Source organism: Brevundimonas sp. ABV4_179, from assembly GCF_056311945.1.
Map to the genome: position 1 here is coordinate 3512213 of NZ_CM149976.1, position 57186 is coordinate 3569398.

49 protein-coding genes, 1 tRNA gene and 3 pseudogenes (1 of these 53 running past the window's edge) are annotated in these 57186 nt (G+C 66.4%); 17 read left to right on the top strand and 36 right to left on the bottom strand.

The window, feature by feature from the left end:
• A protein-coding gene (locus ACYX4P_RS17280) for a tryptophan 7-halogenase (protein ID WP_292049141.1) crosses the window boundary here: on the top strand, positions 1–927 show its 3' portion. 474 nt of this gene lie to the left of the window's left edge; 927 of the gene's 1401 nt are visible here — the last part of the coding sequence; its start codon lies off the left edge, out of view; it ends in the stop codon at positions 925–927.
• A gap of 61 nt (positions 928–988) precedes the next feature.
• Here the strand turns inward: ACYX4P_RS17280 and ACYX4P_RS17285 are convergent, their stop codons facing one another.
• From ACYX4P_RS17285 to ACYX4P_RS17340, 12 genes are all read right to left on the bottom strand, one after another.
• A complete protein-coding gene (locus ACYX4P_RS17285) occupies positions 989–4084 on the bottom strand; it encodes a TonB-dependent receptor (protein WP_248118519.1) in 3096 nt (1031 codons plus the stop codon).
• A gap of 174 nt (positions 4085–4258) precedes the next feature.
• Positions 4259–5764, bottom strand: coding sequence for a tryptophan halogenase family protein (locus ACYX4P_RS17290; RefSeq protein ID WP_248118521.1), 1506 nt, complete (start codon positions 5762–5764; stop codon positions 4259–4261).
• A 311-nt stretch (positions 5765–6075) separates the two neighbouring features.
• Complete coding sequence (locus ACYX4P_RS17295; RefSeq protein ID WP_248118522.1) at positions 6076–6870, bottom strand: MetQ/NlpA family ABC transporter substrate-binding protein; 795 nt, start codon at positions 6868–6870, stop codon at positions 6076–6078.
• Positions 6871–6886: 16 nt separating this feature from the next.
• Complete coding sequence (locus tag ACYX4P_RS17300; protein ID WP_248118525.1) at positions 6887–7546, bottom strand: methionine ABC transporter permease; 660 nt, start codon at positions 7544–7546, stop codon at positions 6887–6889.
• On the bottom strand, positions 7546–8535 hold the full coding sequence (locus ACYX4P_RS17305; RefSeq protein ID WP_248118527.1) for a methionine ABC transporter ATP-binding protein: 990 nt from the start codon (positions 8533–8535) through the stop codon (positions 7546–7548). Before ACYX4P_RS17305 ends, ACYX4P_RS17300 begins: the two co-directional genes overlap by 1 nt.
• 96 nt (positions 8536–8631) lie before the next feature.
• The gene (locus tag ACYX4P_RS17310) at positions 8632–8868 is read right to left on the bottom strand and encodes a DUF6356 family protein (protein WP_248118529.1); all 237 of its coding nucleotides are present in this window, start codon (positions 8866–8868) and stop codon (positions 8632–8634) included.
• A complete protein-coding gene (locus ACYX4P_RS17315; protein WP_248118531.1) occupies positions 8865–9800 on the bottom strand; it encodes a LysR substrate-binding domain-containing protein in 936 nt (311 codons plus the stop codon). The genes ACYX4P_RS17310 and ACYX4P_RS17315 overlap by 4 nt, the downstream gene beginning before the upstream one ends.
• Before the next feature lie 307 nt (positions 9801–10107).
• On the bottom strand, positions 10108–11268 hold the full coding sequence (locus tag ACYX4P_RS17320) for an aminotransferase (protein ID WP_248118532.1): 1161 nt from the start codon (positions 11266–11268) through the stop codon (positions 10108–10110).
• Positions 11269–11594: 326 nt separating this feature from the next.
• Positions 11595–14186, bottom strand: coding sequence for a M14 family zinc carboxypeptidase (locus ACYX4P_RS17325; protein WP_248118535.1), 2592 nt, complete (start codon positions 14184–14186; stop codon positions 11595–11597).
• Between the two features lie 31 nt (positions 14187–14217).
• A complete protein-coding gene (locus tag ACYX4P_RS17330; RefSeq protein ID WP_248118537.1) occupies positions 14218–16740 on the bottom strand; it encodes a TonB-dependent receptor plug domain-containing protein in 2523 nt (840 codons plus the stop codon).
• Positions 16741–17009: 269 nt separating this feature from the next.
• Positions 17010–17768: an alpha/beta hydrolase family protein gene (locus ACYX4P_RS17335; RefSeq protein ID WP_248118538.1), complete on the bottom strand. Its 759-nt coding sequence runs from the start codon at positions 17766–17768 to the stop codon at positions 17010–17012.
• Complete coding sequence (locus tag ACYX4P_RS17340) at positions 17765–18778, bottom strand: DUF3182 family protein (RefSeq protein WP_248118540.1); 1014 nt, start codon at positions 18776–18778, stop codon at positions 17765–17767. The genes ACYX4P_RS17335 and ACYX4P_RS17340 overlap by 4 nt, the downstream gene beginning before the upstream one ends.
• Before the next feature lie 61 nt (positions 18779–18839).
• Between ACYX4P_RS17340 and ACYX4P_RS17345 the strand changes: the two genes are divergently transcribed.
• Positions 18840–20987 carry a PAS domain-containing protein gene (locus tag ACYX4P_RS17345; RefSeq protein WP_248118542.1) on the top strand — a complete coding sequence of 716 codons (2148 nt, stop codon included), beginning with the start codon at positions 18840–18842 and terminating at the stop codon, positions 20985–20987.
• A 113-nt stretch (positions 20988–21100) separates the two neighbouring features.
• Positions 21101–25144 (top strand): YadA-like family protein, encoded by a 4044-nt coding sequence (locus ACYX4P_RS17350; RefSeq protein ID WP_476070111.1) that lies wholly within the window; start codon positions 21101–21103, stop codon positions 25142–25144.
• Positions 25145–25581: 437 nt separating this feature from the next.
• Here ACYX4P_RS17350 and zigA read toward each other — a convergent pair whose 3' ends face one another.
• Entirely contained in the window at positions 25582–26799 is a 1218-nt protein-coding gene (gene zigA / locus ACYX4P_RS17355; protein WP_292049161.1) for a zinc metallochaperone GTPase ZigA, read from the bottom strand.
• 80 nt (positions 26800–26879) lie between these two features.
• On the opposite strand from zigA, the gene ACYX4P_RS17360 reads away from it, so the two are divergent.
• The 4 genes from ACYX4P_RS17360 to ACYX4P_RS17375 all read left to right on the top strand — a co-directional run bounded on the left by ACYX4P_RS17360 (position 26880) and on the right by ACYX4P_RS17375 (position 30854).
• The gene (locus ACYX4P_RS17360) at positions 26880–27449 is read left to right on the top strand and encodes a DUF1826 domain-containing protein (RefSeq protein WP_248118549.1); all 570 of its coding nucleotides are present in this window, start codon (positions 26880–26882) and stop codon (positions 27447–27449) included.
• Between the two features lie 437 nt (positions 27450–27886).
• The gene (locus tag ACYX4P_RS17365; protein ID WP_248118551.1) at positions 27887–28492 is read left to right on the top strand and encodes a cysteine hydrolase family protein; all 606 of its coding nucleotides are present in this window, start codon (positions 27887–27889) and stop codon (positions 28490–28492) included.
• Positions 28489–28773: a hypothetical protein gene (locus ACYX4P_RS17370; RefSeq protein ID WP_248118553.1), complete on the top strand. Its 285-nt coding sequence runs from the start codon at positions 28489–28491 to the stop codon at positions 28771–28773. Before ACYX4P_RS17365 ends, ACYX4P_RS17370 begins: the two co-directional genes overlap by 4 nt.
• Positions 28770–30854, top strand: coding sequence for a glycoside hydrolase family 65 protein (locus tag ACYX4P_RS17375; RefSeq protein ID WP_476070114.1), 2085 nt, complete (start codon positions 28770–28772; stop codon positions 30852–30854). The genes ACYX4P_RS17370 and ACYX4P_RS17375 overlap by 4 nt, the downstream gene beginning before the upstream one ends.
• 38 nt (positions 30855–30892) lie before the next feature.
• On the opposite strand, the gene ACYX4P_RS17380 is transcribed toward ACYX4P_RS17375, so the two are convergent.
• Together ACYX4P_RS17380 and ACYX4P_RS17385 are read right to left on the bottom strand one after the other, a co-directional pair.
• Positions 30893–31609, bottom strand: coding sequence for a Crp/Fnr family transcriptional regulator (locus ACYX4P_RS17380; RefSeq protein WP_248118560.1), 717 nt, complete (start codon positions 31607–31609; stop codon positions 30893–30895).
• 73 nt (positions 31610–31682) lie between these two features.
• Positions 31683–32585, bottom strand: a complete 903-nt coding sequence (locus tag ACYX4P_RS17385) for a manganese catalase family protein (RefSeq protein ID WP_292049167.1) — start codon at positions 32583–32585, stop codon at positions 31683–31685.
• A gap of 194 nt (positions 32586–32779) precedes the next feature.
• Here ACYX4P_RS17385 and ACYX4P_RS17390 point away from each other — a divergent pair, with 194 nt between their 5' ends.
• From ACYX4P_RS17390 to ACYX4P_RS17400, 3 genes are read left to right on the top strand one after another with little or no spacing between them, the layout of a single operon-like run.
• On the top strand, positions 32780–33325 hold the full coding sequence (locus tag ACYX4P_RS17390; RefSeq protein WP_248118566.1) for a hemerythrin domain-containing protein: 546 nt from the start codon (positions 32780–32782) through the stop codon (positions 33323–33325).
• Positions 33326–33358: 33 nt separating this feature from the next.
• Positions 33359–33925 carry an SRPBCC family protein gene (locus ACYX4P_RS17395; protein WP_248118568.1) on the top strand — a complete coding sequence of 189 codons (567 nt, stop codon included), beginning with the start codon at positions 33359–33361 and terminating at the stop codon, positions 33923–33925.
• A gap of 18 nt (positions 33926–33943) precedes the next feature.
• Positions 33944–35122: a zinc-dependent alcohol dehydrogenase gene (locus tag ACYX4P_RS17400; protein WP_248118569.1), complete on the top strand. Its 1179-nt coding sequence runs from the start codon at positions 33944–33946 to the stop codon at positions 35120–35122.
• Positions 35123–35211: 89 nt separating this feature from the next.
• On the opposite strand, the gene ACYX4P_RS17405 is transcribed toward ACYX4P_RS17400, so the two are convergent.
• A complete protein-coding gene (locus ACYX4P_RS17405) occupies positions 35212–35433 on the bottom strand; it encodes a DUF6894 family protein (protein ID WP_248118571.1) in 222 nt (73 codons plus the stop codon).
• Position 35434: 1 nt separating this feature from the next.
• Positions 35435–36163 carry a Crp/Fnr family transcriptional regulator gene (locus ACYX4P_RS17410; protein WP_248118573.1) on the bottom strand — a complete coding sequence of 243 codons (729 nt, stop codon included), beginning with the start codon at positions 36161–36163 and terminating at the stop codon, positions 35435–35437.
• Between the two features lie 434 nt (positions 36164–36597).
• Between ACYX4P_RS17410 and ACYX4P_RS17415 the strand changes: the two genes are divergently transcribed.
• Positions 36598–36789 (top strand): hypothetical protein, encoded by a 192-nt coding sequence (locus tag ACYX4P_RS17415; RefSeq protein ID WP_248118574.1) that lies wholly within the window; start codon positions 36598–36600, stop codon positions 36787–36789.
• 1 nt (position 36790) lies between these two features.
• A complete protein-coding gene (locus ACYX4P_RS17420) occupies positions 36791–37246 on the top strand; it encodes a hypothetical protein (protein ID WP_248118576.1) in 456 nt (151 codons plus the stop codon).
• A 291-nt stretch (positions 37247–37537) separates the two neighbouring features.
• Here the strand turns inward: ACYX4P_RS17420 and ACYX4P_RS17425 are convergent.
• From ACYX4P_RS17425 to ACYX4P_RS17510, 18 genes and pseudogenes are all read right to left on the bottom strand, one after another.
• A pseudogene (locus tag ACYX4P_RS17425) lies at positions 37538–37759 on the bottom strand (transposase); the annotation flags it as partial.
• A 71-nt stretch (positions 37760–37830) separates the two neighbouring features.
• Positions 37831–38612 (bottom strand): annotated as a pseudogene (locus ACYX4P_RS17430) (IS5 family transposase).
• Positions 38613–38636: 24 nt separating this feature from the next.
• Complete coding sequence (locus ACYX4P_RS17435) at positions 38637–39317, bottom strand: hypothetical protein (RefSeq protein ID WP_349679355.1); 681 nt, start codon at positions 39315–39317, stop codon at positions 38637–38639.
• Between the two features lie 355 nt (positions 39318–39672).
• Positions 39673–40023, bottom strand: a pseudogene (locus tag ACYX4P_RS17440) (transposase); the annotation flags it as partial.
• A gap of 71 nt (positions 40024–40094) precedes the next feature.
• Positions 40095–40171: transfer RNA gene (locus ACYX4P_RS17445), tRNA-Arg, on the bottom strand.
• Positions 40172–40391: 220 nt separating this feature from the next.
• Entirely contained in the window at positions 40392–40862 is a 471-nt protein-coding gene (locus ACYX4P_RS17450; RefSeq protein ID WP_248118600.1) for a hypothetical protein, read from the bottom strand.
• The gene (locus tag ACYX4P_RS17455) at positions 40859–41446 is read right to left on the bottom strand and encodes a response regulator (RefSeq protein ID WP_248118602.1); all 588 of its coding nucleotides are present in this window, start codon (positions 41444–41446) and stop codon (positions 40859–40861) included. Before ACYX4P_RS17455 ends, ACYX4P_RS17450 begins: the two co-directional genes overlap by 4 nt.
• A 4-nt stretch (positions 41447–41450) precedes the next feature.
• Positions 41451–41801, bottom strand: a complete 351-nt coding sequence (locus ACYX4P_RS17460) for a hypothetical protein (protein WP_248118604.1) — start codon at positions 41799–41801, stop codon at positions 41451–41453.
• Between the two features lie 2 nt (positions 41802–41803).
• Positions 41804–42346: a chemotaxis protein CheD gene (locus tag ACYX4P_RS17465; RefSeq protein WP_248118606.1), complete on the bottom strand. Its 543-nt coding sequence runs from the start codon at positions 42344–42346 to the stop codon at positions 41804–41806.
• The gene (locus tag ACYX4P_RS17470; RefSeq protein WP_248118608.1) at positions 42343–42732 is read right to left on the bottom strand and encodes a response regulator; all 390 of its coding nucleotides are present in this window, start codon (positions 42730–42732) and stop codon (positions 42343–42345) included. Before ACYX4P_RS17470 ends, ACYX4P_RS17465 begins: the two co-directional genes overlap by 4 nt.
• A 15-nt stretch (positions 42733–42747) precedes the next feature.
• Complete coding sequence (locus ACYX4P_RS17475; RefSeq protein WP_248118610.1) at positions 42748–43785, bottom strand: protein-glutamate methylesterase/protein-glutamine glutaminase; 1038 nt, start codon at positions 43783–43785, stop codon at positions 42748–42750.
• On the bottom strand, positions 43782–44642 hold the full coding sequence (locus ACYX4P_RS17480; protein ID WP_248118611.1) for a CheR family methyltransferase: 861 nt from the start codon (positions 44640–44642) through the stop codon (positions 43782–43784). The genes ACYX4P_RS17475 and ACYX4P_RS17480 overlap by 4 nt, the downstream gene beginning before the upstream one ends.
• Complete coding sequence (locus ACYX4P_RS17485; protein WP_476070122.1) at positions 44639–45094, bottom strand: chemotaxis protein CheW; 456 nt, start codon at positions 45092–45094, stop codon at positions 44639–44641. The genes ACYX4P_RS17480 and ACYX4P_RS17485 overlap by 4 nt, the downstream gene beginning before the upstream one ends.
• Before the next feature lie 3 nt (positions 45095–45097).
• Positions 45098–47311 (bottom strand): chemotaxis protein CheA, encoded by a 2214-nt coding sequence (locus ACYX4P_RS17490; RefSeq protein WP_248118615.1) that lies wholly within the window; start codon positions 47309–47311, stop codon positions 45098–45100.
• Positions 47312–47338: 27 nt separating this feature from the next.
• Positions 47339–47704: a response regulator gene (locus ACYX4P_RS17495; RefSeq protein ID WP_248118617.1), complete on the bottom strand. Its 366-nt coding sequence runs from the start codon at positions 47702–47704 to the stop codon at positions 47339–47341.
• Positions 47701–47976, bottom strand: a complete 276-nt coding sequence (locus ACYX4P_RS17500) for an STAS domain-containing protein (RefSeq protein ID WP_248118619.1) — start codon at positions 47974–47976, stop codon at positions 47701–47703. The genes ACYX4P_RS17495 and ACYX4P_RS17500 overlap by 4 nt, the downstream gene beginning before the upstream one ends.
• The gene (locus tag ACYX4P_RS17505; protein WP_248118723.1) at positions 47976–49892 is read right to left on the bottom strand and encodes a methyl-accepting chemotaxis protein; all 1917 of its coding nucleotides are present in this window, start codon (positions 49890–49892) and stop codon (positions 47976–47978) included. Before ACYX4P_RS17505 ends, ACYX4P_RS17500 begins: the two co-directional genes overlap by 1 nt.
• Positions 49893–49934: 42 nt before the next feature.
• On the bottom strand, positions 49935–50618 hold the full coding sequence (locus tag ACYX4P_RS17510) for a TorF family putative porin (protein WP_248118621.1): 684 nt from the start codon (positions 50616–50618) through the stop codon (positions 49935–49937).
• Between the two features lie 348 nt (positions 50619–50966).
• Here ACYX4P_RS17510 and ACYX4P_RS17515 point away from each other — a divergent pair, with 348 nt between their 5' ends.
• Genes ACYX4P_RS17515 through ACYX4P_RS17530 form a run of 4 tightly spaced genes read left to right on the top strand, consistent with a single transcriptional unit; the run spans position 50967 to position 55759 of the window.
• On the top strand, positions 50967–52352 hold the full coding sequence (locus tag ACYX4P_RS17515) for a two-component system sensor histidine kinase NtrB (protein WP_292046059.1): 1386 nt from the start codon (positions 50967–50969) through the stop codon (positions 52350–52352).
• Positions 52349–52960: a response regulator transcription factor gene (locus tag ACYX4P_RS17520; protein WP_248118626.1), complete on the top strand. Its 612-nt coding sequence runs from the start codon at positions 52349–52351 to the stop codon at positions 52958–52960. The genes ACYX4P_RS17515 and ACYX4P_RS17520 overlap by 4 nt, the downstream gene beginning before the upstream one ends.
• Before the next feature lie 34 nt (positions 52961–52994).
• Positions 52995–55484, top strand: coding sequence for a helicase-related protein (locus ACYX4P_RS17525; RefSeq protein ID WP_248118628.1), 2490 nt, complete (start codon positions 52995–52997; stop codon positions 55482–55484).
• On the top strand, positions 55481–55759 hold the full coding sequence (locus ACYX4P_RS17530; RefSeq protein ID WP_248118629.1) for an RNA-binding S4 domain-containing protein: 279 nt from the start codon (positions 55481–55483) through the stop codon (positions 55757–55759). The genes ACYX4P_RS17525 and ACYX4P_RS17530 overlap by 4 nt, the downstream gene beginning before the upstream one ends.
• Here the strand turns inward: ACYX4P_RS17530 and ACYX4P_RS17535 are convergent.
• Positions 55746–56372, bottom strand: a complete 627-nt coding sequence (locus tag ACYX4P_RS17535) for a YceI family protein (protein WP_248118630.1) — start codon at positions 56370–56372, stop codon at positions 55746–55748. The two genes, ACYX4P_RS17530 and ACYX4P_RS17535, sit on opposite strands and share 14 nt — an antisense overlap.
• Before the next feature lie 197 nt (positions 56373–56569).
• On the opposite strand from ACYX4P_RS17535, the gene fdxA reads away from it, so the two are divergent.
• Positions 56570–56911 (top strand): ferredoxin FdxA, encoded by a 342-nt coding sequence (gene fdxA, locus ACYX4P_RS17540; protein ID WP_017505910.1) that lies wholly within the window; start codon positions 56570–56572, stop codon positions 56909–56911.
• Positions 56912–57186 lie beyond the last annotated feature (275 nt).

Here is a 57186-nt window from a genome sequence, read left to right on the forward strand (position 1 = left end):
CTGCTGCTGGACCGTGCGGTCCTGACGACGCTTTTGAAGTCGGCGGCCCTGCGGGACGGCGCCCGGCGCGTGTCGGCGGAGGAGGTCGACGGCTCGACGCCCTTCATGACCCTCGACACCCGCGCAGCCGCCTTTCAGGACGCCGACGACTGGCGCGACCGGCTCGGCCATGATCGCCGGCTGACGGTCCGGTATCGCGGCGGCGAGCAACCGCCCTATGTCGCCGTTCGGGCGTTGACCGAAGGCCTGCTGACCCTGACGCCGCTGCGCGGGGCCGGCGTGGCCAGCCTCTGCTACGCCGAGCAACAGACATCGCCGGATCAGGCCAGGGGAAGCCTGCTGGGCGCCCTTGGCGACGTAGAGATCGTCGACCTGTCCGATGCCGCCGCCCGCCCCGGCTTCCTTCGGACGCCCTGGCTCGGCGACAGACTGGCGCTGGGGCCGGCGGCCGCTCGCTTCGGCCCAGCCCTGGGTCTGGACGACATCGTTCTCGGCCAGCAGTTGAAAACGCTGGCCGCCTGCCTGCCCGGCGCGACGGACCAGATTCCGGCCTGCGCCGCGGCCTATACGACGGCGATCATGAGGGACCTCGGCTGCCGCGCCGACCGCCTGAATCTGATCCTGCGTCAGGGCCCGCGAGGCGCGGCGTTGGCGCCATTCGGGCCGGATCTGGAACGGCGGGTTGGCCAGTTTCTGTCGCGCAACGGCGCCGTCCGGCTGGACGGCGATCCCTATGACGCCCAGCACTGGGCGATGCTGATGGCGGGTCTGGGCCTGGCGCCCCGCCGCCATGACGTGCAGGTCGACCGGCTGGACCTGTCGGCCGCCCTCGGCGCGCTAGGACGAATGGTCATGGCCTTCGACCAGACTCTGGCGGCCCTGCCGACGCACGACACGGTCATGACCGACCTGTACGGCGCGGGCTGATCCATAAAAAAGGGGCGTCGATCAGTGATCGACGCCCCAGGCCTTCGGCTCAGAGAAGGTCTTAGAAGGTGTAGCGCAGGCTCAGCGTCACGCGGCGGTCGCTGCGGAAGTAGGAGCGCGGGGCCAGCGGGCCGGCCTGGTTTACGCCGTTGAGCGGGTAGGAGGTCTGCTGTTCCGTGACCGTGACCTCGTCCAGCAGGTTCGCGCCGTACAGACCGATCTTCCAGTTGTCGTTCAGGGTGTAGAAGATGGACCCGTCCAACTGCCCCGTCGAGGCGTTGAAGATCGGCGAGAAGGGGTTCACCTCGTCGCGCGGCGTCAACAGGAAGCCGTTGCGCCAGTTGTAGGCCAGCCGCGCCGACAGACGATCCCGCTCATAGAAGACCGAGAAGTTGTAGGTGTGGCGCGACAGTTGCTGCAGCGGCAACTCCAGCCCCACGTAGCGAGGCTCGTTCACCTCATTGGGGAAGGTCGAGGGCTCGACGAAGGTGTAGTTGGCCTCAATCCCCAGGCCGCTGAGCAGACCCGGCAGGAAGCTGTAGGTCTGCTGATAGCCGACCTCGAAGCCCCTGATCCAGCCAGAGCCGATATTGACCTGCTGATTAACTTGGACGTCGGTCGTGACGCCCTGAGCGTTGCTGAACTGCTGAACATTCGAGCCGCTGGCCAGGATGTCCGTCAGGTCCTTGTAGAAGGCGTTGAAGGTCAGCGAACTGCCGGGCTTGAAATACCACTCCACACCCAGATCATAGTTCCAGGCGCGAACGCCCGTCAGCTGCGAACCGCCGGTGAAGGTGGTCAGCAAGGGCGCCGTGTTGACGTCGCCGCCATTCGCGCGAATCTGGTTCATGTCGGTGTAGAACAGCGTCGCCGAGAAAGCTGTGACACCGAAGTCCGGGCGAGTCATGGCGCGCGACACCGCGCCCCGGAAGACCCATTCCTTGTACTTCAGGTTCAGGTTCAGACTGGGAAGCCAATCATCGTAGCTGTTGCTGCGCTCGACTTCCTGGTTGCTGCCGTCGCTGAAGGCGATCAGCTGGTTCAGGCGCGTGTCGGACAGCAGGCAGTATCCCGGCGCCGACTGACCCGGCTGGATCAGGCTGCAGCGATAGCGAGCGATGGCCGCCGCATTGTTCTGCGTCACCGGAATGTTCTGGCCTGGGAAGCGCGGATCGTTCTGGTTGGCGTCGCCGAAGTTCAGCCCGACATTGGGGCTGGCCACGAAGCCGATCGTCTGGAACTCGGTCTTGGCGTAGCGCAGGCCGAGATTGCCGGTCAGGGCCGTGTCGGGTCCGAAGATGTCGTCGCGACCGAAGTCGAATCTGACGTAGGCCGAGGTGGTCTGCTCGTTCGAGTTGTTGATTTCGCCCGGAAGGAAGCGGGTGCCGGCGATGGCGCCGGGACGCTTGTCCAGCGGCACCCATGTCGAACCCGAGCTGCGGACGCCTTCCAGAGCGGTCTGCAACGTTCCATCGCGATAGGCCGAGGCCAGACCGATGGTCGGATAATAGCCGTTGATCGGCGAGGGGTTGTGCCCGCGCTGGAAGTTGGGGAAGTCGAACTGTTCGACAGCCAGAGGGCCAGTGGTCTGGAAGGGCGAGACGCCGCCGGCCCAGCTTTCGGAAATCGCACCCCAGTTGTAGGCGCTGTAGCGGCGCGTCTGTTCGCGATCCGAATAGCGGGCGCCCATGCGGATGGCGCGCAGGAAGGAGTTGTCGAAGTCGTATTTCAGGTCGGCCTTGAACGCCTTCTGGTCGCCCTCGGACTGTTCGACGTGATCCATGGCGGCGCGGTAGTAGAAGTTGGCCGGATCGTTGGTCAGGGCAGAGGGCTGGCCTGAGGCGTCGACGAACTGAATGTCCGGCACGCCGTGACGGCCTTCGCCGATCAGGGTGTAGACCGGCGTGATCGCGCCGTAGACGCTCATGTCCACGTCGTCGGCCGAGGCCTTGCTGTACTGGGCGTCCAGCCAGATCGACAGACGGTCGGTGGGATGAAACTCCGCCGCCAGCGAGAAGTCTTCCGTCAGGGTCTGGAGATCGCGCTCGCGCTTGGGCGCCACCTGCAGGTTCGGGGCGTTGTTGACCAGAAGCCCGCTGGTGAAGACGCCGTTGGAGCCATAGGTGAACGGATTTCCGGCGGTCGGGGTGGGATCGCCGCCGCTGCCCAGATCGACCTCGATCACACGCTCGGTCCAGCCGGAACGCGAGTCGGCGCGGATGTATTCGCCGGTCAGCTTGGCGCGACCGTCATTGGATTCCCACTGCAGCGAGCCGTCCAGGGTCGAGCGCGAGCGGTCGAACTGCTGGGTCCGCACGGCGCCGCCGCGCGGGACATAGCGGCGGTCCTCGCCGTTCGACAGGTCGGGGCGATAGACGAAGTCCGTCAGGTGGGTGCCGTAGGCTTCGGAATAGAGGTCGGATTCGCCATAGCTCAACAGGGCGCCGAACGCGCCGTGCTGGGTGTCCCAGACGTTGCTGACCAGGGCCGAATAGCCCAGGCCCGCCTTTTCGCGCAGATCGCCGTAAGAGCCCTCGGCCGTGGCGCCGAAGACGAACTTGCGGCTGTCGAAGGGCTTGCGGGTGCGCAGATCGACCACGCCGGCGATGCCGCCTTCGATGCGGTCGGCCGTGGCGTTCTTGAAGACCTGAACGCTGGACAGCAGTTCGGGCGAGACGTCGTTGAAGCCCAGGGCGCGACCCGTGTTGACGCTGAAGGCGTCACGGCCGTTGAATTCGGAGCGGACGTAGGACAGGCCGCGAATGATGACGTTGGAGCCTTCGACCGAGAAGTGGTCGGGATCGGTCGGCCCTTGGAAGCGGTTGATGTTCACGCCCGGGATGCGCTGCAGCACCTCGTTGACGGACTTGTCCGGCAGGGCGCCGATGTCGTCGGCGGTCACGGCGTCGACGAAGGTGTCGGAATCACGCTTGATCGCCTGGGACGAGGCGATGCGCGCGCGGATGCCGGTGACGACGATATCGTCGACCTGGGCCGCGTCGTCCGTGGCCGGCGCAGTCGTCTGCGGGGCCGTCGTCGACTGGGCATGAGCGGCGGTCGCGCCGACGACAGCGACCGTCAAGGCCAGGGCGGATACGGAACGGCGCAGGCCGCGCGCGGCGGGCGCACGTCCGGAATGGAAGAGCTCTGACTTCATCTTGGTTTCCCCCGAGGTCCGACGGTGCTGCCCGTCGCAAGAATTTCGGCAGCCTTATCGACCGTCCGCAGACTGTATGGACTACCGATTGACAGCGATGTCAACGTTTGGCGGCGGTCTTGGTCGGGTTTTTCTTCGGCGTGGCGGAATCGGCGCGTGCTGTCAGCGCGGCTGTCAGGCGTGAGGTCTCATCGTCGCCGCGAGGGCGTCTGCGTGGGACGGCAGGGCGTCAGCGGTGCGCCATATGCTGTCGCGGATCGCCGCCAGCCGCGCCCGGTTTTCATCGCGGCCGAGAACGTCCGAGATCGGGTGACGCCCGCGCGGCGCCAGGCCCTGGCCCACCGCCACCGCCAGCCAGCTGGATTCGGAGAAGATGTCGTGGTCGCGCCTGACGATCCGCCCCGTCTGCTCGAACAGGGCGATCTTGTCGGCCAGCCGGTCCGGGATGGGCATGGCGCGCACCTGCGCCCAGAACGGCCCGTCGCGCTGCGTGACCTTATAGTGCAGGATCAGGAAGTCCCGGACGGTGACGAATTCCTCCTCCATCAGAGCGTTGAACTCGCGCCTCAGGCCCTCGTCGGTCGTCTGCGACGGGAACAGAGTGATCAGCTTGGTGATGGCGCTCTGGATCAGATGGATGCTGGTCGATTCCAGAGGCTCCAGGAAGCCGCTGGACAGGCCGACCGCCACGCAGTTGCGCTTCCAGCATTCGCGGCGACGCCCGGTGGCGAACCGCAGGCGACGCGGCTGGGCCAGCGGCGGCCCTTCCAGCCGCGCCATCAGCGCGTCCTCCGCATCCTGATGCGACAGATGGCTGGACGAATAGACATAGCCTTTGCCGACGCGGTGCTGCAGCGGGATGCGCCACTGCCATCCCGCCTCGCGCGCGGTGGAGCGGGTGTAGGGCGACAGCGGCTCGACCCGCTCGCACGGGACTGCGACCGCGCTGTCGCAGGGCAGCCAGGCGGACCAGTCATCGTAGCCGGCCTTCAAGGTCTTTTCGATCAGCAGGCCGATGAAGCCGGTGCAGTCGATGAAGAAGTCGCCCGCCACCAGGCGACCGTCCTCCAGCACCACGCCCGAGACGTCGCCGGCCTGGCTCTGCTGAACCTCGACCACCCGCCCCTCGCATCGCACGACGCCCCGCGCCTCGGCGTAGCGACGCAGGAAGCCGGCATAGAGGGCGGCGTCGAAATGGTAGGCGTAGCCCAGGCTGGACAGGGGCGACTGCGGCCCGCCCTGCGGATGGACGAAGCGCCCCCGCCGCGCGGCCTGCCATGCCATCGAATAGGTTTCGAGCGGATCAGCCTGACCCTCGGCGCAGGCCTTCAGCCAGAAGTGATGAAAGGCGACGCCCTCCATATCCACCCCGAAGGCGCCGAACGGATGAAAGTAGCGCTCGCCCTCGCGACGCCAGCCGTCGAACTCGATCCCCAGCTTGAAGGTGGCCTTGGTCTCACGCAGGAAATCCGCCTCGTCGATACCGAGCCGCGCGTTGAACTTCAGGATCTCGGGGATCGTCGCCTCGCCCACGCCGATGATGCCGATGGCCTCGGATTCGACCAGCGTCACCGACTTTCCGGCGCCCTCGAACACATGGGCGAGCGCCGCCGCCGCCATCCAGCCGGCGGTCCCTCCACCGACAATGACGATGCGATCGATGGCCTGTGACGACTGCATCAACGCAATCCCCCCTGCGGTGCGGTGGACAAGCTGCAGGGCGGTGTCGGGACAACCTGACAACGACCACGCAAGTCATTGATCTGCCCTGCTTGCGCATCGTCATGCAAGTTTGAAGCAAGCTTAGCTTGTCATTCCAACCCATGCGACGCCGTCGGCCCCAGTTTTAGGGAATGTATCCGGTGAGTGCGCCCGCCGCGTGCGGGAAAATCCCGCCGGATCGCCGCGCATCATTTTGGTTACGGCCCGCCGCTGCGCCGGCGAGGTGGTCTGGATCGGCACATTGACGGACGTCCGATCCACTTTCGGCGCTATCTGGCCGGGACGACGGCCCCTCCATAGGTCCGGCTGATGTAGTCCTTGATCGTCTGGCTGGTCAGGGCGGCGGCCAAGGCCCTGATGCGCGGGTCGTCGCGATTATCGGCGCGTGTGACGAGGTAGTTCACATACGGGCTGTCGCCGCCTTCCAGCGCGAGAGCGTCGCTGCGCGGATTCAGACGAGCGTCGAGCGCATAGTTTGTGTTGATCACCGCCAGATCGACCTGATCCAGCACGCGCGGCAGGGTGGCGGCCTCCAGTTCGCGGAAGCGGAAGCCGCGCGGATTCCCCGCAATGTCGGCGACCGTCTGCACCGGATCGGCGGCCTTCTTCAAGGTGATGAGGCCGGCGGTCTGCAACAGCAGGAGCGAGCGGCCGGTGTTGGAGGCGTCGTTCGGCAGGGCGATCTCGGCGCCGTTCGGCAGGGCGGCAAGAGCCTTGTACTTGCGGGAATAGGCGCCCAGCGGCTCGACATGGACGCCGGCGACAGTGACCAGGGATGTACCCCGCCCGGCGTTGAACTCGTCCAGATAGGGCTTGGTCTGGAAATAGTTGGCGTCCAGACGCTTCTCGGCCAGTTGGGTGTTAGGCTGAACATAGTCGTTGAAGACGATGATCTGCAGATCGATCCCCTCCGCAGCCAGGATCGGCTTCACCTGTTCAAGGATTTCTGCGTGAGGCACGGCGGTCGCGCCGACCTTCAGCGACCCTTCACTCTGCTGCGCCTGACGGCCGCAGGCGGCCAGGGCGAGAACGAGGGCGGAAGCGAGAAACGCGCGACGCAGCATGGAGAGAACCTTCGACTTAACGGTGGGAGACCCTAGCCACCCAGAGGTCGCCGAGCACTTGCAGAATTTGTACGATCACGAGCAGCAGAACTACGGTCACCGCCATGACGTCGGTTTGGAACCTCTGATAACCGAACCGGATGGCCAGGTCGCCCAGACCGCCCGCCCCCACCACTCCGGCCATGGCCGTATAGCCGACCAGGGCGATGGCGGTGACGGTGGCGCCGGCGATCAGCCCCGGCAGGGCTTCAGGCAGCAGGACACGCCGCACGATCTGCCAGGTCGAGCCGCCCATGGCCTGGGTCGCCTCGATCATGCCGCGCTCGACTTCGCGCAGGGCCGTCTCAACCAGGCGCGCATAGAAGGGCGCCGCCCCAACGACCAGCGGCGGAATGGCGCCGGCCACGCCCAGGGACGTGCCGACCAGCAGCACGGTCACCGGCAGCATGACGATCAGAAGGATGATGAAGGGAACCGAGCGCAGCACATTGACCACGAAGGACAGCAGGGCATGGCCGAGGCGGTTCTCGAGGATACGCCCGCGTCCCGTCGCATAAAGCGCCACGCCCAGCGGCAGGCCCAGGATGACGGTGATGACGAGGGAGGCGAAGAGCATCAGCAGGGTGTCGCTCGCGGCCTCGCCCACGATGGTCCAGTCGATGTTTGATCCGAACATCAGGATACGACCTCCACTTCGACGCCGTCCGCCCGCAGTCGGGCGAGAGCCGTCTGCGGATCGCCGCCCACCAACGAAATCTCGAGTTGGCCATACGGCTGGTCGCGGAACCGACCGATGCGGCCAGCCAGGATGGCGTGATCGACGCCGGTTTCGCGCGAAACCCGGCTCAACACCGGTTCAAAAGTCCGCGCGCCCCGGAACACAAGGCGAGCCACCAAGCCGCCAACCGGAGGCGGGGTCGCCGCATGGCTCTCGCCCTCGGCCAACAGGCTTCGTGTGGCGGCCGTCCGCGGGTTCAGGAAGACATCGGCGGTCGCACCGGTCTCGACGATCCGCCCCGCCTCCATCACCGCCACCCGGTCGCAGACCCGGCGCACCACCTCCATCTCGTGGGTGATCAACACCATGGTCAGGCCCAGATCGCGGTTCAGTTGGTCCAGCAGGGACAGGATGTCTTCGGTCGTCTCGGGATCGAGCGCGCTGGTCGCCTCGTCGCACAGCAGGATGGACGGTTCGCAGGCCAGGGCGCGAGCGATGCCGACCCTCTGCTTTTGACCGCCGGACAACTGCGCCGGATGTTTGCGAGCGTGTTCGGACAGGCCCAGCCGCTCCATCAACTCGTCGACCCGTCTCGCGGTCTCCGCGCGAGAACGCCCCTCCAGCGTAAGAGGCAGGGCGATGTTGTCACGGATGGTGCGGCTGTGCAGCAGGTTGAAATGCTGAAAGATCATGCCGATCCGGCGACGCGCGGCGCGCAGCGCGGCAGGCTTCAGTCCCATCAGGTCGCGATCATCCACCCAGACCCGACCGGCGTCGGGTCGTTCCAGCAGATTGATGGTCCGCACAAGGGTCGATTTGCCGGCCCCGGACCGACCGACGACGCCGAACACCTCGCCCGCCCCCACGGTCAGATCGACGGCGTCCAGAGCCGTTCGCTCTCCGACGGCGCTGCGGAAGCGCCGGGTGACGCCTTCAAGTTGGATCATGGATCGGTCTGACATTGGGGCGTTCTAGTGCGATGCGGCGGGATAAGAGGCAAGGACAATGCGCCTGACGCAAGGCGCTGGCATCGATCAGCGAGGCTATTCCCGCTCGACAGACGTCGGCCGCGACACGCGCCGGACCCTGTCGGTGAGCACCACGAGGATTCGGCTCGCCGTGGTCTTGAACCAGAACGGAAAGACCGCATGAAGAACACAGGCCAGACCCGCCAGCACCATGGGACCGCCGATCGAGACCGCGACCTTGAAGTGCTGCAAATAGGTCTCGCCACGCTCGGCCGGGTGACGGAGGAAGAGCGACAGCAGACGGGCCCTCATAGTTCGTCCGCCACCACGGCGTCGGCGCGGGCCTCTGCGCGCAACCAGCCGATAAAAGCCTGAGCTTCGGAGCGCAGGACGCCCCGTCGCGTGACCAGCCGATAGGCCATGTCTGTCGCCAGATAGCCGTCGGCGAATGGCACCACGAGCCGACCAGACGCCAGATCCTCGGCCACGAAGGCGCGCGGCGCCAGGGCCAGCCCACGCCCGCGCGCGGCGTCCTCGATGGCGAAGGCCGTCTGATCGAAGCGCGGGCCGGCCGCGGCGTCGATGATCCGGTCCAGCCGCCGCGACTTCAGCCAGGCCGCCCAATCCGGCCGCGGCTCCTCCAGCGTTCCTTGTCCGACATGGATCAGCGTATGGTTGGCCAAATCAGCGGGACCGCGCAGGGTCCCCAGCAGAGCGGGACTGCAGACCGGAATCACCCCGGCTTCAATGAGAACTTCGCTTCGCACGCCCGCATAGTCGCCCCGTCCGTAGCGCACGGCGACGTCGGCGCGTCCCCCGGCGATGTCGGCCAGTTTCATGTCCGCCGAGATCCAGATTTCGATCTCTGGGTGTTCGGCCGAGAACCGCGCCATGCGCGGCACCAGCCAGCGCACGGCGAAGGACGGCGGCACGCTGACCGCCAAGGACTGCCGCTGCATCGGCCCATAGACCACATCCGCCGCGCGCTTCAGATGTTCGAAGGCGTCGCGCAAGTCCGGCAGAAGCCGCTCGCCCAGATCGGTCAGGGCGAGCCCCCCGGCCTCGCGACGGATAAGGGGCGCGCCCGCGTGATCCTCGAGCAAACGGACCTGCTGGCTGACGGCCCCCGGCGTAACACCCAATTCCTGAGCGGCCAGCGATACGCTGGACAGCCTGGCCACCGCCTCGAAGGCTTTCAGCGCATTCAGCGGCGGCAGACGCCGGGTGTCGGACGCCGGGTTCATGACACGCTCGATGGCGCCGACACGGTGCGCGCGGGGAGCGGGAAAAGAAAGGGGTTCGCCATGGACGAACCTGTAGAAAAACTACGACCGAATGAGAAGTCTCTAAGCGCTTCCGATCCGACAAAGACCTGGAGTGAAGATCAGCTATCAGCGACAGACCCCTGAAATCAAAAAGACCGCGCCCCGGGATAAAAGGGCGCGGCCTAGTGCGAGAATGTGCGGCTGCGAGGCGCCCACGCCCCCGTCATAGCGCCCGGCCGTCCGTCGTCCATCGCAGAACGATTGCCGCGCCGCCCAGAATTTCTATTCAGAGAAGGGCGCGTCTTGCCCGCCCCAATCGTTCGGCGGCTTCATCCAGCACGGCGTCGCCCTTGGCGAAACACAAGCGCGCCACGGTGCGGGTCACGGGCTCATTCTCGAAAGCGGACAACGGAATGGCCGCGACGCCGAACTCCTCGACGATCCGCCGACAGAAGGCCGTGTCGTCGAGCGCCAGCCCTGACGCCGCCAGGTCCAGACACAGGAAATAGGTGCCCTCGCTGGGCGTGACGACATAGCCCTCGGCTGTCAGGGCCGCCGAAAGCCGGTCGCGCGACCGTCCCAGGCCGGCCCGCATGTCCTCGAACCACGACCGGGGCCAGGTCAGGCCCGCCGCCACGGCGGTCTGAAGATTGGGCGGGGTGGAGAAGGTCAAAAACTGGTGCGCCTTGGCCAAGGGCGCGATCAGGTCGGGCGAACCGCAAGCGAATCCGACCTTCCATCCGGTCAGGCCGAACATCTTGCCTGCCGAGCCAATCTTGACGACCCGGTCCGCCATACCGGGCGCGGCGAGCAGCGGCCGATGAAGCCGCCCGTCGAAGACGACATGCTCCCACACCTCATCGCTGACGACGACCAGATCCCGCCGCACGCAGACGCGGGCCAGGGCCGCGATCTCCTCGGCGTCGAAAACCCGCGCGGCCGGGTTCAGCGGGTTGTTGACAAGCACCATTCGCGTGCGAGGCCCCACCGCCGCCTCCAGCGCGGCCTCGGTCAACCGCCACGCCGGCGGCTGCAGCGTCACGGCCCGCACCACTCCGCCCGCCCGCACGATCAGGGGGCGATAGGCGTCATAGGCCGGCTCCAAGATGATCACCTCGTCGCCGGGCCGGACATTGGCCAGCAAAGTCGCGGCCAGGGCCTCGGTGGCGCCCGAGGTTATGACCACACCGTCCAACGCCAAGTCCACGCCCTGCAGGCGCCGATAATGCTCGACGACAGCCTCGCGCAAAATTGGATCGCCGCGCGACGGCGGATACTGGTTCGACCCGTTCAGCACCGCTTCGGCTGCAAGGCGCCGCAGCGCCTCGGGTCCGGGCGCGTCCGGAAACCCCTGCCCCAGATTGATCGCCCCGTGTTGGCGGGCAAGCCCCGACATGGTCTCGAAGACGGTGACCGGCATGCCGGCGAAGACGGGATGAGCGCTCATGACGTCACCCAAGCCTGTCGTGGACGGGGTGACAAGTCCGGCCCGTCGAAGCAAAGCGACGCTTTAGGTTTCCTGCCGGCCGCTTCAGTCGATCTGGATTGCGAGGCGACCGCCGCGTGCGCCTGATGCCGGGGTGGATACGTCACAGGAGCCCCTCATGTCCGCCAAGCCTTTCGGCCCGTCCCCTCGTTCCAGCGGCGCCGTGTCGTTCGACCGTGTGCGCGTCGCCGTGGCCTGCGCGCCGCGTGGCGGTTGGACGATCCATAAGCCCCGGCGAATCGAGACGACAACCCGCCCGGCCCCATAGACGGTCCGGGCGGCGCGCCTCACCGCCGCTCGGCGGGGGTCAGATAGTTGGACAGGAACAGGGCGTTGATCAGAAGACGCTCGGTGCCCAACCAGTATTTGCGATGAGCCGGATCGTCGGCGAACAGCACGACATTGCCCCGCCCGGCGCGCACCGTCTGGGCCCAGACCGACCCAGCGACTGCGCGGCGCAGACCCTCGGCCAGATAGCCGTTCACGCGCGGCTGATCGTCGATGCGCACGACGTTGGCGAAGGGATCATCGACCGGCCGCAAGACGACGTCCGTCTCCTTGTTCACCACCAGCGACCGGCCGGTCAGACCGAAGGCCAGCGGATGGGTCACGTCCACATCGGCCGACAGGGCGTTGCCGGACGTGCGTTGCTCCGACAGATAGTCGCGCCGATCGGCGAAGCTGAGACGGTCGGCCGGGGTCGCGGCCGCCGGGTCGCCCGCTTCTGGCTTCGGCCCCGTCTTGACCAGTCCCTTGTCGACAGCCCAGGCCGAGGCCGAGCCGTAGGTCACCAGCGACCCGCCACCCTCGACCCAGGCCTTGAGAGCGGCGATGCGCCGATCGCTCCAGTCGTCATAGGAACCGCCGGCCAGGACGATGCTCGTATAATCGTCAAGCGGGACCCCGCCGATCTGCGACGGGTCCAGGCGGGTCGCCGGCCAGGCCAGGCGTTCGCTGAGCGCAAACCAGGTCGAGCCGATCTCGGTCGCATTCACACCCTGCCCCATGATCAAGGCGATCTTCGGCGTGCGAATGCGGCGCACGCTGTCGCTGCCCAGATCGACACCCGAAAGGCTCTGGCCGGTCGCCAGGCTCCAGGCGTCGACGCCGGCCTGACGCGACGCCGCATCGACCAGAGACCTCAGGGTCGCGGCGTCCTTTTCCTGACCTGTCGTGGTCACCACCAGGCTGCCGCGCTCGAAGGTCGTCTCGCCTTCGGCCGTGCGCGCGGTGAAGGGCTGAAAGGCGGCGCGCACCGACACCCCCTGTCGCAGCAGGGCCGACAGGACGGCGGGCGCGTTCAGGTCGCGCCAGTCGATGGCGTAGGCATAGGCCGCCTCCGCCCCTTTCACCCCGCCGACGTGGCGCGGGATCGCCGCGACCTGTTCGCCCAGGGCTGGCGCCCGGCGCGCCCGTCCGACCGCCAGACCATAGGCGTCGGCGATGCCGTAAGAGGTGCTGCCGTAGACGCCGCCCTTCACCTCCGGCGTCGGCTCGAAGATCGAATGGATCAGGCGAAACTGCGGCTGGGCCGAAGGCACGACATAGGCGCTGTCGGGCCGGAAGGTGCGGCCATCCAGGTTCACCGCCGAGGCCAGACGATAGACTCGAATCCGGTGCCGCTGCAGCAGCTCCAGCGTCTGCGCGGTAAGCCCAGGATTGGCGGGATCGCCGAAGACGAAGGCCGCGTGGTCGTGCCTGCGCCCCTGCTCCACCGCCGAGCGGAAGAAGTCGCGTTGAAGGTTGCGCAGATAGTCGCGCTGCTCGACCGCGCCGCGGATGGTGGCCAGGCCGACGGCGGTCTGGTTGCGGATGGTGAAGCGGAACTCCAGCGGGCCGTTGTCGGTGTCCTGCACCAGGCCGCGCGAACTGGCCTGCTCGACCGTGACCCCGACCCCGCCATGGAAGTCGGGGTAGGTCGAACCGTACACCGGGGAGAAATTGTCGAAATTCTCCTTGGTGTAATAGAGCGACCCCAGCCGATCCAGCGCCTGGGCGTGATACCGGGCCAACACCACATTGGCCTCATACGACGCGCGGGGCAGCAGAGGGCTTTCCATGCTGGCCGGCGAGGGCTCGAAATAATAGGTGCTGCCGGCGCCCATCTCGTGAAAGTCGATCTGGACGTTGGGCAGCCACTGGTGGAACACCTCCAGCTTGGCCGCCGTCTCACGCTGGGTGACCGCCAGCCAGTCGCGGTTCAGATCGGTGAAATAGTGGTTGGTCCGGCCTGCCGGGAACGGCTCGACATGCTCCTTGTCGGCGGGGTCGCTGACCGGCGGATTGCTGGCCCAGGCATTGTGCCAGTTGGCGGCGCGGTCGCGACCATCCGGGTTCTGCACCGGATCGATCAGGATGACGGCCTTGTCGAGCCAATCCCGCGTCTCCGCACTTCGCCCCGCAACCAGATAATAGGCCGTAAGCAGCGCCGCCTCCCCGCTGGAGGTCTCGTTGCCGTGGACGCCGTAATAGAGGCCGACCACCACCGGCGCAGTCGCATCCGGCGCCGCTGAGGGATCCGCCAGACGCGCGTGCGCGGCCTTCAGGGTCTCGATCCGGGCCTGATTGGCCTCCGAGGTGACAATAACCTCCAACAGCGGCCGATCCTCATAGGACCGACCAATCTCGCGCACCGTGATCCGGTCGGACAGGCGGTCGAGTTCGCGCAGATACTCGACCACCCGGTCGTGCCGCGTATAGCGCGAGCCGATTGGATAGCCGAGAAACTGCTCCGGGCTGGGGATGGCGGGATCCAGATCCGCAGAAGAGACGGCCGGGAAGTAATAGTCGGACTGGGCCAGGACCGGCGCCGGAACAGCAGACAGGACGACACTGGCCAGAACCACCGAGGCGACGCCGCCCATCAGGGCTTTCAACATGAGAACCTATCAAGAAAAGAATGAGAGACGATCAGAACCGGTAGTCGAAGCCGATACGGAATTGGCGGCCGCGCAGGTCGTACTGGCTGAAGTCGTAGGGCGCACGAATACCGGGGAATGAGCCGTCATAAGGCGGCTGTTCGTCGGCGATGTTCTCGACCTTGAGGTAGAGCTTGGCGTTCTCCAGCCCGGACCAGCCGAGGTAGAGGTCGAACTGATTATAGGCGTCGACGCTGGACTGGCCCGCCACGACCGGAACCAGGTCATAGCCGCTGGTGTAGTACCAGGTCAGATCCGCTTCCAGATCACCCCTGGACCACCCGGCGCGGGTCGTGGCCTTGTCCGCGGGCAGGCTGGCGCCCCGGTTCGTGCCCGCATAGTCGACCAGCGGCCCGCCGACGGTGACCGGACGGCGATAGTCGATGACATGGGTATAGGCCGTCTGCAGGGCGAAATCGCCCCAGCGGTCGGTGCGCCAGCGCTGGCTAAACTCGACATCAACGCCCGAGGTCTTCAGTTCGCTCAGGTTCTGATAGCGGTTGTAAACCGCCACCAGCTTGCCGCGCCCATCACGAACGACATCGGCGGGATTGTTGGCCTGAACGATGCTGGTTGTGTTGTTGGTCCCGACAAGATGGTCCAGCTCGACCCGATACCAGTCCACGCTCAGGATGGTGTCGCGCGTCGGCGTGAACACCACGCCGAAGTTGAAGGACCGCGTCTTTTCCGGCTCCAGATCAGTGTTGCCGACGGTGAAGAAGGTCGGGCTTTGGCGCGAGCCGGGAATGTCGGGATCGAACGGGTCGACGACCGAACCATAGGAGATGTTGGTCGAGGCCGAGTTCTCCGACAGCGAAGGCGCCCGGAAACCCCGCGACGCGGAGGCGCGCACCAAAACGGCGTCATGCGCCCGCCAGCGCAACCCGACCTTGGGCGAGAAGGCCTCGCCGAAGTCGCTGTAATGGTCGCCACGACCCGCGATCTGGACGTCCAGGTTCGACAGCACGGGAACGTTGGCCTCGACATAGACGGCCGCCACATCACGTTCGCCATCCACCGCCGCAATCGCAGGGCGCACCTGAAGGCCTGCGTCGATCTCGCGCGGATTGCGCGATTCCAGAGATTCGTGCCGGTACTCGATCCCCGCCGCATAGCCGATGGGGCCAGCCGGCAACGCCAACACCTCGCCTGAAATCTTGAAGTCCGCCCCATAGAGCGTCGAATCCGCCGGACGCAGGGTGCTCAATCGGATGCCGTCCAGGACGGCCTGCGGCGTCGCGTTTGGCTCCCATAGGTTCAGCGTGCCGTTCGCCAGCGAGTCGGCCAAGGTGAAACGATTGGCGAAACCGGCCGCGACGCGCTCACGTTCGCGGCTGGCGCTGGCGAAGACGGCCACCTCCCAATCGAACCGGTCGCCGGTCCCGCGCAAACCGCCCAATGCGCGATAGGCCTGCGACGTATTGGTCTTCAACGACTGACCCAGGTCGAAGAAGGTGTATTCGATCGGCACGGCGCGGCCATAAGGATTGTAGGGGTTGTTCGCCGGCAGCAGGTTCGACACCGGCTCGGCCAGACCGGTCCGGGCGTTCAGCGCGAACCGCCCGGCCTCCAGCGTGAAATAGGGACTGGAGCCGAAGATCGATGTCCCCTCGATATGGCTGTAGAGCAGTTCGCCGAAGGCCTCGATTCCCGGCGCGACACGGGCGGTCGCATGGACGTAGGCCTGATAGCGGTCGGTCGACGGGATCAGTGTCGTATAGGGCGCCAGATTGATGGCGCAGGTGTTCCCCGCCAGGCCATCGATGGGCGCGCTGGCGGTCAGGACCATGCCCTGCGGGCAGGCGCCCTGGGGATCGACGAACGGAACGGATGCGCCGTTGATAAGGAAGCGCGCGCCCTTGGCGCTCCAGCCGTTCCAGCGGCCGCCGGGGCCGGAATAGACGCCCGACCGGGTCAGATCCCGTTCGTCCTGATCCAGACGCTGGCGGGTATAGGCTTCCAGGCTGACCAGGACATTGAAACCATCGTCCTCCAGATCGCCATAGCCGCCGACGATCTTGCCCTGCCAGGTGTCCAGCCCCCCGGCGTCGGACGTGCCATAACTGCCGCCGACTTCCAGTCCCTGGAAGTCCTGGCGGGTGATGACATTGACCACCCCGGCCACCGCGTCAGAACCATAGACCGCCGAGGCCCCGTCCTTCAGCACCTCAAGCCTCTGGGTTGCGACGATGGGCAGGGCGTTCAGATTGACGAAGGTGTCCGAAAGGCCGCCTGATGGAAAGCCGTAGTTGGCCACCCGGCGGCCGTTCAGCAGCACCAGGGTGTTCTTCTGCGACAGGCCGCGCAAACCGATGCCCGCCGAACCCGAGGCCCAGCCGCTATTGCTGGTCTCGTTCGACGAGTTGCCGGTGTTGGCCGAGATCGAACGCAGCAGATCGGCGACCGTGACCTTGCCGGACGTGTCCAGTTCCTCACGCCCGATGACCTGCACAGGATTTATGCCCTCCGCCGCGGCGCGTCTGATGTTGGATCCAGTGACCACGACATCGGCCACAGTCGCACTTTCAGTGGTCGCCTGAGCGGGAGCAGCGGACTGAGCATGCGCAAGCGCGGGCAAACCTAGGATCGCGGCGCTGGAGAGAAGCGCCGTGGCGTATTTCGACATGTAGAGACTATGTGAGAAGCTGCGGGAGGACCGCGACCTAAGCCGTATTTTCGCCGCAAGCCCTGTGAGTTCGGCTGCATGAACGTTAGAAATTCTAAACTGCACAGACGTCTCTATCTGGCGTTGAGTTCACTCTCGCCAGAAGGGTGGCGCCATACTCACCGGTAGGACCTGCGGCTCGCGCGCACCATTTCCTCCACCCAGTTGATCAGCAGTGTGGCGTACAACCGCTGATCGGCCGGGTCCCGCATCGCATGGGTGGCATCGGGCATGATCCTGTGGCTGAAGGAATTCACGTCCTTGAAAGCGGCCTGGTAGGACGCGATCACTTCTGGCGGAATACGATCGTCCTTGCCCGACTGCACGATCAGGACATCGCCCTGGAACGCCGCGCAGGCGGCGAGCGCCCTGTCTTCTCCCGGAGTCCGGCGCTGTTGTCTGTAGGCGCGCACCGCCGCCTTATCGAGCTTGGCCTTGGGCACGTCCCAGTGCTGATCCGGATAGAGGGCCGGGACACGCAGCGCCAACCAACGCACCGCCCTCGTCTTCGTCAGCAGAGCCGACAAATAGCCCCCGTAGCTTGTGCCGATCACGCCGATCGCGCCCGGATCGATCAGCGGCTGAGAAGCCAGATAATCATAGGCGGCCGTCACGTCGTCCAGACCATTCTGCCGAGTGACCTCGTCTCGGCTCGCATCGCTGTCGGCATGGCCCCTGAGGTCGAATGTGAAACAGATGCAGCCCAGGCGCGCGAGTTCCTCGGCGAGGCCGAGGTCTTCATCCTGGTCGCCGCCCCATCCGTGGACGAACAGAAACCCCGGCACGGGCGCTTCGGGCGTCAGGAGCGTGCCGGTCAACCGCTGTCCGTCGACCGACAGTCGAACGCGCCCTTCATCGACCTCTTCAGGCGCGATCACGCTGTCCTCGTCACATATTTCGTCATCGGTCCGACCTTTGGATCGACCCCCCGGAAATAGATCACATCGTCCGGGCCGACCTCTTCGAGGCCATAGACCTCCACCGTTGCGGTTTCGACCGCCGTGAGTTCCGGGGACGCCGCGAAGGCTTCAAGAGCGGCGATCTCGGCGCCGGTCGCGCCGCCGACACGCCAGGACTGCTCAAGCACGCCGACGCGCCTGCGGCCTCGCGCGTCCTTGCCGGCGAGGACGTCGTAGTTCCGCCGGGTCAGGATCAGATCCGGATAGGCGCGCTGGGCCGCGTCGTCGAACACGGCCGCGCAACGCACCGCTTCGACCGCTTCACGCGACAATCCGAGGTGGGTCAGACGGTCGAGATCGCCTCTGACGCATTTGAGCCTGGACCCGCCGTAAACCTCGCGTCCCTTGTGGTCCGTGGTTTCGCGTTGGTCGCCCACGTAGCTGATGCGCAATCCGCCGACTGAGAGGGTTCCTACGCTGTAGGTCTCCACGCCGACCAGGTTTTCCTCGAGCACGACGCCGAAGGCGCCGATCTGCGCTTCGTCCTGTTCGGCGATGACAGAGGCGAGCGCCTGCGGGGTCTCCACGACGGTCTGGCCCAGACCGGCCTTGGCCAGCACGTCCTTGATGCGGACGGGTCCGGTCTCCAGAAGGCGGCGGCCAGCTTCCATCGCGTCCGCGACGGTGAAGGCGGTGTAGCCGTCCAAAGCCGCGTCGCCCAGACGATCGGCCATGGCGGCGGACCAACCCGCCGGGCAAGCCGCGTCCCGGTGGATCAGACCATGCGTGATCGCCTTGGTGGCGATAAACCTAAGAGGGACCTTGCCCCCCAGCAGATTGGCCGATGTGAAGGCGGTCCGCGACGCCATGTCCTCGCCGATCAAGGTGTCACGTGGAACCAGCAGGACGTCGGGGCCGATGTCTTCGGCCTCCGAAACGAGGTCGACGACAGGGAGCCGCAGAAGGGCCGCGAGGCGTGAGACAAGCATCTGTCTCGACGCCTGGTCGTGCAGGTTTCCCGGATTGTGCCCAGCCGGATCGAAGAGCGCGATGGCCGCAAGCGCCGCGGCGTTCGTGAAGGAAGGCATCGGGGCGATGCCGAGTGAATCGACGAAGGTCATGGCGGTTGGCGCCTCCTGTCGGAGGTCAACCCGAACACGCCTCAACGGTTCAGAACGCCGGACCATTCTTTTTGCGGACGCTGAAACTGATCAGCCTCTGGCGGCACGCGGCTGGATAGTCGCTCAAGCGGGCCGACGGCAGGCGGACGGGCGGGGGGCGATGTTCGATATCGTACCGGTGTCGGATGATGTTTCGGGACGTTCGACATCGATCCCGCCGCTGCGACGCCGCGCAGGAACTTGTCGGCCGGACGTCGATTACCTCAAGTTGCACAATAACATGGGTAACGCTGATCCACGGAGACGGCGAATGATAAACGCGATGGCGGAAGGATTCGAACAGGCGGCCGGCAGGACCGACGGTCCGAACCCCGACGAGCAAAGTTGGCTGATCCGATCGGTCGAACTGCTGCTCCGGCAAGCCTTTCCAACCTTCATCGTCGTCGGGCGCGGTGAAGCGACCTACTTCAATGCGGGCTTCCGGGACCTCCTGCTCTCCCCAGCCGCCGTTCAGGGCGCGAAGGTTGAGGACGTCGCGCCGTCTCTCGCCGCACAGCTTTCCGCCGCATTCGAACGGGGATGGGCGGACGAGCAGACGTCGGCGACCGATCTCCACCTTCACGTCGATCGTCCAGGCGGCGCTCAAGAAACCTGGTTGACCGTAGCGATCACGCCGGTCTCTCGCGGCGGCAAGCCCCTCGCCCTTCTCGGCGTCTGTCGCGACGTGACCGAGGAAAGGTCTCTGCGCGCGCGTCTGAACACAGCGGAAAGCCGCCTCCAATCCCTGGCGGATATTGCGCCGCTCTTTCTCTGGCGGCTGGACGCCCGTGGCGTCGTCCGCTGGATGAACACCCGCGCACAAACCTATCTCGGCGTGGGTCTGGCGCAGGCCAAGGCGCAAGGATGGGTCGGCTGGCTCCACCCGACAGAGCGCGACCAGGTTGTGGCGACCTGGGGCAGATCGGTCGCCCTCGCCGAGCCCTTCGAAAGCCGACACCGCCTGAGGGACGTCGCCGGCGACTACCGATGGTTCGATATCCGGGCGGCGCCCCAGTTCGACGAATCGAGAGCGCTGACCGAATGGCACTCAGCGGCCACGGAACTGCTCGAGCCGACATCTTCGCCCTCACCGCGGCGTTTCCTCTGGACCGCCGACGCCGCCGATGGCGCACGCGACTACCTCGGCGCGAATGCTCAGGCGGGCTGGCCGGATGAACGGAGCGCTCGCGTGACCTGGTCCGATCAGCTCGCCGCCGTTTTCGAAGTGGATCGCCCCGCTTACGAGTCGGCGCGTCGGACGCTTCAAGCCGGTCAGCCCATGGCGTTGAGCTACCGTGTACTCGCCCGAAACGGGGATGTTCTCGCCGTCGACGATGTGGCCCATCCGGTGATCCAAGGCGATGGCGCAATCCGGATGTTCGTCGGTGAAAGCGCGATCCGAGCGCTTCCCCGGACCGAAATCCTCATGATCGACCCTACGGATCGCGGCCAGCCGCTCGCGCGTCGCTTGCGGGATGCCGGGATCACCGTCCAGACGGTTGTGAGCCTTCCGTCCCCGCCCCGCACCCGAAAGACGACGAACGCGATCCTCTACTGCTCGTCCTCGACCGTCGCGGACATCCTGGAGATGGCTGACCACGTCAAGCGGACATGGCCCCCCGTTCCGCTGGTCGTACTCGGAGATCCTGCGGCGTCGCCGAGCGCCATCATCACCCTGCATCAAGCCGGAGTGACCGATCTGATGTCCTATTCGGACGATGACGACAGCCACGTCTCGGCGATCCTGAAACACACCGAAAAATATCACGATTTCAACGCGCTCGACGACCTACCTAGTAGAGCTGCCAGGGAGGCGCTTTCCAGGCTTTCGGACCGCGAGCAGGAGATCCTGTCCCTGGCCGTCGGGGGCGGTACGTCCAAGACGATCGGGCGCGCATTAAACCTTAGTCCGAGGACGGTCGACTATCATCGTGGAAAGGCTTTGGACAAGCTGGGGCTGCGCACGGTCAGCCAGGCGACAGACCTTTTCACGCCGGAACGGCCCTACCCGATCGAACCGAAGACCGTTCGAAAGTAGAACCCTCGCGCGACATCTAGGGATTCGAAAACACGTCACGATTGTGTCCGAGCGGACATTAGCCTCTCCAGTCGGGAGCCGCCTCTGCGCCTTCCGACGCTGGGAGGTTAGGAATGCAAACTCGTTCGACGCTCGACAGACTGCCGACATTGAGCGGCGCAAACTTGGCGACGCGGCTGCTGGTCGCCGCCCTCTACGCCTTGGGCGCAGTCTTGCCTCTTGGCGTATTCGCCGCCGCGCCGGCACGGGCGCAGACAAGCATCGTGGACGTCTGCACGGGCGTCGCGCTCCCAAGGTCCGCGGTCACCGACATTATACGCCCTGTGATCACGGGCATCGCCAGCCCCATCGAAAACAGCGTCAACGGCCTATTGTCGGTTTTGGCCCCGCGCCTGGCGCTCAACGCGACCACCCTGCTCGACGACGCCGCCCGCGGGCGGGACATCACGTTGCGCGTGCTCGACGTGAACGGCAATGTCGTCGATGCAGCCAATAGCTGCATTAACCAGGCCGACGCCTTCACCCTCTCCAACGAGGCGGGGATTTCCATCGGCGGCAACCGGATCACCGGGCTGGGCTCTGGCGGCGCGGTCGCCATCGCCGGCGAGCTCAACTCCATCGCCTTCGGCAACGGCTCTCGCACTGCGGCCACTTCGGCCGACGCAATCGCCCTGGGTCGCACGGCCCGCGTGCTGGCTAATGCGGGGCGGTCCGTCGCCCTGGGCGCCGACGCCTCTGTCGGCGTGTCCAACAGCCTGGCGCTGGGCGCCAGCAGCGCCGCCCTGAGGGGCGCGCTCGCCAACTATGCGGCGACGGGACTGTCCACGCTTCAGACCTCGGTCGGCGAGGTGTCTTTCGGCGCGGCCGGGGCGGTACGTCAGCTTACCAACATCGCCGCCGGCTCAGACGACACAGACGCGGTCAACGTCGGCCAGTTGCGTGGGGTGTCGACCAACCTTCAGGCTCTGGCCGACTTGGCTGTCACCTATGACGATCTCAGCGCCTCGGTCCTGACGCTTGGGGGGCTTGGCGGAACGCGGATCACCAATCTGACGCTGGGCCAGCTGGCCGCCGGCTCGACCGACGCCGTGACAGGCGGCCAACTGTTCGGCCTGGGATCCAGCTTGGCCGCGGAAATCGGCGGAAGCACCGCCTTCGATCCCGCGACGAGCACGATCAACATCGGCCTGACCTACGACGGCGTGGTCTACAGCACGGTGCAACAGGCGCTTGATGCAATCCTCGCCGCGCCCGGCGGCGGAACGCCTTTCCTGGCGGTCAACTCCGCCCTGGGCGGGGCGCTTGCCGCCGGCGTCAACGCCACAGCCGTCGGACCGGCCGCCTCTGCCGCCGCCGACAACAGCGTGGCCCTGGGCGCCGCCAGCCTCGCCGATCGCGGGGCCCTGGCTGGCTATGCCGCCCTTGGTCTCAATGCGCTACAGACCTCCGCTGGCGAAGTGTCGCTTGGCGGCGTCGGTTCGGAGCGTCAGCTAACGCATGTCGCGGCCGGCTCAGAGCTGACAGACGCGGTGAATGTCGGCCAGCTGCTTGGCGTCTCGAACGACCTGCAGGTCTTGGCCGACATCGCCGTCGCCTATGACGATCCCACGGCGGCCAGCCTGACGTTGGCCGGCGTCGGGGGCACGGTCATTTCCAATGTGTCGGCGGGCGACCTCGCCGCCGGCTCCACCCAGGCCGTCAACGGCGCCCAGCTGTTCGCGACCAACACCCAGGTTTCGCTGAACACCACGGCCATCACCAATCTAGGGACGGATCTCAGCGCCCTGTCCGACACGGCTGTGATGTATGACGACCTGCTGGCCGGTCGCGTGACCCTGGCCGGCGTCAACGGCACGGTTCTCGCCAATGTCGCAGCCGGCGCCCTGAACGCGACCTCGACCGAGGCCGTCAACGGCGGGCAGCTGTTCGCCACCAACGCCCAGGTCGACATCAATACGAGCGCCATCACCAATCTGACCACCAATCTCGGCTCCCTGTCCGACACGGCCGTGATGTATGACGACCTGCTTGCCGGTCGCGTGACCTTGGCCGGCGTCAACGGGACCGTGCTCGCCAATGTCGCCGCCGGCGCTCTGGACGCGACCTCGACCGAGGCCGTCAACGGCGCCCAGCTGTTCGCCACAAACACCCAGGTGGCCCTGAATACCGACGCCATCGCAAATATCGCCGCGGTGTCGGCATTGGCGGTCGTCTACGACGATCCCAGCTTCGACACCCTGACGCTGGCCGGCGCCGCCGGCACCACTATCAGCAACGTGGCGGCCGGCGAGCTCAGCGCGGCGTCGACCGAAGCGGTCAACGGCGCCCAGCTGTTCGCGACCAACGCCCAGGTGGCGAACAACACCGCCGACGTCGTCACCAATACGACCGCCATCACGACGATCACCAACAATCTGAACAATGGCGCGGTCGGCGTGGTGCAGTATTCGAACGCGGCCGATCCGACGGTTCCGAACGGCGGCGTGGCCACCAACGACGTAACGCTCGTCGGCGCCCTGACCGGTCCGGTGGGACTGCATAACGTCGGGGCCGGCCTGATTGCGACCGGGTCAACCGATGCGGTCAACGGCGGCCAGGCCTTCGCGCTCGGCCAGAGCCTCGCCACCGGCTTCGGCGGCGGCTCCGCCTTCAATCCGCTGACCAACACCCTGGACGTCGCCATCACCTACCAAGGCGTCCAATACGCCAGCATCCAAGGCTTCCTGAACGCCCTGTCGGCGGCTCCGGTCGGCGGCGGCTCCAGCGCCTATCTGGCCGTCAACTCCAACCTGGCGCCGGCGACTGCTCAAGGTCAGGACGGCGTCGCCGTCGGCCCTGAAGCCCAGGCTGTCGCCGACAACAGCATCGCTCTTGGCGCAGGCAGCCTTGCGGATCGCACCGCCCAGACCGATTACGTCGCCCTGGGCGTCACGGGCTTGCAATCCTCGGTCGGGTCGGTGTCGTTCGGCTCGGCGGGCGCCGAACGGCAGCTGACAAACGTCGCCGCGGGCACGGCGGCGACCGATGCGGTCAATGTCGCCCAACTTCAAGGCGTCTCGAACCGCGTAGATGCCTTGGCGGGGACCGCCGTATCCTACGACACGACCACCCGCGACACCCTGACCCTTGCAGGGGCCAACGGCACGACCATCACCAATGTCGCCGCAGGGCAGGTCAACGCGACCTCGACGGACGCCGTCAACGGATCGCAGCTGCACGCCACCAACACCCAGGTCGCGCTCAACACCACGGCGATCACCAATCTGACCAATAACATCGCCAACGGCGGCCTGGGCCCCGTGCAATATAGCGACGGCGATGATCCCGAGACGCCGAACGGCGGCGTCCGCTCCGACGACCTGACCCTGGTCGGCGCCAGCGGCGGCGCGGTGGGCCTGCATAATGTCGCCAACGGCCGTATCGCCGCCGGCTCCACCGACGCCGTCAACGGCGGCCAAATCTATCAACTGGCCTTCGCGGCGACCAATGCGGTCCAGTACGACACCGACGCGAACGGCGGTCGCACGAACAGCATCACCTTCCAGGGCGGCGACGCCACCGCCCCGGTGACGCTGAACAATGTCGCGGCCGGCGCGGTTACAGCCACCTCTACAGAGGCGATCAACGGATCACAGCTTTTCCAGACCAACCAGGCCGTCGCGACGGCCCAGACGACGGCCGACAACGCGCTCGCTCTGGGTCAAAACTCGCTTCAGTACGCCGATCAAGGCCAGACCCGTGTCGTTCTGGGCCGCAGCAACGGACCTGCCGTCACCGTAAGCAACGTCTCGGCCGGGGTCGCCGACACCGACGCCGTCAATGTGCTCCAACTGCGGGAGAGCATGAACGAAGCGATCCAGCAGTCGAACACCTACACCGACATGCGGCTGGCGGCGGTCAACTACAATGTCCAGGAAGTCCGCAAGCTGGCCTTCGCCGGCACGGCGGGCGCCCTGGCGGCGGCCGGGATGCCGCAGATCGCCGAGCGCGGAAAGTCGATGTTCGCGGTCGGCTACGGCGCCTATGAGGGCCAGTCGGCCATGGCCATGGGCTACTCCCGCGCCCTGGGCGACGGCTCCATGGTCTTCCGGGCCGGCGCCACCTTCGACACCCAGAACCACGTCGGCGCCAACGCCGGGGTCGGCTGGCGGTTCTGACACGGGGCGGGGGAATGGAGGCTTCCCCCGCTCCTTTTCTTCAACGCAACGGATCAGAGACAGCATGCATCCCCCTCGCTTTTCCGCGATGAACGACGACGATTTCGCAGCGATGAAGGTCCGCTTCATTGCGGCAGGCGACAGGCTGACAGATCTTCAGCTCCTGGAACTGGCTGACTGCTACCATGAGATGCTCAGGCAACGCCGGACCGGTCGCAGACATCAGCCGTCGTTTGGCTCCTCTGACCGAGATCGGATCGCAGCTGAACCTCGGACCTTCTGACGGCCGACGATGTCTCGCGGCGGCGATCCCGATCTGCGAGATGCCCCAGATCCAGAAGACGAAAACGACCGCTCCGAAGCGGAAACAAACGGGCTGGGAACTTTCACCTGCCGATCCGCCGACAAGAACGGCAACGGCACGACCGGGGCTTTTATCAAGCGGCGGCGCGCGGTCCCCAGTGGGGGAAGGGGTCGTCGAACTTGGCCCAGCCCTTGGGCCCGCGCTCCATCTCGAACCGAGTCAGAAGGGCCGCGTCGAACATCGAGGTCAGCAGGTCGCGATTCATGTCCTTGCCGATCAGCACGATCTCCTGACGCCGGTCGCCATAGGGGCGGCGCCAGATCGCCTCGATTGATTTCAACCAGTCCGCGTCGTCGTCGGGCCAGCGGTCGCGCGGCGCCGAGGCCCACCACAGGCCGCCCCACTCATGTTCGGTCACGGCGCCGGCCTGACTCCAGGACCCCACATAATCCATGCGGCTGGCCAGCCAGAAGAAGCCCTTGGAGCGCCAGACGCCCGGCCATTCCCGGTGCAGAAGGTCATGGAAACGGCGCGGGTGGAAGGGCCTGCGCGCCCGATAGACAAAGGTGGAGACGCCATATTCCTGGGTCTCGGGCGTGACCTCCCCGCGCAGGGCCTGAGACCAGCCGGCCGCCTGTTCGGCGCGCGCCATGTCGAACAGGCCCGTGCCGATCACCGCCTTCAACGGGACGGCGCCGCGCACCGCCTCCACGATCCGGGCGCGGGGGTTGAACTGGGCCAGCATGGCCCGCAGCACGCCCTTCTGCGTCTCGTCCAGCAGGTCAACCTTGTTCAGCACGATGACGTCGGCGAACTCGATCTGGTCGATCAGCAGATTGGCGACCGTGCGCTCGTCGTCCTCGCCCATGTGTTCGCCGCGAGCCTTCAGCCGGTCGGTGGAGGGATAGTCGCGGTGGAAGTTGAAGGCGTCCACCACCGTCGCCATGGTGTCGATCCGCGCCAGATCCGACAGGCTGAAGCCGTCCTCGTCGCGGAAGTCGAAGGTGGCGGCGACCGGCATCGGCTCGGAGATTCCGGTGGATTCGATCAGCAGGTGGTCGAACCGCCCCTCGCGCGCCAGCTTACCCACCTCGATCAGCAGATCCTCGCGCAGGGTGCAGCAAATGCAGCCGTTCGACATCTCCACCAGCCGCTCCTCGGTGCGCGACAGGTCCGCGCCGCCGCCGTCGCGCACCAGGGCCGCGTCGATGTTCACCTCGCTCATGTCGTTGACGATCACCGCGACCTTCAAGCCGTCGCGATTGGCCAGCACATGGTTCAGCAGGGTCGTCTTCCCGGCCCCGAGAAAGCCGGACAGGACTGTGACGGGCAATTTGGGAAAGGCGGACATGACGATCTCTCTTGAAGCCTGACAGCGAGGGGGCTAGAAGCGAATGTTATGTTATAACATATATAGGCATCAAGGTTTTTATGGCGGTTGGCGCTGTCGTTCAGGGGATGAGTCCCACGGTCTTCACCACCCTGGTCGAACCCCAGGTCAGGATGGCGGTCTGGTCTCGCCCGGCGCCAGCCGAGGTCGACGGACCGGACGACTTCGAGGCCGTGTGGAACGGCCTGCGGATCGCTTCGTCGGGACCGGCGCCCGGCTGGCTGATGAACGACATCCTGGGGCTGGGCGACATCCTGTCCGCCGTCAGCGGCGGCCTGACATGGCGGGCGCGCTTCGGCACGGCGACCACGCGCGTCTGCCCCCGGTTTCACCAGGATGCGATCTCCGTGCGACTGATCGCGACCTACGAAGGGCCCGGCACGGAATGGGCTTTCGCCAGCGATCTCGGCGAGGATATGGACGCCCGCCGCGCCGAAACACGGGGTCGTATCCGTACCCTGCACCCCGGCGATATCGCCATCTTGAAAGGTTCGGCGCCCGGCTGGGAGTGCTGGCCCGAGTTTCCTGTCGTGCTGCACCGCTCGCCGCCGGCCAGCCGCAAGGCGATCCGGCGGGTGCTGACCATCGACGTCTTGCAGCCTGAGGGCTAGGGGCTTCGGTGGTGTCGGAGTGAGCTTCATCACCTCCACTTAGGCGCAAGATCAATCAGCGTGGGGATTTCGCCCGCGCTAGAATGGGCGATCCAAAGAAGCGCCTTCGCTTCCAGCGACGCCTGGCCGGCGGCCGCTTTCACATGGCTCAACTCTCCGCAACCCTGAGGCCGGAAACGGACACAGGAAACCGCGACTTGGCGTTGCGGTTTTGATCACATCGACGCTCGCCGCGAGACTTGGATCATGACCTCGAATCCGCCTGCCCGCCCGATCAAAGCCGACTCTCGACGCGGCTTGGCCCAAGGGGGCTTGGGAGGCTTGGAGGACGAACTTCTCGAAGACGGTCAGGAAGAAGTGTTTTCTCGTGCAGAGGTCGAAAACGGCGCGATCGAACACCACTCCGGTGAACCGCCCTGCCCCGACAATTTGCGATCATGACCGCCGGTCTGAAAAAACCGATACCTTCCAACGCCGCGCATCTCTGTATCGATATGCAGCGACTGTTCGTGGAAACCACAGAATGGCGAGCGCCGTGGGCGGAATGCATTCTGCCGGTCATTGTCGAGCTTTGCGAAGCTCGACCGGATCGCGTCTGGTTCACCCGCTTCATTCCCGCCGCCAACCCAGCCGACGCCGTCGGCGCATGGGTCGGCTACTGGGAACACTGGTCGTCGATGACGCTCGAAGCGCTTGACCCGGGCCTGATCGACCTCGCCCCGCCCCTTCAGCGATTTGCGCGGCACGAGCGTGTGGTGGACAAGCGCGCCTATTCGCCCTGGTTCGGCGCCGCGTTGCACGAAAAATTGCAGCAGGCCGGCGTCGACACGATCCTGATCACCGGCGCCGAAACCGATGTGTGTGTTCTCGCCGCCGTGCTGGGCGCCGTCGATCTCGGCTATCGCGTGGTCGTGGTCACGGATGCAGTTTGCAGTTCGGCCGATGGGCCGCACGACAACCTGCTCGCCCTCTACAGCGACCGATTCAGCCAGCAGGTGGAAACTGCGGACAGCCAAGAGGTGCTGTCGAGCTGGCGCGGATGAAGTCCGGCCCTTCCATTCTCAGCTACCAGATTCGCTACGTTGAGGGCGGGGATCCCGAGACGCTGATCGCGGCCGATATGACCGACGCCATGCGCCAGGCCCGCCAGCGCGCCGAACTTAATGGGGCGGCCCTCGCCCTGTGGCGCGACGGTGTGCTGATCGCCGAATGCCCGCCTTCAACGACCGCCTCGGTCAATGACGGACCATCCGACCTTATCGCCCAGCTAGTCGAGGCGGGCGTCTATGTCTTCCCCGCCCCAGCGCAAGCGAGGCGGGAATGACGACCGGCAAATCCGTTCCGGACTGGCGACCGATCAGTCCGCCGGAAGAGCGCGGCGCCCGAGATGGCGCACTTCCCGCCTATGTGGCCAACGGCATGATCGGATTGCGCGTACGGGAGATGGCGCTCGCCCCGGGCATGACCATTGTCAACGGCGTCGTCGGCGAAGACCCGGAACGCCGTATCGAGGCCGGCGCGCCGGTCCCCTATCCGCTGGAAGCCGATGTTTGCATCAATGGCGTCTGGCTGTCGGACCAGCCCTGGTGCGTGGGCGACCTGCGCCAAACCTATGATTTCGCGACCGCCGAACTGACCAGCCGCTGGCGCGCCCATATGGCTGGCGTGATCGCCGATATCGAGGTCGTCACATTCGCCAGCCGCACGGCGCCAGCCGTGGTCGTGCAGGAGGTCTCCGTGCGGCCGGACGCGCCATGCCACATCCGCCTGCGCGCCCGAACCTCGACCGCCGATCTGCGAGGGCGGGTTGTTCGGCGCCGAACCGACACGCCCGGAGAGACAGAACCCGCCTGCGACGGCTCTCTGCTGTGGTCGACCGAAGGCGACCTGTCGACCTGCGGGATCGCGCTGTGGACGGAGGCGGAGCCGGCGGCCGGACGTGACGTGACGCGCTGGGATGCGTCAGGCCCGCTGCAAACCACCTACGATTTGGGCCGGGTAGGCAAGCTCGGCGCGCGCCTACGGCAGATGGCGGCCCTGGTTCCATCCCTGATCCATGCGCGACCCGACGAAGAGGCGGTGCGTCGGGTCGCGCGCGCGGCGCAGACCGGGTTCGAGCTGCTGCGTTCCCGCAACCGCGACGCCTGGCGTGAGCTGTGGCGGGGTCGGATCGTCGTGACGGGCGCAGAGCCGACGCATCAGGCCCTGATCGACGCGGCCTTCTTCTATCTGAACAGCTCGGTCCACGCCGCCTCGCCCGCCGCGACCTCGATCTTCGGCCTGGCCGCCTGGCGCGACTACTCCTACTATTTCGGCCATGTGATGTGGGACATCGACGCCTTCTGCGTGCCGCCTTTGATCCTGAGCCAACCTGATGCGGCGCGCGCCTTGCTGGACTTTCGATCGCGCGGCCTAGCGGCGGCGGCGTCTAATGCGCGGCTGTCCGGTCGTCAGGGTCTTCAGTTCCCGTGGGAAGCGGCGCCTTTGACGGGGCAGGAGGCGACGCCTGGCGGCGGTTCGGGGGCCGCGCATGAGGATCACGGCTCTCTACACGTGGCGCGCGCCTTCAGCCTGTTCGCAGACGCCACCGGGGACGAGGCCTTCTTGCGCGAACAGGCCTGGCCCGTGTTGGAAGGCGTCGCGGACTGGATCGTCAGTCGATTGACCCTGACGGGCCGCGGCTACGAACTGAAACGCGCCACGGGACCGGCGGAGGTTCCCGATCCACCGGACAACGACGCCTTCACCTTGATGTTGGCCGACGATGTGCTGTCGCGAGCCATCGACGCCGCGCGGTCTCTGGGACGAACGCCGCCCGCATCGTGGCAAGCCATTCGCGAAAACCTGTATCTTCCGATCCGGTCGGACGGAGCGATCGCGGCCCACGACGACTTCCGCGTCGACGAGCCCAAGGGCGCGACGCCCTCGCCGTTGGCGGGTCTGTTTCCCGGCGGACACCGAGCCGAGCCAGCGACGGCGCGCCGTACGCTCGAACTCTATCTGTCTCACTGGCAGGCCTATGTCGGCGCGCCGATGTTCCCGGCGCTCTATGCCGCCTGGGCCGCGATGGCGGGGGACCGGGCGTCGGCCCTTGAGCTGTTCGACGCCGGATACGCCGCCTATGACGCCGGCCGTTTCCACCAATGCTTGGAATACCGTCCAGACCATCCGGACAGCGAAACGGCGGCAGGCCCCTTCTTCGCCAATCTGGGCGGCATGCTGATGGGATTGATCTATGGTCTGACGGGGCTGGAGGCGCGAGGCGAGCCGACGGCCTGGCCGACGCGGGCCGCCATATTGCCGTCGGGCTGGAAGGCCATCACGATTGAGCGGATATGGCTGGGCGACCGATGCGTTCGCCTGAACGCCGAGCATGGGGCGCGGGCCAGCCTCACCTCGCTCTGACCGGCAGGACGAGGGAGGCCCCGACGGCGGCGATCCCCTCAGGCCGCCCTGGAGGACGTCGAGACCGCCTCCCCCTTGACCTCCGGCGCGTGCCGCAAGCAGCAGGCGTGGGCGGCCAGCACGGCGCGATCCAGCACAATGGTTCGGCCGCGCACCGTGCGGATCGCGCCCGCCGTCCGCAGGGTCTGGCACGCGCCGTTGACGCTGCTTCGGCGCAGGCTCAGCATTTCGCCGACAGCGGCCTGACACAGGGGCACATCGGCCCCATTGCAGGCGGCATCCATTTCCAGCAGCAGGCTGGCCACACGCGATACGGCCGGATGCGCCATGGCGCAGGCCAGCCGCCCCTCCAGGATGCGCGTTCGCCGAACGCCTGCGGACAGCAGGAACCGCAGCCCCTCGTCGCCCGCCTCTCGCAGGAAGCCGACGAGCGGCGCCCGATACAGCGTTCCCCCCGTCAACCAGCGCCCTGACGCGCCCCCGCCCAGGTCAACCAGATCACCCGCCGCCGCGACCCCGGCGTTGACCCTGCTCTGATCCACCCGCAGCAGCAGACAACCGGACAGGACCACACCGATCTCACCGTCAGGTGTGAACGGATCGCCAGCGCCCGGCGCGCGGATTTCGCCCAAGCGAAGAGCGCGGCTGCGCCGTTCGAACGACAGGGGTTCAAACGCGCGCCACAGGCTTAGGACGTCTTCGCGCAAGGGCTGGGGGTCGGTCAGCGTATCGTCGGATGTCGGGAGAACGGCCATCCCTCAACAATACGTCCCTAACGAACCGCCGCATTCACATGCGTTAAGCCGCGTCTTGTCAGAATAACGTCATTCAGTCTTCGTCGTCTTCGAAACGCGTGGTGGACCCCGCGCCCGGCCCGGCCCCCAGATCGGCGCCGGTGACCGGATTGCTGTCCGGATCGGACGTGGTGCGAAGCGCGAACGCCGTCACACTGTCGGTTTGCGCGGGCGATAAGGCCACGCTGGCCGACCCGTCGCCGCCGTCGACGGCGGACTGGGCGTCGCGATCGTCGACGAACTCCCACTGTTCGCCCTGATTCCAGGGGCCGCGCGCATCGCCCTCGCCCTGGGACATGTCATAGTATTTGTCGGCGAAGTCCGGCAGACCGCCCAGCTTGCCGGCCGGGAAGTTCGGCTCCATCGCGTACAGGGCCTTTTCGAACGACTTTTGGTGGGCGACCTCGCGGGTCATCAGAAAGGCCAGGGCGTCCTTCACGCCGGGATCGTCGGTGCAGTTGATCAGCCGCTCATAGACGATCTTGGCCCGCGACTCGGCGGCGATGTTGGAGCGCAGGTCGCAGGCCGGATCGCCGATGGAGTCGATGTAGGCCGCCGTCCACGGCACGCCGGCCGAGTTCACCAGAGCGGGCGCGCCGCCGTAGAGGATCGAGGTGGTGTGGCTTTCGCCGCCCGCGTTCAGAGAAGCGTAGAGGTCGGCCTCCTCCATCGCAGCCTCGGCCAGATGGCCCTTGATGCCTCGGTTCAGCATCGACACGATCGATCCGATCACTTCCAGGTGGCTGAGTTCTTCGGTGGCGATGTCCAGGAGCATGTCCTTGCGGCCGGGATCTTCGTCCGCCAGCGCCTGGGTGAAATAGCGCATGGCGGCGGCCAGCTCGCCCTGCGGCCCGCCGAACTGTTCGAGCATCAGCGTCGCCAGGCCGGGGTTCGGCTCGGAGACGCGGACGGTGTACATCAGTCTCTTATTGTGCATGAACATTGGGGATGGTCCTCTCAATTCAGTCGAGGTAACCGGGCCTCGGATCGCCTGTTCCGAAGGTCGCTTGTTGGGCTTTAGGCCCTGAACAGCGAGGCTTGTTCGCCGCTTCCATAAGCCATGCACGGAATTGGACACTCGGAACGGGCCGCCGAAAGGCGGCCTTGAACCTTCTTTTCGAGGAGGTCTCCATGTCTATTGTCGACAAGGCGCTCGCCGCCGTCACGCCGCAACCCAGCGAAGAAAAACGCGCCCAGGCGACGGCGAAAGCCCGGGCCGCCGCCTCGCCCGGGGACTGGCTGTCGATGGTGCTGGATCACCATGACGAAATCCGGTCAGCTTTCGCCGCCGGGCGCGCAGCGACCGGCGCGGCGGATCGCACGGCGGCGTTCAAGGCGCTCGCTCTGGTGCTGAACGGCCATTCGCTGGCCGAGGAGCTGGTTCTGTATCCTGCCATGGGTCAGGCCGGCGAAAAGATGCACGCCGCCCACGCCTATCTGGAACAGACCACCGCCAAGGCGCAGATGGCCGAGCTTGAGAACATCGCGCCGTCCAAACAGGCCTGGCTGGACAAGTGGGAGCATATCGAAGGCGCTGTCCTGACCCACATGTTCGAAGAAGAGAGCGATTGGTTCCCGAGGCTGAAAGCCAAGGGCGAGCATCAGCCGCGTCTAGGAGCCCGCTACGCCGAGGAGTTCGGCCGCTATGTCGGCGCGCCGACGTCCCAAGCCGCCTGATTCCGACTGTTCAACGAAAAGGAGGCATCGACCATGGCCGAACCCCTATCGACCGACGCCGACGTTCAATCGCCGGCCTTCAACGACAAGGACGAGGTGGAGGGCGCCTATGACGCCACCAGCGTCCGCGCCGTCATGATCAACCGGCCGCGTCAGGACCTGTACGACTACTGGCGCGACTTCCGAAACCTGCCCAGCTTCATGGAAAACGTGAAGGCGGTCGATGTGCTGGGCGATGCCCGTTCGAGCTGGACGGTCGCCGGCCCCGCCGGGGCCGAGATCGAACTGGTCAGCGAGATCACCGAGGACCGGCCCGGCGAATACATCGCCTGGCGATCGACCGAAGACAGCGACATCGACCATGAGGGCTGGATCGAGTTTCGCGACAACGCCTTTGGTCGCGGCACGGAGGTCCGGGTCCTGATCAGCTACGACCCACCCGCCGGCGCGGTCGGCAAGCTGGTCGCCAAGGTGATGCAGCGCGAGCCTCGGGTTCAGGCTCGGCGCGAGCTGCGGCGCTTCAAACAGCTGATGGAGACGGGTGAAATCTCGACGTCCAAGGCCCCCAACGCGGGGCCGCGCGCCGACCGTCATTTCTGATCCCCGGAAGGAAATCCCATGCGCGCCTTGACCTGGCACGGCAAACACAATGTTCAGGTGGACACGGTTCCCGACCCGCAGATCGTCAATCCACGCGACGCGATCATCAAGATCACGGCGACGGCCATCTGCGGTTCTGACCTTCACCTCTACGACAGCGTTATTCCCGGCATGTCGAACGGCGACATCCTGGGCCACGAGTTCATGGGCGAGGTGGTCGAGATCGGCCGGGGCCACACCAGCCTTCAGGTCGGGCAGAAGGTGGTCGTCCCGTTCGTGATCGCCTGCGGCTCCTGCTTCCACTGCGGCAAGCAGCAGTTTTCGGCCTGCGACAACTCCAATCCGGCGGACAAGTCCGACGCCTCGGAGATCGCCTATGGCTATCCGGCCGCCGGCCTGTTCGGCTACTCGCACCTGACGGGCGGCTATGCCGGCGGTCAGGCGGAATATGTCCGCGTCCCCTATTCCGACATCGGCCCGATCGTGGTTCCCGACGGCATCGAGGACGAGCGGGTGCTGTTCCTGTCCGATATCTTCCCGACCGGCTGGATGGCGGCCGAGAACGCCGAGATCGAGCCCGGCGACACCGTAGCGATCTGGGGCTGCGGCCCGGTCGGCCTGTTCGCGATCAAGAGCGCCAAACTGATGGGCGCAGGCCGCATCATCGCGATCGACCACCACCCACGCCGGCTGGCCTTGGCCAAGGCCAATGGGGCGGAGGTCCTAAACTATCACGAGGTGAAAGTGCGCGAAGCCCTGATGGAGATGACCGCCGGCATCGGCCCCGACGCCTGTATCGACGCCGTCGGCATGGAGGCGCACGGCTTCGCCCCCGATAACCTCATCGATGCGGTCAAGCAGGAGACCAAACTGGGCACCGATCGCCAGCATGTGCTGCGCGAAACCCTGATGGCGTGTCGGAAGGGCGGACGCGTCTCGATTCCCGGCGTCTACGGCGGCATCGGCGACAAACTGCCGATCGGCGCGCTCATGCAGAAGGGCCTGACCATCAAGACCGGCCAGACCCATGTTCAGAAATATCTGCCCGCGCTTTTGCAACTCATCCTGGACGGCAAGATCGACACGACCGATCTCATCAGCCACCGGCTGCCGCTGGAGCAGGCGCCGGAGGCCTACAAGAACTTTCACGACAATCCGAACGAATGGACCAAGGTGGTGCTGACGCCGCACGGATGAGGATCGCAAGGGACGTTCGCCTCACCCCACTCGCCTGGGCGGCCGCGTCCCTTGCACCCTGCTGATCGGGGACAGATCCGGTGCGGTCGTCACCGTTCGGCGTAGACAAGGCGTCCCTCGAATACGGGCGAGCCCTCGGCGTCGCGGACCGCGATCACGAGGGTCGCATCGCCACCGTCGCGCGCATCGACGAACATTTCCGCAAGCGCCTCGCGGGCCAACCGGCGCGCAGCCGTCGCGGTCGCGCAGTCGACGCCGATCGGGTCGCGTCGCGCGCCTGTCTGATCGATCGTATCGAAGAAATATCGCATCTCAGACCTTGGCGTTCGGCTTGGTGCCTCGGAGGTGAAGGTAGCTCGGGTCGAAACCCGCAAACGCCGCAAGGCGTTCGACGTTCGGAATCCTTACGTATCGCCCTGCGGTCTGGATCAGATTCTCTCCCCGCAGGGCCATGAGGGTGCGGTTGACATGGACCGGGCTCATCGCCGTCATGTCGGCCAGCTGCGTCTGCGTCAGGGGCATTTCCAACCCGTCCGGGTCTGCGGCGCCGATGGCGCCAAGGCGCACATGGAGCTCGCAGATCAGATGCGCCAGACGCTGATCGGCAGGCCGCTGGCCGATGTTGACCAGCCATTCGCGAAGGGTGCCTTCGTCAGCCAAGGTCGCCCAGTTGAACGCGAGATTGATCCTCGGGTTTTCCGTCAGACGGTTAATGGACGCCGGAGTGATCTGCGCCACCTTGGCGTTGGTCAGGACCCCGATGCCATGATCCATCTCCGTCAGTATCTGGACATGCAGATCGCACATGTCTCCGGGGACGAAGATCGCCATCACCTGACGCTGTCCCCCATCCAGCAGCTTGTAGCGGCATCCCCATCCCTCAAGCACCACGTGCACGTTGCGCGGGACATCGCCTTGGGGCGACACATCCTCTCCGGCCTTGAACGCGCAAACGTCCTGGACCGCGGCGCGCAGCTCGGCCCGATCGTCATCAGTCAGGTCTGCGCCGTGCTCGAGCTTGCGGATGAAGGGGTCGATCATGCTGCTCGCCTCGTCGTTCCAGCCCGACCTTAACCGGAGCACGCGAAGATTGCACCTTCGCTAACGCCCGAACGGTGATCCGCAAAAGCGTCGGCGCTTAACGCAGGTTAGTGAGAGGAAGGCGTACCTGCGTCATCGGTGACGAATGGCGATGTTCTCTGGCCCGAAACTTCGACGCGCGCGGTGCTCAAACGGCCGCTTCGGCCGCTTGACGGCTTGGTTCATCGCGCTGGCCTGCGCCGGCGTCGCGACGGCTCTGGTCGTCGATACGCTGATACGGCTTCAAGGCTGACGGCCCGACGCATCGCCGCCGAACGCGTCTTGCGCGCCGCATCCGCACGGGGCCGCTGGGCGCGAAGGCCGCCCCGTTGAAGCGCCGTCCGACTCCACAAACCGTCGTCGCCGTGTCAGCCTTGGCGCCGGGAGGACTGAAGATGGCGACGCGGAAGACCCTCATCAAAGCGCGGGCCTGGGTCCGCCTCCAGCCCTTAGAGCCGCTCGCCCGACGACAGGTCTTGCGGTCATCCTGGCGGCTCTCGACGCGGCGCCGGAAACCCGCAGGCACCCTCGCTGACGCGATCAAGGCCGAGGCCGGGCAGGCCTTCGACAAGGAGGCGATCGCCTGATATGGCCGCCAAGCTGAAGGTCTTCGCCTGGTCCGACGGCTTTCACGCCTTCACCGTCGCCACGACGTCGCGACCGAAGGCGCTTGAAGCCTGGGGCTCCAAGCAGGACCTTTTCGCGACCGGCCTGGCCCGCCCGCTCACGGGCGGTCCCGACTATGACGCCGCCTTGGCCGCCCCGGGCGAGGTGATCACGCGCAGTCTTGCGATCGATCTCGGCAAGATCGGCAAGGCCAGGCGATCCAGGACGCGCGGGCCGTCAAGGGCGAAGGCCGCCAGGATCAAAACGCTGCAAGCCGCGCTCGCCGATCTGGACCAGAGCCACCAGGCGGCGATGGCCGATTTCGACGCTCAACAGACCGCGCTTGATGCAGCGCGACGAAAGGCGAAGGCCCGCCATGCGACGGATCGCCAAACCCTGTTGGCGGATTTGGAGGCGGTCAGGGCCTCGGCCCAATAATCGAACCCCGCCACAACCGACTCGGCCGGACCGGACCCGCCGAACAGATCGATCTGCCCTGGCGCGGCGCGACAAGGCCAGTCGATCGGCGCCGCAGCCCGCCGTCACCAGATTGGACACGCTCACGCCCACCAGGTGCACGCGCCCGGCTTGGTGGATGGAGGGACCGAACCCGCAGCCGGCCGAGGTCGCTTAACGCCTCGCACGAGGCGACGGGCTCGGACAGAGATGGGCTGCGGGTCGATAGCGCGCGATGTAAAGAAGGCGGTCGGCGCCGCCGATCATCCTGTATCGAACGAAGACACCGCTTTCACTCCAACGCTTTAGCGATTGTAGAGCGTCGTACGCGGCGCATAGGCCGCTGGCTCATCCCGCCAGCGCAGCCCGTTGCGGCTGACGAAGACGATCCGCTCCACACCTACGCTCATCTAGCCGGGGCTTGCCGTGGTTCTTGTTGAAATAGGGTTCTTGCCGAGCCATCTGCTCGTTCGCCGGCCAATACAGGCTAATCATATCCAGACTCCTTCGGAGCCTGAATCAGATCGCAAGCCTCACATCGACAGGAGCGATCCTAGGCTCAGGACTCATAGCCAGAAGAGCACCCTGCCCGCGAGGGCTATGGCGGACAGGAAGACGTTCGGGCAGCGATCATAGCGCGTGGCGACCCGTCGCCAGTCCTTCAGCCTGCCGACCCGAAGGGCGGCGCGTAGCAGCCAACATGATCTCGATGCGGTTGCGCCGTTTGTAGCGGCGCTTGTCGTAGCGGATCGGTTCGGTGCGAGTTTTGCGGCCTGGGATGCACGGCGTGATCCCCTTGGCCTGCAAGGCGTCCCGGAACCAGTCGGCGTCGTAGCCCCCGCCTCCCAGAAGCCACTGGGCGCGTGGCAGGCTGTCCAGAAGAGCGGCAGCGCCGATGTAGTCGCTGACCTGACCCGCCGTCATGAAGAGGCTGATGGGCCTTCCGTTCGCATCGGTCACGGCGTGCAGCTTGGTGTTCATGCCGCCTTTCGTGCGTCCGATCAGTCGCCCGAGACCCCCTTTTTTACCCGCAGGCTCGAAGCCGTGCGGTGCGCCTTGAGATAGGTCGCGTCGATCATGACCGTGCGGCGTTCGGTCTGAGCCCCGGCAGGCCCTCCATAATCCGGATGAAGACGCCAGCCTCACTCCATCGCTTCCAGCGGTTGTAGAGGGTCTTGTGCGGCCCGTAGGCCGCCGGCGCATCTCGCCAGCGGAGGCCGTTGCGATTGACGAAGATGATCCCGCTCAACACCCGGCGGTCGTCAACGCGCGGCTTGCCGTGGCTCTTGAGGAAGAAGGGCTCCAGCCGAGCCACCTGCTCGTCCGTCAACCAATACAGGTCGCTCATATCCAGGCTCCTCAGAAGCCTGAATCAGATCGCGCCTCTCGGATCAATGGGTCCTGAGCCTAGAGAATTGTCGGTGAGGCCGTCGCCGATGAACAGAGCGTTGCAGCGTTGAAAAACATAGTCCTTGTCCCCGACACGCTTCTCATAAACCTCGACCTCCAGCCGACGTGGCAGTTGTTCGTCCGGGTCCGCGTCGGCGTCGGCGTCGAAGGCCTCCGGATACTCCCGCTTCTCCGGCCATCGATCAAAGATTTTGTAGGTCTTCTTGATAGCCGCCACCTCCAAAGTCAGGTGAGCCTCGCGGGACGCCCGCAATAGCCGAGTCAGTATCTCCGCCAGACGCGTGGGCAGAAGAGCCTGATCGACCTCAAGGCGGCCAGCCTGGAAATCCCTGATGAGCAGGCCCACGTCCGAAGCGAGATCGAGTAACGTCTCCGCGAAGTTGGCGGTCGGCTCGCCTCCCGGCGCAATCGGGTGAGGTTGGAGCGCCTCTAAGGTCAGCGTCGGATCGTCGACGCCTCTCCACTGCACATCTAGTCCATAGAGATGGGCGGCGATAGCGCTAAGGGCCACTCCGCCTCGTCGCGCCACCGCCGCGAGATACCAAAGAACGTCTCCCAACTCCTCGGTAACGGCGTCTGAATGGCTGCGATAGGAGGCAGGATCGCGTTGCTTTTTCTTCAGTTCGCTCAGGAGGCTCCCCACCTCGCCGACCAGACCGAGAAGGGGAAAGGCGAGCGATTAGCCTTCGACACCGCGGTCCGTTCGTGCCGCGTCTGCCGCGTATCCTTCCACCGTTAACGGTCTATAGTCGTCCATTCCCGACGCCGCTTAATTCTCATCCCATCGTTATTCGAACGATTCGGAGGAGGCGTCTCTCGCAGACTGCCCACTTCCAGCGGAACGGCTTCCGGTCGAAACGCTGTAGATGGTGGTCGAGAAGACGCATGAGGCCGCGAAACGCGGACCCTCCTAGCGGCCACAATGAGTCGAGGCCGTGTAAAAACGTGCTGAGCGACGGCGGGGCGGAGGTTGAGACGAAGCCCAGGACGCCTCCTGCTCACGCTCTGATGGCTTCCATCAGCGGCTTGGTTCCCAGCACGGCCATTCCCCCCTTCATGTTGTAGGCCAGGATGTGGAGGCTGATCTGGGTCTTCACGTTGGGTAGTCGCTTCATCAGGAAGTGGGTGTGGCCCATCCAGGCCTTGATCGTGCCGAACGGATGTTCGACCAGGCTTCGCCTTTCGCGCATGGCTCGGGGCCTGAGGTCCATCCGGGCCTGGAGCGCATCGATCACCGCTTCATGCTCCCACCGCGTGACCTTTCGTTCGACCGCAGGCGTGCACTGAGCCTTGATGCTGCAGCCTGAACAACTGGCTCTGTCCCAGTATCGATGCAGCGTCATGCCCGATACACAGCATGCGCAGCCTGCGCAGCTCTTAGCTTGTTCTGAGCAGGTTTTAACTTGTCCCGAAAACAACATGGCGACCCCGGGAGGACTCCAACCTCCGACCTCGGCTTTAGGAAAGCCTTGCTCTATGCAGCTGAGCTACGGGGCCACGGGCGATGACCTAGCGATTTGCGGGCGGGTGGGGAAGCGGTCGGAGCGGTCGGGCGACGAAAAAGTGGGGTGCACGTCCCAAATGGAGGATACAGGCCACTTGTGGTTAAGGCCGGTTAATCTACCAGATATCGCGGTGAACAAAGGACGAATGGGGCGGTGTCGGCGATTCGGTCCTGATTCGTTTCGCGCTTGTTCCGCCAGTCACGGCCGGTGCGTTAATCCACGGGAGGGACGTGTGCGGTCAGGGCGTTCAGCCCTTCCAAAAGGCGTTTGGATTCAGGCGTGGGCTGGCCGGCGTCGGCCAGGGTGATCCGCAGCACGCGGACATGGACCTCGACAGAGGGCCAGGACCAGACGCCGGCGGCGCGCATGCGATCGGCGATTTCGCACAGGCTGAAGGCCGCATCGAAGAAGGTCGGCACATCCAGAAAGCCGGCCATGTCGACCATGGCCGACGCGCAAGCGTAGACCTGCGCCGGGGCCTCGGCCGGACGGCTGGCGCAAAGGCCCTCCACGGCGTCGATCTTGCTCTTCAGCAGCGAGAACACATGGTCGCGCTGGCCTTCCAGGGCCTGATTGGCGCGGGATTCGGCCTCGGCGATCAGCCGTCCGCCGGGGCGGGCCATCTGACGCTGCAGCGAGGTATGGACCTTACGGATGATGGGCTTGGCCGGCGCGTCCGTCACAGACTGACCTTCATCGGTTTCATCATCATGTCGATGGCGTCCTGATCCATATTCTCTTCCACCGCCTCGCCCAGTTCGCCGGACAGGTCCCCCTCGCGCCGGCCGTCGCCGGTCGGCGGGCCGTAGTTGCGCACCCGACGGTCGGGCCCGACGTAGTGGGCGGCGTCGACGAAATCGCGGTCCTCGCCGCCCAGCCAGACGATGCGTTTAAGCAGAAGAGCGGGCGACAGGGGCTTGGCCACGATGAAGCTGGCGCCGCAGTCGCGGCCCTGATGCACCTTGGCCTGGGACGCATGACCCAGGATCATGATGACGGGGACGTATCGGGTCGGCGTCGGAGCGTCGCGGCGCAGCCAGCGCACGAACTCGTAGCCATCCATCTCCGGCATGATGCAGTCGATCAGGATCAGATCGACGGCGCGACGGGCCAGCAGTTCGACCGCCCCTTGCGCCGAGTTGCATTTGATCTGCTCCTTGCAGCCGAAGCCCTGGACGATGGAGGCCAGCATATCCAAGGACGTGGGCTGATCGTCGATCAGGAGGACCGTGGTATGCGCCAGATTGACCCGGTCGTTCTTTGTCATGACATCAGAACAGCATCAGGTCGCCGGCGTCGGCGCCTGCGCCGGAGATCGGGCGATGCTGGCCGGCGGCGGGCCGCAGGCGGCCGGCCATGTCGGCGAGCGGCACCTGGCTGACGGCGTCGGACGGGCTGGCGCCGCCGCTCAACAGCCGCAGAACGCCGGACAGGGCCTCGATGCGCTGGGTCAGGGCGTCCAGCGCCTGGGCCTGGGTCAGGGCGTGCGAACGCTCATCGGGCGGCGCGTGGCGGACCAGGTCGCCGACCAGGGCCTCGATCCCGTCGACGCCCTGGCGCACCCGCATCAGCTCGTCGGAGACGGCGGCCAGCAGATCGGCGTGGTCGGACGGGGCGCTCATGGTCAGAACAGTTCCAGCGCGCCGGCGCCGACCGGGGCTGCGACGGGCGCGGGCCTGGGCGCGACCACGTCGGTCACGGCGCGTTGCAGGGCGCGACCGGCGACGGGCCAGTAGTGCAGGCGTCGTCCGCCGTCGCCGCGCAGACTGCCGCCCACCACGCGAATCCCCTCGTCGCGCAGGAAGCGTTCGGCGAAGTCGGCGTTGGCGCGGCCGACGTCGCGCAGACTGTCGAACATCCGCCCGCCGCCGAACAGCTTGGCCTCCAGCCGTTCGCGACGCCCGCCGGCCTTGAGCAGGTCATTGATCAGCAGTTCCATGGCGTAGGCCCCGTAGCGGCGGCCCGCATCCGTCCCCGCCCCTGCGCCTTCAGGCAGCAGGAAGTGGTTCATGCCGCCGACGCCCGCCAGGGGGTCGCGCAAACACATGGCCACGCACGAGCCCAGGATGGTGCTGAGGACGACGTTGGGATCGGACGTGATGAAATGTTCGCCCTGACCGACGTGAACCCGTGTCTCCACGCTGTCTGTCACGGCCGATGAGGTCATGTCAGCGGTCCGAAGACGGCTTCCAGCTTGCCCTTCAGCTGGGCGACCGTGAAGGGTTTGACCAGATAGTTGTTCACGCCGAACTGCACCGCGCGCTGCACCAATTCGCGGTCGGCGCGGCCGGTCAGCATGATGAAGGCGGTCTTGGACGTAGGCGGGTGGGCGCGGACGGCGCGCAGCAGGCCCAGGCCGTCCAGGTTCGGCATATTGTAGTCCGAGATGATCAGATGGGCGGGCTTGGTGACGATTTCGCGCAGAGCGATCTCGCCGTCGGCCGCCTCGCGGATATCGCGCACGCCGAGCTGCTGAAGACTGGTTCGAACCAGGGAGCGCATGGTCATCTGATCATCGACGACCAGACATTGCAGAGCAGCGGCGGCGGGCATGGTTACGCTCCCGATCTAGGCGACTGATCGTGCGGCCGGATCGGCGCACGATTCGAGAATGGCGGGTGACAGGCGGTGCAGCGGCAACTGGCGCTCCACGGCGCCCAGGTCGAAGGCGGCCTTGGGCATGCCATAGACGACGCAGGACGCTTCGTCCTGGCCCAGGGTGCGACCGCCGGCCTGGCGCATGGCCAACAGGCCCTTTGCGCCGTCGCGGCCCATGCCGGTCAGGATGACGCCCGTCATCGGACGCTTCAGCCGCACGACGGATTCGAACAGAACGTCGACGGACGGTCGATGGCCGTTGACCGGATCGCTGGGGACCAACCGACAGCGCGGGGTCAGGCCGGGCGAGACCTCCAGATGGGTCGCGCCGCCGGGCGCCAGATAGATGTGGCCAGGCTGAAGCGGCGCGCCGTCCACGGCCTCGGTCACGGTCGGGGCGCAGACGCGGTCCAGACGAGCGGCGAAACTGGCGGTGAAGGTCGCCGGCATATGCTGGGTGATGACGGTGGCGGGGCAGTTGGCGGGAAAGCCGCTGAGCACGGTCAGCAGGGCCTCGACCCCGCCGGTGGACGAGCCGATGGCCAGGACATGATCGGGTGCGGGGCGATAGGCGCGCGGGGCCTCGGCGGCGGCCGGCGTGTCGCCCCTGGCGCGGACGCGCGAGCGGGCGGCGGTCTTCACCTTGCCGATCAGGTCGTGGAAGGCGCCGACGCTGGCGACCGCCGGCTTGGCCACCGCGTCCACGGCCCCGATCTCCAGCGCGGCCAGGGTCACGTCGGTCCCGGCGGCCGTCAGGGTCGAGACCATGACCACCGGCATCGGCCGCAGCCGCATGATCTTTTCCAGGAACTCCAGCCCGTTCATATTGGGCATCTCGACGTCCAGTGTGATGACGTCGGGGTTCAGGGCCTTGATGGCCGCGCGCGCCTCGATGGGATCGGCGGCCGTGCCGACGACCTCTATCTCCGGGTCAGACTTGAGCGCGGCCGAGATCAGGCCGCGCATGGTCAGGCTGTCGTCGACGACCAGGACGCGCACGGGGCTCATGCGGCCGCCAGGCGATAGGTGGTCAGGCCGGCGGTCTGCAACTGGCTGGTTGCGGGCCCTGACACCCGTTCGGAATGGCCGATGTAGAGGGTGGCGCCGGGCGTCATCAGGGGCGTGAAGCGCCGCCACACCCGTTCCTGGGTCGCGTCGTCGAAATAGATGACCACGTTGCGGCAGAAGATGACGTCGAACCGGCCCTTCATCGGCCAATCGCCGATCAGGTTCAGTTCCTTGAAGCTGACCAAACGCTTCAGCTGCTGGCCCGCCGTCCACTGTCCGCGGTCGGCGCGGTCGAAATATTTGCGCCACAGGGTGACGGGGGCCGGCTCCAGCGCCTCTTCGGAATAGGTCCCGTCATGGCCCTGCGCGACCATGTTGGGATCGATGTCGGTGGCCAGGATCCGAACGTCCAGGTCCGCCGCCTCGGGCAGGGCCTGGAGCACAGTCAGGGCCATGGAATACGGCTCCTGCCCGTTCGAACAGGCCGCCGACCATAGGCGCACCCGCCCGCCGGCGCGGGCGCGCGCGGCCAGTTCCGGCATGACCCGGTCGCGCAGGTCGTCGAAATGGTGCGGCTCGCGATAGAAGCGGGTGACATTGGTGGTCAGGGCCGCCGTCATCTTCTGACGTTCGTCCACCCCGCCCACCCCCTCGATCAGGGCGCAGTAGTCGCGAAAGCTGGTCAGACCCAGGGTCCGCAGCCGCTTGGCCAGGCGCGAATAGACCAGGGCCGCCTTGCCCTCGTTCAGGGCGATGCCCGCGTGGGCGTGCAGCATTTCGGCGATGTGGCGGAAATCATCCGCGGTGAAGACGAACTCCCCCTCGACGATAGATCCCCGACCGGCGGCGGCGTTCATGCGGCTTCGGCCTCGACCTGCGGCAGGATGTGATCCAGTTCGATCAGGCTGATCATGCGGCCGTCGATGGAGAAGAGGCCCTTGACGAAGGTCTTCACGCGGTCGCTGGCGACATCGGGCGTCGGCTGGACCGCCGCCTCGCTCATCTGCAGGATGTCGGACACGGCGTCGACCAGCAGGCCGACCATCCGGCCGCCGATGTGGGCGACCATGATGACGTGGCGGGCCGTCGGCTCGGACGTCTCGAGCCCGAAACGCGCGCCCAGGTCGATGATGGGCAGGACGGTGCCGCGCAGGTTGATCACGCCCTTCATATAGCCGGGCGAACGCGGCAGGGGCGTCGCCGGCGTCCAGCCGCGGATCTCGCGCACCGACATGATGTCGACGCAGAACTCCTGGGCGCCGATGCGGAAGGCGATCAGTTCGCGCTGGGGGTCTTTGGCTTCGGTCATGAATCAGCTCGCAAGCTTGAGGTCGGGGCGGGCCGCCTTGCGGCGCATGTCGGCGACAAGAACGTCGATATCGAGGATCAGGGCGACGCGGCCGTCGCCCAGGATGGTGGCGGCGGCGACGCCTTCCACCGGCTGGTAGTTGGTCTCCAGGCTCTTGATGACGACCTGGCGCTGGCCCTGGATCGCCTCGAAAAGCAGGGCTGCCTGCTGACCACCCTCGGTCTCGACCACTACGGCGACGCCGCCGGTGGGATCGATGGGCGTGCTGCTGAAGCCCATGATGAAGGCCACGTCGATCAGCGGCAGGAAGCGGTCGCGGAAACGGATGACCGGATCGACGCCGCCGACATGGTGCAGATCGACAGCCTGGGGCGTCAGGCTTTCGACGATGGCGGGCAGCGGCGCGATCAGGGTCTGCTCGGCGGCGGTGACGACCATCCCGTCCATCACCGCCAGGGTCAGCGGCAGGCTGAGGGTGAAGGTCGAGCCCTTGCCCGGAACCGAGCTGATGGAGATGCGGCCGCCCAGGGCCTGGATCGAACGTTTGACCACGTCCATGCCCACGCCACGGCCCGAAATGTCGGACACCACGGCGGCGGTGGAGAAGCCGGGCGCGAAAATCAGATTGTCGACCTGTTCGTCGCTGAGCGCGGCGTCGGGCGCGATCAGACCCTTGTCCACGGCGATCTTCCTGACCCGCTCGCGATTGATGCCGCGTCCGTCGTCGGCGATTTCGATGACGATCCGACCCGAGCGGTGCAGGGCGGCCAGACGCACCGTTCCTTCGGCCGGCTTGCCGGCGGCGACACGCTCCTCGGGCGTTTCCAGCCCATGGTCGATGGCGTTGCGGAGCATGTGGGTGATCGGCTCGGCCAGGCGTTCGACCACGGTCTTGTCAACCTCGGTATCCTCGCCGGCCGTGACCAGGCGAACCTGTTTGGAGACCATGTCCGCGACCTCGCGCACCAGTCGCGGCATACGCTGGAACACCGATTTCACCGGCTGGGCGCGGATGGCCATGACGCTGTCCTGAATCTCGCGCGTCAGAAGCTCCAGATCCTCCATGCCGAGCGCGATGCCCGAGGACCGGGCCAGGCCGCTTTCCAGCACGCGCTGGGACAGCATGGCCTGCTGGATGACCAGTTCCCCCACCACGTTTATCAGACGATCCACCCGATCCAGATCGACCCGGATCGTGACGGGCGCGGCGGCCGAGGCGGCGGGCGTCGCCATCGGCATGGCGGCCGGGGCCGGTTCAGGCGCGGGGGCGACGAAGGCCGGGATTTCGGGCACGGCTTCGGACGCCGCCTCCGGTACGAGGTCAGCCACAGCGCCGGTCGCGCGGGCCAGCAGGGCGGCGATGTCCAGATCGTCGGCGGCGGGCAGGATCGCGGCTGGCTCGTCCTCAAAGACAACGGCGGCGGCGGAAGCATCAGGGACGGCGTCGGACGCCTCGCCCAGCGGCGTGATGGTCAGGTCGCAGTCGCTTTCCACGAAGTCGAAAACCTCGCGCACCTCGGCCTCGTCCACATCGGCCGACAGATCGACAGTCCAGGTCAGGCAGCCGTCTTCGACCGACAGGGCGTCCAGCGTGGGAACCGCGCTGTCGTCCAGGTTGACCTGGGTCGGGCCAAGCCGTCCCAGTTCGCGCAGCAGCAGGCCCGCCTCGTTGGCGTTGGCGTACATCCGCCCCATCGGCCTGAACACGATCCGCCACCCGGCAGGGGCGGCGCCCATGGGCGCGGCGGGTTCGTCCAACGCCATATCGAAAGCCATGGGGGTGAAGCCGAAGTCGTCGTCTTCCTCCATGACGGGCGGCGGAGCCTCGCCGCCATGCGTCAGGACCTCCAGTTCGCCGACCAGGGCGGCCGAGCGCGCCTCGTCCACCGGCGGGATCAGCCCCTGGGCGGCCTGGATATGATCGGCCAGCACGTCGGAGGCGCGCAGCAGGGTCTTGATCGTGACCGCGTCGCACGGTTTCCGGCCCGCGCGCAACTCGTCCATCAGGGTTTCGAACACATGGGCGAACCGGACCAGCGCCTCCAGCCCGAAGGCCCCCGCCCCGCCCTTGACGGAGTGGACGGCGCGGAAGACGGCGTTGATCGTCTCCAGGTCCGTCTGCCCCTGCTCAAGCAGCATCAGCTTGGCCTCCAGGTCCGCGAGCAGTTCGTCGCATTCCTGGAAGAAGGTGGCTTTGATGGATTCGAAGGCGTCCATTGATTGCGGGTCCGGCGGGCGTGTCGATCAGGCCGCGACGCGGCGAACGGCGTCCACCAGCTTTGCGGGGTCGAAGGGTTTGACGATCCAGCCCGTGGCGCCGGCCGCGCGGGCGCGCGCCTTCTTCTCGACATCGCTTTCGGTGGTCAGGACCAGGACGGGCGTGGCGCGGTGGTTCGGATCGGCGCGCACGCCCTCGATCACCCCGAACCCGTCCATGCGCGGCATGTTGATGTCGGTGATGACGACGTCGGCGCCCCGCGCGGCCAGGGTTTCCAGACCGTCGATCCCGTCCACGGCCTGGATCACGGTATAGCCCGCATCCTCCAGCGCCAGCAACAGCATGTCCCGCATGGTGCGCGAATCGTCGATCGTCAAAACGGTCTTGGTCACGCTTGAGCCCCTTCGTTGATCAGATCGGGCGCGCCGAAAGCCGCCCATTGTTCGCCCAAAGGTTGCGACACAGAACCTAACCTTAGGTTGACGCCATCGGCGGCCCAGGTTCGGGCGGCCGACAGCAGCACCTGAAGGCAAAGACCACCCAGCCGCTGGACGCCGGAGGCGTCCAGCACCAGGTCGCGGCCGCGTCGCGCCAGGAGCTCGGCCTTCAGCGGCGCCGCCGCCTTCAGGTCCAGGATTTCGGGCAGAACCAGCAGATCGGCCATCAGAACTCCTCCCATCCGTCTTCGGTAGGCGCGGGTTGCGGCTTCAGGGCGGCGCCGCCGCGTCCCAGGGTCTTCAGCGCGGCGACCATTCGGCTGGGCGCGGACGGGGCGGATGCGCGCGGCGGTGCGACCGGGGCCATCCGCAACGGGCTTTCGCCGACCCGGAACTGGGCCACCGAGGCCTGCAGGCTTTCCGCTTCCTGGGCCAGCGAATGGCTGGCGGCGGTGGACTGTTCGACCATGGCGGCGTTCTGCTGGGTGACCTGATCCATCTGGTTCACGGCCGTATTGACCTGGGCCAGGCCGACGGCCTGCTCCTGGGCCGAGGCGGCGATTTCGGTGACCAGGCTGTCGATCTCGGCGACCCGGTCCACGATCCGTTGCAGCGCCTCCCCGGTCTCGCCGACCAGTTTGACGCCCGCGCCGACCTGGCCCGTCGAGGCCGAGATCAGGGTCTTGATCTCCTTGGCGGCCTCGGCCGAACGCTGGGCCAGGGCGCGAACCTCCGACGCCACGACCGCGAAGCCGCGACCGGCGTCGCCAGCCCGCGCCGCCTCCACTCCCGCGTTCAAGGCCAGAAGGTTGGTCTGGAAGGCGATCTCGTCGATCACCCCGATGATCTGGCTGATCTGCGACGAGGAGGTCTCGATGGCCGTCATGGCGGAGACGGCGTCGCGCACCACCACGCCGCTTTTCTCGGCGTCGCCGCGCGCGGCCTGGACGACATCCGACGCCTGGCGCGCGCCCGAGGCGGTCTTGTTCACCGTGGCGGTGATCTGATCCAGGGCTGCGGCGGTCTCTTCCAGGCTGGCGGCCTGTTGTTCGGTGCGTCGCGACAGGTCGTCGGCGGCCTGGCTGATCTCGCCCGCGCCCGAGCGGATGCCCGCCACATTGGCGACGACCACAGACACCGCGCCCTGAAGCTGGGCGATGGCGGCGTTGAAGTCGGACTTCAACCGCTCGGCTCGCGGCGCCACCTCCAGGGTGAAGCGGTGCGTCAGATCCCCGTTCGCCATGGCCGACAGGCCGGTGGCCAGGGCCTCGAGGGCCGCCTTGTCCTCGGCCGCGATCCTGGCCTTCTCCGCCTCGTTGGCCGCACGCTCCTGCTCAGACAGCGAACGCTGGGCCAGGGCTTCCTGTTCGATGCGCATTTTTTCGACGGCGGCGTCGCGGAAGGCCACGACAGCCTGGCTCATCTTGCCGAACTCATCCTTGCGGTTCGCCCCGGAAATCTGGATCCCCGTGTCGCCCGCCATCAGCTTCTGCATATGGCCGATGATGGCGAACAGCGGACGCACGATCGCGCGCGAGGTCAGGAAACCCGCCGCCAGGGCGATCAGCAGGGCCGCGATCAGGCCGGCGACGACGGCGACCATGGCGGCGTTGGAGGCCTGCGACTGCGCCTGCCGCGCAGCAGCGACCGCAGCGGTGTTCGCTTCCTTGATCTCGTCGATCGCTGTTTCCAGCGGCGCCAGATAGGTGTCGGCCAGACCCTTGCGCCCCACAAGGCCAAGCGCCTCGGCCTTGCGACCATTCGCCATCATGGCCGATCCCGCCACGACCACGTTCTCGTACCATACGGTGTTGGCCTGGATCGCCCGGTCGATCGGCGTCTCGCGCTGGCCCGAGAGGTCATCACGCAGTTCCTCCATCGCCTCGAGGAACTTGGCGCGATGCTCATCGACCCGCTGACGATAATAGGGATCCTCGGACAGAAGATACCCGCGGAAGGCGTTTTCCTGGCGCGTGACATAGAACTCGGCGGCGGCGGCGTCGCGGATCGCCTTGTTCTCCAACGTCCTTTGATCGCCGGCCGCATTGATCCTGACCAAACTGGCGACGATGACCACGCCCATTACGGCGATGGTCGTCAGCACAAGGGCGAAGGCCGTGAACAGCTTTCGGCCGACCGGCATGTTTTCGATAAGCTTCAACTCAATATCCCCTTACTGGGTCAATCAAAACGAATAGGCGGCGGAGGCCACGAGGCGACCTTCATAGGGTTCGCCCGCGTTGTGGCGGTCGGTGTCGTACCAGCGCAGATCCAGGCCGACGGCGTCGGTCAGTCGGCGTTTGGCGCCCAGGTTCCAGGCGTTGTAATCAACCCCGCCGTCCGCCATGCGATTAGCGACGGCAGCCGAAACCTTGGTGGCGGCGGACATTGCGACGGCGCCCTGAAGCTCCAGCCACCAGGCGGCCTTCGTCGCGGCGAAACCGTCGGGCGAATAGTTGACGCGAATCCGCGTCGCGACCGGGCCCAGCTTGCGAGCGGCGTCAGCCTGATATTCCCAATAGTTGGCGTCCACGCCCGCGCGGCTGCCCGGCAGGTCGCGGTTCAGGACGGCCAGATCGAAGGCGAAACCCGCCGCTCTCGGCCGCCAGCCCAAGGTCGATATGATTTCCATATCGTAGCCCTGCGACCCGGCGGCGTCTGTCGCGAAGACGCTGACGTAAGCCTGGCCCAGCACGGTCTCGACCTTGGCGAAGGGCGCGATGTCGCCGTCGCTCTTGCCCAGGCCCTTGCCGACGTACTGGCTGGCGACGCCCGCCTCGCCGGAAAGGGATTGCGCCTGGGCGACAAGGGGAAACGCGAAAACGAGGCCTACGACGACCGCTGGGAATGCAATGGTTTGGCGACGCAAGATCGAAAGCCCCTGGAACCGTCGCAATATGCTTTCCAAGCGTGAGGCGATGATTAATGCCGGGCGGAATTTCATCCTTATGTAGAAGTGCGTAGCCGCAGCCGGCTTCGAGCCTCTGTTTCGCACATCTGCGGCACACCGATTGCGCGCACAGCCCTCAACTCCGCGGATTACGTATTTCCCCGCATTAGAGGATGGCCTATACCGAAATACGCCGAAAAGACGGCTAAGGGAGCGCCCGGCTGTTTTGCGTCCGTCAGCATGAGCCCTGGTAAAAGCGACTTTCCCCTTGCTGGCGCGCGGGGTTTTCTGAACCTTCGCCTGGCGAACACCTGGCCGGGCGGCGCCTTGATCGCATGCACCAGCGTATTGGCGGCGATGGGATTGAGGCTGGCGCTGGAGCCCGTCGCCAAATTCTATTACCTGCCAATGGTGCCGGCAGTGATGATCACCGCCCTTCTGGCGCCGCGCAGCTCGGTCTTCCTGTCGATCATTCTGTCCATCGTCGGGATAGAGCTGACGGTCAGACGGGGCGGCGTGGTGGATACGATGGCGAACGGCGGCCTGTTCGCCCTGGTCGGGCTAGCCGTGGCAGAGGCCTGCAGCCGCCTGCGGGCGTCTCGCGATGCGGCCGAAACCCTGGCCCGCAACCTGGCGCATCGCAAGACGCTGCTGACCACCATCCTGGCCTCCATGTCCGTGGTCACTCTGGACGACGGCGGCCGAATCCGGCGCATCACCCGAAGCGCCGCCGCGCTGCTGGGGCTTGAACCGCAACAGGCCATCGGGCGACGTTTCGATGATCTGGCGCCCGGTTTCGACGCAACGCCGGCTGAGGGTTCGGCGCGGGGCGACGAGGCGTCCCGGCTGTGGCTGATCGAGCGTCCAGGCCAGGAGCCGGTCCGCCTGACCATCAACGCGCATAAGCTGGCCGACGACGCCGCGCCGGAACGGATCGTCCTGACCCTGACGGACCAGAGCCAGGCCGAGGCGACCCGACGCCAGGAACGTGAGTTGAACGACCGCCTCAGCAGCGTCTGGCGTCTGAACTCCATGGGCGAAATGGCCGCGACGCTGGCGCACGAGTTGAATCAGCCGCTCAGCGCGGCCGCAGTCTATCTGCACGCAGGTCGGACCGATCTGTCCCGGATCGGCCCCGCAGCCGAACCGACCGTCGACACCCTGGACCTGGCCAAGGCCCAGTTGCTGCGCGCGGGCGACATCATCCGGCGGATGCGCGAAATGATCTCCAACGGGTCGCGCGCCTTCAGCGAGGAGCGGGCCGCGCAGATCATTCGCGACCTGGAGCCGGTGATCGCCCTGATCGGTCAGGACACCGGCGTCGCCATTCGCATAGAAACCGACGGAGCGGACGATCAGGTGCTGGCCGACCGCATCCAGTTACAGCAGGCCCTGGCCAACCTGATCCGAAACGCCGTGGATGCGGTCATGGACCGCGACGACGGTCTGGTGACGGTGATCGGTCGCACGCTTGGCTCCGAGGGCTACGAGATTTCGGTGCGCGACAATGGGCCGGGCATCGCCGAGGATCAGATGCACCGCATCTTCGACCCGATGATCTCGACCAAGACCGGCGGCATGGGCCTGGGCCTGTCCGTCACCCGCTCCATTGTCGAAAGCCACGGCTCGGCCCTGGTCGTCAGCCGTCCGCAGGACGGCGGAGCCTGTTTCACGTTTCGATTGTCACGCCCCACGGAGTCTGAAGCCCCATGACCCCGCATTCCATCTTCATCGTCGACGACGATCCCGCCATGCGCGACGCCCTGACCCTGATGTTGCGCGGCGCCGGGTTTCGCGCCCGAGCCTTCGTCAGCGCCGACGACTTTCTGGGCGACCTGCCGACAGACGCCAGCGCCTGCGTCGTCACCGACGTTCGGATGCCGGGGGTCGAGGGGCCGGAGCTTGTGCGCCGATTGAAGACCCTGCGCGGCGACAGCTGGCCGGTCATCGTCATCACCGGCCACGCCGACGTGCCGCTGGCGGTGCAGCTGATGAAGGCGGGCGTCTCGGACTTCATCGAAAAGCCGTTCGATCCGCAGCAGATCCTGGACAGCGTCGGCCGCTGCATCGCCTCGCTGAGCGGGCTGGAGGCCGAACGCGCCGCGCGCGAGGAGGCGCAAGGCCGCCTCGCCTCCCTGACCAACCGCGAGCGCCAGGTGTTCGACGCCCTGATCGACGGTTGCTCCAACAAGGAGATCGCCCTTCGTCTGGAGATCAGCCCGCGCACCGTCGAGATTTTCCGCGCCAAGGTGATGACCAAGATGCAGGCGCCGAACCTGTCCACCCTGGTGCGGATCGGAATGCGTCTAGGCGACGCTTGAGCCGGAGCGAAATCGTCGCCACCTTAGAACAATCATGAGCGACCGGTCCGCAGGCCTGGCCCCATCGCGCGTCACCGCGGTTCTGGGCCCCACCAACACCGGCAAGACCCATCTGGCGGTCGAGCGGATGCTGGGTCATGCCTCGGGCATGATCGGCCTGCCGCTGCGGCTGCTGGCGCGGGAAATCTATGAGCGGATCGTCAGGTTGCGCGGGGCCGCCGCCGTCGCCCTGATCACGGGCGAGGAGAAGATCGTCCCGACGCGCCCGCACTATTTCGTCTGCACGGTCGAAGCGATGCCGCTGGAACGCTCGGTCGAGTTCCTGGCTATCGACGAGATCCAGCTGGTCGCCGACCCGGAGCGCGGCCACGTCTTCACCCAGCGGCTGCTGCACGCGCGCGGCCGGTTCGAGACCATGTTCTTGGGCGCGGGCACGATGGAGCCGCTGATCCGCCGTCTGGTCCCGGACGTCGAGATCGTGACGCGGGATCGCCTGTCCACCCTGTCCTATGCGGGGTCCAAGAAGCTGACCCGCCTGCCTCGACGCAGCGCCATCGTCGCCTTCTCCACCGACCGGGTTTACGCCATCGCTGAGCTGATCCGGCGTCAGCGCGGCGGGGCGGCGGTGGTCATGGGCTCGCTCAGTCCCCGCACCCGCAACGCTCAAGTGGCCCTGTATCAGTCGGGCGAGGTCGACTTCCTGGTCGCCACCGACGCCATCGGCATGGGGCTGAACATGGACGTGGACCATGTCGCCTTTGCGGGCCTGAGAAAGTTCGACGGCAGGCGGACCCGCTGGCTGCACGCCCATGAGATCGGCCAGATCGCGGGCCGAGCGGGCCGCCATCTGCGCGACGGCACTTTCGGCGTGACGGCCGAAGCCGAGGACCTGGATCCCGATCTGGTCGAACAGGTGGTCGAACACCGGTTCGATCCGGTCGAGGCGGCGGAGTGGCGCAACGCCCGGCTGGACTTTGACACCCTGCCCGACCTGCTGCGGTCCCTGACCGTCACGCCCCAGCGGTCGGGCCTCAGCCTGACGGCGGAGGCCTTGGACGAAACCCTGCTGCGCCGCCTGATCAGGGACGAGGAGATCGCCCGCATCGGCCGCTCGCGCGGGGCCATCATGCGTCTGTGGGAGGCGTGTCAGCTGCCGGACTTCCAGAAGACGACGTTGGATGAGCACAGCCGTCTGGCCAAGGACGTCTTCACCGCCCTGACCAGCAAGCGCGGGCGGTTGGCGGACGACTGGATGGCGCCCCGCTTCGCCTTCGTGGACCGTGACGACGGCCAGATCGACCAACTTTCAGCGCGGCTGTCGGCCGTGCGCACCCTCTCCTACATCGCCAACCGGCCTGACTGGGTTCACGACGCCCAAGGTTGGCGCGACAAGACCCGCGCGCTGGAGGACCGGCTGTCCGACGTGTTGCACGAACGTCTGACCGCGCGGTTCGTGGATCGCCGCACCACCGCCCTGATGCGCGCCCTGAACGTGCGCGACGACACCTTTGCAGGCGTCGCCGACGACGGCGAGGTGACGGTCGAGGGACAGGTGGTGGGCCAGCTTCAGGGTGTCCATTTCCAGATGGAGAAGGGGTCGTCCGCGCTGGAAGACCGGACCTTGCGCCAGGCCGCCGTCCGCGCCGTGACGCCCGAGATCAACCGCCGTCTGGGACGGTTGGCCGCCGAGACCGACGACGCCTATTCGGTCACGCCCGACGGTGCGGTGCTGTGGCGCGGCGTGCTGACGGCCCAGATTACAGCGACGCCGCAGGGGGCCGATCCGTTTTCACCCCAGGTTCGGCTGCTGGGCGATCTTGGCCCCACGCCTGCGCGCGAGCGGGCGCAGCGTCGGCTGGAGGCGTGGCTGGCTTCGGAGGCTGGCCGGGCGCTGCGTGATCTGCGCCGCCTGCGTCAGGCGGTCGAGACCGGCGCCCTCAAGGGCCTGCCGCGCGGCGTCGCCTTTCGCCTGATCGAAGCCGGGGGCCTGATCGACCGGCGCGAGGTCGAACGCGATCTGGCCGCCCTGAGCCAGGTGGAGCGGCGCACGCTGAAAAGCTTCGCCATCCGCGTCGGGGTGCATTCGGTCTGGCTGCCGGGCCTGCAGAAGCCCCGCGCACGCCATTTCGCCCAAGCCTTCATCGCCGCGCCCCTGATCCCGGCGACGCCCGACCTGATCCCGACCCCGGTCGAGACGCCCTCGCCGCGCCTGCTGTCGGCGCATGGCCTGCGTCTGGCGGGCCGCTGGCTGGCGCCGGTCGACACGCTGGAGAGGATGGCTGAACTGCGCGCCGCCAATCACGGACGGCTGTCGGACGAAGCTCTGACCGAACTAGGGTGGAGCCCCGATCAGGCGAAACAGGTCATCGCCGCCCTGAAGACCGACCGCGCCAGACAGCCGGACAGGCCAGGCGCCGCGCCCAGGCCGGTGAAGGATTCACCCTTCGCGGCGCTGGCGGCCCTGACGGAGGCGCCGCCCGCACGCGCCAAGCGACGCCGCCCGCGCCGGAAGGCAAAGGCTTGAGCGAGGACGCCTGCCGCATCGACATATGGCTGTGGCGCGCCCGGTTCGTGAAGACGCGGGGCCTGGCCGCCGGCCTGGTCGAGCGCGGCGCCGTGCGGCTGACGCATCACGGGCGCGAGACGCGGCTGGACAAGCCCAGTCGCTGCGTCCACGTCGGCGACCGGCTGACCTTCGCCCAGAACGGGCGCGTCGTCAGCCTGCGTGTCGAGGCTCTGGGTGAAAGGCGCGGACCCGCCGAGGAAGCCCGCGCCCTCTACGCCCTTACTTTTGAATGACGAACTCGCCTTCGATGTGCAGCTTCACCTCGTCGGACACGGCCGGCAGGGCGTAGTTGATGCCGAAGTCCGAGCGCTTGATGGTCGCTTCGCCGTCGAAGCCGGACTTGTAGGCGCCCATGACGGTTCCGGCGCCGTTGAACTTCACCTCAATGGTGACCGGCTTGGTCACGCCCTTCAGGGTCAGGTCGCCGACCACCGTCGCTTCGTTGCGATCAGACGGATCGACCGTCACCGAGCGCGACACGAAGGTCGCGGTCGGATGATTGGCGGTGTCGAAGAAGTCGGCGGTCTGCAGGTGGGCCTTTAGCCGGTCGTCGTTGGGCGCCACGTCGGTCAGCGGAATGGTGGCGGTCAGCGTCGAGGCCGACGGATTGGCCGGGTCAAGCTTCAGCTGGGCCTTCACGTTCACGAACTGGCCCGTATAGGTCGACAGGCCGAAGTGATTGACCGACCACGTGATCTTGCCGTGGCTGGATTCCAGGTCGTAGTTGCCGGCGGTGACCTCGGTCGGGTTCGTGGTCAGGGCGGCCTGGGCGACCACGGCGCCGCCGGCCGCGAGGCTGAGCGCCAGGGCGCCGGCGAGGGCGTATTTCACGAAGGGCGTGCGCATGGGGGAGATCCTGTGATGGAAGGGCGGATATGCAATCAATACAGTTGCGATTAAGCCTGACCGTTGTCAAGGCGCGGTGGATGTCGTCCATTCACCCTGAGAACGGCTCTCGCCTTAAGCCCTGCTGTTGACAGTTGGTTGCGTGGCCGCCATGTCGCAGGCCTCCCGCTCACAGTTTGACGCTCGTTCCCCGCCCAATGACCTACATCGTCACCGACGCCTGCGTGAAATGTAAGTTCATGGACTGCGTCGAGGTGTGTCCGGTGGACTGCTTCTACGAGGGCGAGAACTTCCTGGTCATCGCGCCGGACGAATGCATCGACTGCGGCGTGTGCGAGCCGGAATGCCCCGTCGACGCCATCGTGCCCGACACCGAGGACGAGCCGGACGGCAAGTGGCTGCAGGTCAACGCCGAATACGCCAAGGTCTGGCCCAACATCACCGTCAAGGGCACGCCCCCCGCCGACCGCGAACAGTACGAGCGCGAGACCGGCAAGTACGAGAAATACTTCAGCCCCAAACCGGGCAAGGGGTCCTGACGCCAAGGCTCGGGCCCGGGCCAGCCTTGCGGCAGATCCGCGTCCGCCTTGTGGACGTTTTGAAATTCCGCAGATTTGTGATAGGTTCTGTTTCATTGGATCGGGCGGTCCGCGAAAACTTCGCGCCGCCCGTGTTTGCGACAGAATCCCGCCCACAGACGGGATCGGCCAGAGGTTTGGTGATCCGTTTCCGCATTTGACGCCCTACATCATCCCCTCCGACGGAGCGATCCGGCGGGTGAGATTCTGTTTGCGTTTCCTGCGCCTTCGCGTCG

Excerpts from the sequence above, each read along its gene's own strand:
- ACYX4P_RS17420 (WP_248118576.1), top strand. The coding sequence starts at position 36,791 with ATGGCCGCCAAGCTGAAGGTCTTCGCCTGGTCCGACGGCTTTCACGCC.
- ACYX4P_RS17385 (WP_292049167.1), bottom strand. The coding sequence starts at position 32,585 with ATGCACAATAAGAGACTGATGTACACCGTCCGCGTCTCCGAGCCGAAC.
- ACYX4P_RS17455 (WP_248118602.1), bottom strand. The coding sequence starts at position 41,446 with ATGACAAAGAACGACCGGGTCAATCTGGCGCATACCACGGTCCTCCTG.
- ACYX4P_RS17300 (WP_248118525.1), bottom strand. The coding sequence starts at position 7,546 with ATGTTCGGATCAAACATCGACTGGACCATCGTGGGCGAGGCCGCGAGC.
- ACYX4P_RS17535 (WP_248118630.1), bottom strand. The coding sequence starts at position 56,372 with ATGCGCACGCCCTTCGTGAAATACGCCCTCGCCGGCGCCCTGGCGCTC.
- ACYX4P_RS17410 (WP_248118573.1), bottom strand. The coding sequence starts at position 36,163 with ATGATCGACCCCTTCATCCGCAAGCTCGAGCACGGCGCAGACCTGACT.
- fdxA (WP_017505910.1), top strand. The coding sequence starts at position 56,570 with ATGACCTACATCGTCACCGACGCCTGCGTGAAATGTAAGTTCATGGAC.
- ACYX4P_RS17465 (WP_248118606.1), bottom strand. The coding sequence starts at position 42,346 with ATGACCTCATCGGCCGTGACAGACAGCGTGGAGACACGGGTTCACGTC.
- ACYX4P_RS17370 (WP_248118553.1), top strand. The coding sequence starts at position 28,489 with ATGAAGTCCGGCCCTTCCATTCTCAGCTACCAGATTCGCTACGTTGAG.
- ACYX4P_RS17470 (WP_248118608.1), bottom strand. The coding sequence starts at position 42,732 with ATGCCCGCCGCCGCTGCTCTGCAATGTCTGGTCGTCGATGATCAGATG.
- ACYX4P_RS17315 (WP_248118531.1), bottom strand. The coding sequence starts at position 9,800 with ATGAACCCGGCGTCCGACACCCGGCGTCTGCCGCCGCTGAATGCGCTG.
- ACYX4P_RS17405 (WP_248118571.1), bottom strand. The coding sequence starts at position 35,433 with ATGCGATATTTCTTCGATACGATCGATCAGACAGGCGCGCGACGCGAC.
- ACYX4P_RS17490 (WP_248118615.1), bottom strand. The coding sequence starts at position 47,311 with ATGGACGCCTTCGAATCCATCAAAGCCACCTTCTTCCAGGAATGCGAC.
- ACYX4P_RS17390 (WP_248118566.1), top strand. The coding sequence starts at position 32,780 with ATGTCTATTGTCGACAAGGCGCTCGCCGCCGTCACGCCGCAACCCAGC.
- ACYX4P_RS17340 (WP_248118540.1), bottom strand. The coding sequence starts at position 18,778 with ATGCTTGTCTCACGCCTCGCGGCCCTTCTGCGGCTCCCTGTCGTCGAC.
- ACYX4P_RS17475 (WP_248118610.1), bottom strand. The coding sequence starts at position 43,785 with ATGAGCCCCGTGCGCGTCCTGGTCGTCGACGACAGCCTGACCATGCGC.
- ACYX4P_RS17290 (WP_248118521.1), bottom strand. The coding sequence starts at position 5,764 with ATGCAGTCGTCACAGGCCATCGATCGCATCGTCATTGTCGGTGGAGGG.
- ACYX4P_RS17415 (WP_248118574.1), top strand. The coding sequence starts at position 36,598 with ATGGCGACGCGGAAGACCCTCATCAAAGCGCGGGCCTGGGTCCGCCTC.
- ACYX4P_RS17500 (WP_248118619.1), bottom strand. The coding sequence starts at position 47,976 with ATGGCCGATCTGCTGGTTCTGCCCGAAATCCTGGACCTGAAGGCGGCG.
- ACYX4P_RS17460 (WP_248118604.1), bottom strand. The coding sequence starts at position 41,801 with ATGAGCGCCCCGTCCGACCACGCCGATCTGCTGGCCGCCGTCTCCGAC.
- ACYX4P_RS17380 (WP_248118560.1), bottom strand. The coding sequence starts at position 31,609 with ATGGCCGTTCTCCCGACATCCGACGATACGCTGACCGACCCCCAGCCC.
- ACYX4P_RS17480 (WP_248118611.1), bottom strand. The coding sequence starts at position 44,642 with ATGAACGCCGCCGCCGGTCGGGGATCTATCGTCGAGGGGGAGTTCGTC.
- ACYX4P_RS17520 (WP_248118626.1), top strand. The coding sequence starts at position 52,349 with ATGACCCCGCATTCCATCTTCATCGTCGACGACGATCCCGCCATGCGC.
- ACYX4P_RS17345 (WP_248118542.1), top strand. The coding sequence starts at position 18,840 with ATGGCCGCAAGCGCCGCGGCGTTCGTGAAGGAAGGCATCGGGGCGATG.
- zigA (WP_292049161.1), bottom strand. The coding sequence starts at position 26,799 with ATGTCCGCCTTTCCCAAATTGCCCGTCACAGTCCTGTCCGGCTTTCTC.
- ACYX4P_RS17295 (WP_248118522.1), bottom strand. The coding sequence starts at position 6,870 with ATGCTGCGTCGCGCGTTTCTCGCTTCCGCCCTCGTTCTCGCCCTGGCC.
- ACYX4P_RS17350 (WP_476070111.1), top strand. The coding sequence starts at position 21,101 with ATGCAAACTCGTTCGACGCTCGACAGACTGCCGACATTGAGCGGCGCA.
- ACYX4P_RS17285 (WP_248118519.1), bottom strand. The coding sequence starts at position 4,084 with ATGAAGTCAGAGCTCTTCCATTCCGGACGTGCGCCCGCCGCGCGCGGC.
- ACYX4P_RS17485 (WP_476070122.1), bottom strand. The coding sequence starts at position 45,094 with ATGACCGAAGCCAAAGACCCCCAGCGCGAACTGATCGCCTTCCGCATC.
- ACYX4P_RS17505 (WP_248118723.1), bottom strand. The coding sequence starts at position 49,892 with ATGCCGGTCGGCCGAAAGCTGTTCACGGCCTTCGCCCTTGTGCTGACG.
- ACYX4P_RS17360 (WP_248118549.1), top strand. The coding sequence starts at position 26,880 with ATGGCGGTTGGCGCTGTCGTTCAGGGGATGAGTCCCACGGTCTTCACC.
- ACYX4P_RS17395 (WP_248118568.1), top strand. The coding sequence starts at position 33,359 with ATGGCCGAACCCCTATCGACCGACGCCGACGTTCAATCGCCGGCCTTC.
- ACYX4P_RS17400 (WP_248118569.1), top strand. The coding sequence starts at position 33,944 with ATGCGCGCCTTGACCTGGCACGGCAAACACAATGTTCAGGTGGACACG.
- ACYX4P_RS17305 (WP_248118527.1), bottom strand. The coding sequence starts at position 8,535 with ATGATCCAACTTGAAGGCGTCACCCGGCGCTTCCGCAGCGCCGTCGGA.
- ACYX4P_RS17375 (WP_476070114.1), top strand. The coding sequence starts at position 28,770 with ATGACGACCGGCAAATCCGTTCCGGACTGGCGACCGATCAGTCCGCCG.
- ACYX4P_RS17365 (WP_248118551.1), top strand. The coding sequence starts at position 27,887 with ATGACCGCCGGTCTGAAAAAACCGATACCTTCCAACGCCGCGCATCTC.
- ACYX4P_RS17320 (WP_248118532.1), bottom strand. The coding sequence starts at position 11,268 with ATGAGCGCTCATCCCGTCTTCGCCGGCATGCCGGTCACCGTCTTCGAG.
- ACYX4P_RS17525 (WP_248118628.1), top strand. The coding sequence starts at position 52,995 with ATGAGCGACCGGTCCGCAGGCCTGGCCCCATCGCGCGTCACCGCGGTT.
- ACYX4P_RS17325 (WP_248118535.1), bottom strand. The coding sequence starts at position 14,186 with ATGTTGAAAGCCCTGATGGGCGGCGTCGCCTCGGTGGTTCTGGCCAGT.
- ACYX4P_RS17310 (WP_248118529.1), bottom strand. The coding sequence starts at position 8,868 with ATGAGGGCCCGTCTGCTGTCGCTCTTCCTCCGTCACCCGGCCGAGCGT.